This window comes from Psychrobacter sp. 78a-MNA-CIBAN-0178 (genome assembly GCF_040309625.1).
Lineage (GTDB): Bacteria > Pseudomonadota > Gammaproteobacteria > Pseudomonadales > Moraxellaceae > Psychrobacter > Psychrobacter okhotskensis.
Genome location: NZ_JBEOOZ010000010.1, coordinates 57672 through 101471, shown reverse-complemented (window position 1 = coordinate 101471; position 43800 = coordinate 57672). Strand labels below are relative to the sequence as shown.

General features: G+C 44.0%; 35 protein-coding genes (1 of these 35 cut by a window edge). 11 read left to right on the top strand and 24 right to left on the bottom strand.

Annotated features, from left to right (window positions below; all coding sequences use genetic code 11):
• Window positions 1-160: 160 nt before the first annotated feature.
• The 4 genes from msrAB to AAEY80_RS07980 all read right to left on the bottom strand — a co-directional run bounded on the left by msrAB (window position 161) and on the right by AAEY80_RS07980 (window position 7288).
• Window positions 161-1984 carry a bifunctional peptide-methionine (S)-S-oxide reductase MsrA/peptide-methionine (R)-S-oxide reductase MsrB gene (gene msrAB, locus AAEY80_RS07995; RefSeq protein ID WP_201578012.1) on the bottom strand — a complete coding sequence of 608 codons (1824 nt, stop codon included), beginning with the start codon at window positions 1982-1984 and terminating at the stop codon, window positions 161-163.
• Between the two features lie 527 nt (window positions 1985-2511).
• Window positions 2512-3474: an ATP-binding cassette domain-containing protein gene (locus tag AAEY80_RS07990; RefSeq protein WP_201578010.1), complete on the bottom strand. Its 963-nt coding sequence runs from the start codon at window positions 3472-3474 to the stop codon at window positions 2512-2514.
• Window positions 3475-3492: 18 nt separating this feature from the next.
• On the bottom strand, window positions 3493-5445 hold the full coding sequence (locus tag AAEY80_RS07985; protein WP_350588156.1) for a glycine betaine ABC transporter substrate-binding protein: 1953 nt from the start codon (window positions 5443-5445) through the stop codon (window positions 3493-3495).
• 361 nt (window positions 5446-5806) lie between these two features.
• Window positions 5807-7288: a coniferyl aldehyde dehydrogenase gene (locus AAEY80_RS07980; protein WP_201578002.1), complete on the bottom strand. Its 1482-nt coding sequence runs from the start codon at window positions 7286-7288 to the stop codon at window positions 5807-5809.
• A 440-nt stretch (window positions 7289-7728) separates the two neighbouring features.
• On the opposite strand from AAEY80_RS07980, the gene lipB reads away from it, so the two are divergent.
• The 3 genes from lipB to AAEY80_RS07965 all read left to right on the top strand — a co-directional run bounded on the left by lipB (window position 7729) and on the right by AAEY80_RS07965 (window position 10006).
• Window positions 7729-8634 carry a lipoyl(octanoyl) transferase LipB gene (lipB, locus tag AAEY80_RS07975; protein WP_025651821.1) on the top strand — a complete coding sequence of 302 codons (906 nt, stop codon included), beginning with the start codon at window positions 7729-7731 and terminating at the stop codon, window positions 8632-8634.
• Between the two features lie 168 nt (window positions 8635-8802).
• Window positions 8803-9333 carry an inorganic diphosphatase gene (locus AAEY80_RS07970; protein ID WP_025651820.1) on the top strand — a complete coding sequence of 177 codons (531 nt, stop codon included), beginning with the start codon at window positions 8803-8805 and terminating at the stop codon, window positions 9331-9333.
• Between the two features lie 199 nt (window positions 9334-9532).
• Window positions 9533-10006, top strand: a complete 474-nt coding sequence (locus AAEY80_RS07965) for a hypothetical protein (RefSeq protein ID WP_350588155.1) — start codon at window positions 9533-9535, stop codon at window positions 10004-10006.
• 113 nt (window positions 10007-10119) lie between these two features.
• Here the strand turns inward: AAEY80_RS07965 and AAEY80_RS07960 are convergent, their stop codons facing one another.
• On the bottom strand, window positions 10120-10425 hold the full coding sequence (locus tag AAEY80_RS07960) for a hypothetical protein (protein WP_201578504.1): 306 nt from the start codon (window positions 10423-10425) through the stop codon (window positions 10120-10122).
• 213 nt (window positions 10426-10638) lie between these two features.
• Here AAEY80_RS07960 and AAEY80_RS07955 point away from each other — a divergent pair, with 213 nt between their 5' ends.
• Together AAEY80_RS07955 and AAEY80_RS07950 are read left to right on the top strand one after the other, a co-directional pair.
• Window positions 10639-11625, top strand: coding sequence for an SEL1-like repeat protein (locus tag AAEY80_RS07955; RefSeq protein WP_350588154.1), 987 nt, complete (start codon window positions 10639-10641; stop codon window positions 11623-11625).
• Between the two features lie 245 nt (window positions 11626-11870).
• Entirely contained in the window at window positions 11871-12263 is a 393-nt protein-coding gene (locus AAEY80_RS07950) for a hypothetical protein (protein ID WP_025651816.1), read from the top strand.
• A gap of 173 nt (window positions 12264-12436) precedes the next feature.
• Here AAEY80_RS07950 and AAEY80_RS07945 read toward each other — a convergent pair whose 3' ends face one another.
• Complete coding sequence (locus AAEY80_RS07945) at window positions 12437-13324, bottom strand: SDR family NAD(P)-dependent oxidoreductase (RefSeq protein WP_173239484.1); 888 nt, start codon at window positions 13322-13324, stop codon at window positions 12437-12439.
• Window positions 13325-13535: 211 nt separating this feature from the next.
• Between AAEY80_RS07945 and AAEY80_RS07940 the strand changes: the two genes are divergently transcribed.
• Complete coding sequence (locus tag AAEY80_RS07940; RefSeq protein ID WP_025651814.1) at window positions 13536-13925, top strand: DUF1622 domain-containing protein; 390 nt, start codon at window positions 13536-13538, stop codon at window positions 13923-13925.
• Window positions 13926-13957: 32 nt separating this feature from the next.
• On the opposite strand, the gene dusB is transcribed toward AAEY80_RS07940, so the two are convergent.
• The 4 genes from dusB to AAEY80_RS07920 form a co-directional block, all read right to left on the bottom strand.
• A complete protein-coding gene (dusB, locus tag AAEY80_RS07935) occupies window positions 13958-14995 on the bottom strand; it encodes a tRNA dihydrouridine synthase DusB (protein ID WP_427647090.1) in 1038 nt (345 codons plus the stop codon).
• 133 nt (window positions 14996-15128) lie between these two features.
• Window positions 15129-17171 carry a BCCT family transporter gene (locus tag AAEY80_RS07930; RefSeq protein WP_025651812.1) on the bottom strand — a complete coding sequence of 681 codons (2043 nt, stop codon included), beginning with the start codon at window positions 17169-17171 and terminating at the stop codon, window positions 15129-15131.
• A gap of 231 nt (window positions 17172-17402) precedes the next feature.
• Complete coding sequence (locus AAEY80_RS07925) at window positions 17403-19448, bottom strand: BCCT family transporter (protein WP_201577826.1); 2046 nt, start codon at window positions 19446-19448, stop codon at window positions 17403-17405.
• A gap of 282 nt (window positions 19449-19730) precedes the next feature.
• Window positions 19731-20174 carry an HIT family protein gene (locus AAEY80_RS07920; protein ID WP_025651810.1) on the bottom strand — a complete coding sequence of 148 codons (444 nt, stop codon included), beginning with the start codon at window positions 20172-20174 and terminating at the stop codon, window positions 19731-19733.
• Between the two features lie 228 nt (window positions 20175-20402).
• Between AAEY80_RS07920 and AAEY80_RS07915 the strand changes: the two genes are divergently transcribed.
• The 3 genes from AAEY80_RS07915 to AAEY80_RS07905 all read left to right on the top strand — a co-directional run bounded on the left by AAEY80_RS07915 (window position 20403) and on the right by AAEY80_RS07905 (window position 24762).
• Complete coding sequence (locus tag AAEY80_RS07915; RefSeq protein WP_350588153.1) at window positions 20403-21191, top strand: hypothetical protein; 789 nt, start codon at window positions 20403-20405, stop codon at window positions 21189-21191.
• A gap of 185 nt (window positions 21192-21376) precedes the next feature.
• Complete coding sequence (gene ilvD / locus AAEY80_RS07910; RefSeq protein WP_025651808.1) at window positions 21377-23263, top strand: dihydroxy-acid dehydratase; 1887 nt, start codon at window positions 21377-21379, stop codon at window positions 23261-23263.
• A gap of 251 nt (window positions 23264-23514) precedes the next feature.
• Window positions 23515-24762: a cation:proton antiporter gene (locus tag AAEY80_RS07905; RefSeq protein ID WP_201577822.1), complete on the top strand. Its 1248-nt coding sequence runs from the start codon at window positions 23515-23517 to the stop codon at window positions 24760-24762.
• 51 nt (window positions 24763-24813) lie between these two features.
• On the opposite strand, the gene AAEY80_RS07900 is transcribed toward AAEY80_RS07905, so the two are convergent.
• The 4 genes from AAEY80_RS07900 to AAEY80_RS07885 all read right to left on the bottom strand — a co-directional run bounded on the left by AAEY80_RS07900 (window position 24814) and on the right by AAEY80_RS07885 (window position 29779).
• Window positions 24814-26205 carry a serine hydrolase domain-containing protein gene (locus AAEY80_RS07900; RefSeq protein ID WP_350588152.1) on the bottom strand — a complete coding sequence of 464 codons (1392 nt, stop codon included), beginning with the start codon at window positions 26203-26205 and terminating at the stop codon, window positions 24814-24816.
• 180 nt (window positions 26206-26385) lie between these two features.
• Window positions 26386-26958, bottom strand: a complete 573-nt coding sequence (locus AAEY80_RS07895; protein WP_025651805.1) for a protein tyrosine phosphatase family protein — start codon at window positions 26956-26958, stop codon at window positions 26386-26388.
• An 87-nt stretch (window positions 26959-27045) separates the two neighbouring features.
• The gene (locus AAEY80_RS07890) at window positions 27046-27957 is read right to left on the bottom strand and encodes a MaoC family dehydratase (RefSeq protein WP_025651804.1); all 912 of its coding nucleotides are present in this window, start codon (window positions 27955-27957) and stop codon (window positions 27046-27048) included.
• 421 nt (window positions 27958-28378) lie between these two features.
• Window positions 28379-29779 (bottom strand): 3-oxoacyl-ACP reductase, encoded by a 1401-nt coding sequence (locus AAEY80_RS07885; protein ID WP_201566213.1) that lies wholly within the window; start codon window positions 29777-29779, stop codon window positions 28379-28381.
• Between the two features lie 652 nt (window positions 29780-30431).
• On the opposite strand from AAEY80_RS07885, the gene AAEY80_RS07880 reads away from it, so the two are divergent.
• Both AAEY80_RS07880 and ppk2 read left to right on the top strand, forming a co-directional pair.
• The gene (locus AAEY80_RS07880; protein ID WP_201566214.1) at window positions 30432-32051 is read left to right on the top strand and encodes an acetyl-CoA C-acetyltransferase; all 1620 of its coding nucleotides are present in this window, start codon (window positions 30432-30434) and stop codon (window positions 32049-32051) included.
• A gap of 192 nt (window positions 32052-32243) precedes the next feature.
• Window positions 32244-33323 (top strand): polyphosphate kinase 2, encoded by a 1080-nt coding sequence (gene ppk2 / locus AAEY80_RS07875; protein ID WP_240990777.1) that lies wholly within the window; start codon window positions 32244-32246, stop codon window positions 33321-33323.
• A gap of 258 nt (window positions 33324-33581) precedes the next feature.
• Here the strand turns inward: ppk2 and AAEY80_RS07870 are convergent, their stop codons facing one another.
• From AAEY80_RS07870 to rsmG, 10 genes are all read right to left on the bottom strand, one after another.
• On the bottom strand, window positions 33582-33929 hold the full coding sequence (locus AAEY80_RS07870) for a PilZ domain-containing protein (protein ID WP_201566215.1): 348 nt from the start codon (window positions 33927-33929) through the stop codon (window positions 33582-33584).
• Window positions 33930-34088: 159 nt separating this feature from the next.
• Window positions 34089-35225 (bottom strand): DNA polymerase III delta subunit-related protein, encoded by a 1137-nt coding sequence (locus tag AAEY80_RS07865; protein WP_350588151.1) that lies wholly within the window; start codon window positions 35223-35225, stop codon window positions 34089-34091.
• A gap of 166 nt (window positions 35226-35391) precedes the next feature.
• Window positions 35392-36207, bottom strand: a complete 816-nt coding sequence (gene kdsB / locus AAEY80_RS07860) for a 3-deoxy-manno-octulosonate cytidylyltransferase (RefSeq protein ID WP_350588150.1) — start codon at window positions 36205-36207, stop codon at window positions 35392-35394.
• A gap of 36 nt (window positions 36208-36243) precedes the next feature.
• The gene (gene lpxK, locus AAEY80_RS07855) at window positions 36244-37434 is read right to left on the bottom strand and encodes a tetraacyldisaccharide 4'-kinase (protein WP_201575782.1); all 1191 of its coding nucleotides are present in this window, start codon (window positions 37432-37434) and stop codon (window positions 36244-36246) included.
• Window positions 37435-37513: 79 nt separating this feature from the next.
• Window positions 37514-39301 (bottom strand): lipid A export permease/ATP-binding protein MsbA, encoded by a 1788-nt coding sequence (gene msbA / locus AAEY80_RS07850; protein ID WP_101211435.1) that lies wholly within the window; start codon window positions 39299-39301, stop codon window positions 37514-37516.
• 156 nt (window positions 39302-39457) lie between these two features.
• Window positions 39458-39889 carry an ExbD/TolR family protein gene (locus AAEY80_RS07845; RefSeq protein WP_025651795.1) on the bottom strand — a complete coding sequence of 144 codons (432 nt, stop codon included), beginning with the start codon at window positions 39887-39889 and terminating at the stop codon, window positions 39458-39460.
• 81 nt (window positions 39890-39970) lie between these two features.
• Window positions 39971-40711, bottom strand: a complete 741-nt coding sequence (locus tag AAEY80_RS07840; protein WP_173239498.1) for a MotA/TolQ/ExbB proton channel family protein — start codon at window positions 40709-40711, stop codon at window positions 39971-39973.
• Between the two features lie 91 nt (window positions 40712-40802).
• Window positions 40803-41948, bottom strand: a complete 1146-nt coding sequence (locus AAEY80_RS07835; protein WP_201575783.1) for a ParB/RepB/Spo0J family partition protein — start codon at window positions 41946-41948, stop codon at window positions 40803-40805.
• A gap of 262 nt (window positions 41949-42210) precedes the next feature.
• Window positions 42211-42984 carry a ParA family protein gene (locus AAEY80_RS07830; protein WP_037025999.1) on the bottom strand — a complete coding sequence of 258 codons (774 nt, stop codon included), beginning with the start codon at window positions 42982-42984 and terminating at the stop codon, window positions 42211-42213.
• Window positions 42985-43244: 260 nt separating this feature from the next.
• On the bottom strand, window positions 43245-43800 hold the 3' portion of the coding sequence (rsmG, locus tag AAEY80_RS07825; protein ID WP_374190023.1) for a 16S rRNA (guanine(527)-N(7))-methyltransferase RsmG. It continues 122 nt past the right edge of the window; only the last 556 of its 678 coding nucleotides appear in the window; its start codon lies off the right edge, out of view; it ends in the stop codon at window positions 43245-43247.

The following is a 43800-nucleotide window of genomic DNA, read 5'->3' as shown; positions in this document are numbered from 1 at the left end:
AAACGATTAGGGTTTAAAACGCCAAACCAGGTGTTTTATTCCATTACTTAGCGTTGCACTTGGTGTGTTAATCTAGGAATATAAAAAAACGCTAAGGATAACCTTAACGTCTTTTTGTACTGTGCAAATAAGCACCATTAAATGACTATAGCTATGAAAATTACGATTTGACCAACTTAACCAGTGGCGCGTAGCCTGATTGCGGCATCGCACTGACAGGAATGAATTGTAATGCGCCACCATTGATACAATAACGCAAGCCACCGCGATCTTTTGGACCGTCGGGGAAGACGTGACCAAGATGCGAGTCTGCTACCCGTGAGCGAATCTCTGTACGCACCATATTAAAGGCTTTATCTTCATGCTGAGTAATGACTTGCATATCAATAGGCTTAGTGAAACTTGGCCAGCCACAACCGGATTGATACTTATCGGTAGACAAAAATAACGGCTCGCCACTGACCACATCGACATAAATACCGGGTGCAAACAGATTGTCATATTCATGACTAAAGGCACGCTCAGTAGCGGCACCTTGGGTAATATCATACTGGGCTTTGGTCAAGGTATTCTTCAAAGCATTTTTGTCAAAATTAGCATAACGCTTGGGATCTAAAGTCTCGGCAACCGTACTAACAGCGGCGAGCTTGGTGCGTGCTGTGCCTTCAGGTTTGTCATCAGCAAGGCTTAAATCAATATGACAGTAACCATTTGGATTTTTGGCGAGGTAATCTTGATGATACATCTCAGCCAAATAGAAGTTATCTAACGCTTCATGTTCAACGACGACTTTTTGCTTATACTGAGCTTGTACGCGTTTGAGTGCGGCATCAATCACCGCTTTGTCCTCTTGATCGGTATAGTAAATTCCTGAACGATACTGCACACCGCGATCATTACCTTGCTTATTTACACTGGTCGGGTCAACGACACGGAAATAATACTTCAAAATCGTGTCGAGATCGGTCTTATCTGCATCATAAGTAACTTTCACCGCTTCAGCATGTCCTGAACCGCGAATCACATCTTCATAGCTTGGGTTTGGCTGATCATCATCACCATTGGCATAACCTGAGACCACATCGACCACGCCATCGACGCGCTCCATATAGGCCTCAACGCCCCAGAAACAGCCGCCAGCCAAATAGATTGAGCGGGTATTAATCGCCTTACCTTTATCGTTATAGTACACACCATCTTTTTGCTTAATGGTTTCAATCTTACTGTTATTGTCTAAGGCTTGCGCGTTTGTCAGTTTGGCCTTGCCGCTTTTAAGCGCCGCAAAATCATTATTGGCATTTTCGGCCAGCGCATAAGCTTGCTCAGCCGTAATATTACCTTTGACTAAATGGACAAGATTGCCTTTTTTGTCCAGTATTGCCCAGCTAGGATAGACTTGTACACCAAGCTTATTAATCAAATCACCGGAGCTATCGACCAACACGGGTAGCTGCGGATAGTCTGCTTGAACGCCTGCATACCAAGTAGTGAACTCACCATCGGCTTTTTCATTGAGGTGACCGGGACTGGTAACTGTCACAACATTTAGGTCGGCAAATTTAGGATCGGTACGCCACTCTTCGGTCTCCTCTAGTGTACCCAAACATAGCGGACACCAGCTTGCCCAAAATTTAACTAAAGTGGGTTTATTTGGATCAATGACTGCTGCACCATTTTTACCCAGACCTTTAGTGAGCTGCGGTAACGCTTGTAGTTGCTTGAGCATGTCAGATGGCAGCATATCGCGTGAGTTGGTCACACCATTGTTTTCACTACCAGACTTGCTATTACCAATCGAAGTATTACTACTCGATTTACTTTCTGCACTGCTCACTTGACCACACGCTAACAATAGACCAGCACTCAATACTGTGGTCACACCCAGCGCACTAGCATTTTTGAGCCAACGTGATGGCTGACGCTTTGAGCTTGTTACCATACCAGAGTTGTGGCCGTGATCATTGTCGAAGTTATTATGTGGCATAACGGATCCTTTTTTATGAAGTCTTGCACTCATATCGTGCGCAGTCGGTCACGATCTTCTTGATAGGTTATTAGAGCAGGTGCTCAATTCAATCGATGGTCATCTAAATGAGCTAAAAAGAGGATAAACCAAGTGAAAATATGAGTAAGGAAATTCAGCTCTAAGCCGATGGCGTTGAAAAATAAGGCAAGGGAAAATAGGGAGAGATAAGTTAGAATAATTTAATAGTATACCCTGTTAATGGAGTTTACTTTAATAGTGAATATACCCTTGCTACATTTTTTTAACAACACGGAAAGACTGGCGATATAGAGTAATTAGAGGCAAGTCTGCATCTAATTGTCTATTTATATAAGGAGATAAACTAAGGAATATCCTCAATTCAAGCAGTCATATCTTAATGGGCAAAAATACAATGGTCATTAACAAATAAATGACTTTGTCTCAATCATTAAATAGCGATACTGTTTGATCTTGATTTAAAAGCAAATTAAAAAAGACAGAACGCCACCAACGTTGATTTATTATTAAGCTTTAGCGTGCATAAATTGCGCAACATAGTCATCAGCCGGATTGTCTCTTAACTCGCTAGGCGTGCCAGTTTGCACTAAGCGGCCACCATTTAAGATACTAATACGCTGACCTACTTTGACCGCTTCATCAATATCATGAGTGATAAAGACGATGGTCTTATTGAGACGGTCTTGTAGTTCAAGCAGTTGATCTTGTAATTGGGCACGAATGAGCGGATCAAGCGCGGAGAACGCTTCATCCATGAGCAGAATCGGATTGTCAGTCGCTAAGGCACGCGCCAGCCCGACACGTTGCTGCATGCCGCCCGATAGCTCATCGGGATAGCTATGCTCTAGATTGGGCAGTCCGACCTCATTAAGCCAATGACGCGCCACTTCATGACGTGCTTCCACGCTCATCTTGCGAACGCGTAACCCGTAAGCCACATTTTGTATGACTGTCATATGTGGCATCAAGCCAAAATGCTGGAACACCATACTGACGGTATTCTGGCGATATTGTTGTAACCCCTTATCATCCAATTCCAAAATATTGATAGAGTCGCTTGAGCTGGTATTATCCATCATCGTTGGAGTCACAATTGCTGGACTGGCATCACTCACTGGTGCAGCAGCAGTCGATGTTATAGATTTTTCTTTTGCGATGCCTTGTGCTTTTGACGACAGTGTCTTGGAATTAATAGTGGTATCAACCCATATCTTGCCACTGGTCGGATCAATTAAACGGTTAAGATGGCGTATCAAGGTTGATTTACCCGAGCCTGACAGCCCCATAATGCAATGCAGCTCACCCGCTTTTATTGCCAAATTAACATTATAAAGCCCGACTGAATAGCCAGTCTGCTTTTTGACAGCGACACTATCCATACCTTCTGCTAATAGATTTAAAGCTGATTGTGCTTGCGACTCATTAGCATTATAGATTTTGCTGATATTCTCTAACTGGATATGATTCATAGGTAGTCTCTTTATTATTTAACCGATAGGACGCTTGCCAGCTTCAATGGTTTTTTGCCGCGCGCGTTTCCCTTGACCAAAGGCTTGGCTGATACGGTCAATGATAATCGCGACAATGACAATGGCCGTACCTGCTTGTAGTCCTTGACCAATATTGAGCGTCTGAATAGATTGTAAGACATCTTCTCCCAGACCCGGCGCACCAATCATAGACGCCAGTACGACCATGGCAAGCGACATCATTACTGCCTGATTGATGCCCGCCATAATACCGGGCAATGCTTGTGGTAACTTGATCCAAATGAGTAGCTGAAAATGGGTGCTACCGAACGAGCGCCCCGCTTCGATCATTTCATGATTGACTTGCGTTATACCCAATGTCGTCAAACGAATAAGCGGTGGCAAGGCATAGATAATCGTGGCAAATAATGCTGGTACTTTACCAATACCGAATAGCATGAGCACGGGAATCAAATAGACGAAACTTGGCATGGTTTGCATCACATCTAATATCGGCGTAATAATTTTACGGAGCAGACTGCTGCCCGACATAGCAATACCAATGGGAATACCGACAACCACTGTCACCAAAACAGAGACGATCAATAACGCTAACGTATCGATCAAAGCGCCCCACAATCCAAACGCACCGATTAAGAACAGCCCTGCCCCGCAGGCAATAGCAAACAATACTTTGCGCACCCCAAACCACGCTAATACAGTCACCAGACCAATAATTAACCATGCGGGGATCACCGTCAATAGACGTTCAATAGGTAATAATAAATAGGTCAAAGTGACGCTACTGATACTCCGAAACACATCGCCATAGTCTCTGACTACAGTCGCTAAGGCTTTATTAAGCGGTGACTCAAGGGACCATGACGGAAAGCTGGACGTTAATGCTAGGAAGGCATTACTTGAGGTGGCGTCATTCAGTGATGGATTGACACCGCTATTGCCTGTGCCATCGTCCGTTAGACTGATGCCTAAATTGGCAGCAAGATTTTCAGCGACTTCTTTGGGTAGCCACGCTTGCCAGACGTTTGGGTTGGCACGTAAAAACTCAAGCGCCTGTTCATCACCACTGCGCTTGCTTTCACTCATCTCTAAAATCGCACTGTTTAGCTGATCTGGCGTGAACTGTACTTTTTCAAAAGCGCTTGCCAATTCGGGATTATTATCAATAAAAGGCGTCGATGCAGCAATTTTAAGCGGGGACACAGGAAAGCCAGACACACAATCCGAGGTGCCGTCGGCCAACAACAAGTCTTGCCAGCACTCATCCTCATGGGCAGGGAACGCTAGCGGCGCAAAGTCGTATTTGGCGATGAGCCCTGTTGGCTGCCAATAATAAAATAGTAACGGTTTTTTCTGTTCAAAGGCGGAGGCAATCTCAGCATCGAGTGCTGCACCCGTACCTGGATGGGCATTATTAAAGACCGCGTCTAAGCCAGTATTTTTGAGCAGTCGGGTGTTAAAAATCTCACACGCCCAGCCTGACGGACAATTCATAAACCGTGACTTGCTAGGATCTTCTGGGTCTTTAAACAACGCTGCATACTTAGGCAAATCCTGATAACGACGCAGTCCCGGATTGTCATCCATGACATATTGAGGGACGTACCAACCTTGAGTAGCACCGCCTTGCAGCGTATCGCCAATGACCGCAACTTTATCGTCATTGATGGCCTGCTCCATAATCGGCGAGCGCCCAACCCATTGTTCGCCGATGATTTGGATATCGTTTTGCGACAATGCAGTCTCGAGTGCGGGTCCTGCCCCAGGTACTTCCTCGATCGTGCAGTCGTAACCGCTCTCGGCAATATATTTGAGTATACCAGTCGTAAACTGACCACTCTCCCAAGTCAACGCGCCAAACTTGATCGGTGATGCGCAAGCTGCTGATGCTGACACTGGCAGCAACAACACACTTATACACAGTAAACTTAACGCAATCCATTGACGCATGGGATGTCCTATATTTCGTTATTGGCATCAATTATTTCGATATTGAAGTCAGCTTTTGAATGCGGTTATCGATATCGAATAATGCTGCATTGGGTTGATAATTCACGCAAAATCAATCTTTATGTCTCATCAGCAATATAAATTTACCATAACTACCGTCCGGTAATATTAAGAAATGTAGCAACAAATGAGAATGATTATAAATAACTATTGGCTGGGTTCAGCTTTTCCTTTATGTATAAAAAATATTATAAAGCCATCAAAAATAAATACTATAATCATCAAAATTTTGTTTTTTGGACAAAAAATAGCACCTACTTACGTAGATGCTATCATTATTAAACAGCCAATCTCATCACACTTATTTCATCATGAACGCCATGGCTTTGTTAAATAAGCCGCCATAAGGTGGTAATAGGAAATTCATACCATTGAGCTTGTTTTGTACAAACACAGGCTTCATATGACTTAAACGCTCAAAGCCCGCTTTACCATGATAGGCGCCAGTGCCTGAGTGCCCAACCCCGCCGAACGGTAAGTCGTGCTGCACCACATGCAAGATAACTTCATTGATAGCCAAGCCACCTGATACCGTGTTGTCACGCACTTTTTCTATGTCGCTATTACGCTCACCAAACACATAGAGGGCCAATGGACGCGGACGCGCATTGACGAAGTCTATCGCATCATCGAGCGTATCATAGTGCATCAACGGCAAAATCGGTGCAAACAGCTCGTTTTGCATCACATCACTATCGGCTGCCGGCTCACTGATAATCAGCGGCGGCATCAACCGCGTTTCAATATCATAGTCTGCATCAGTTATCTTATGAATGTTTTCACCAGATAAGGCATCTAAGTAACCTTTGATACGTTTGAATTGCTGACCATTGATAATACGCGAGTAATCTGGGTTTTCGCTGATATTCGGATAATGCTTCTGCATCCACTCTTTTGCTAGGTTAATAAACACTTCATGATCTTTGCGCTGAATCAGTACGTAATCAGGAGCAATACAAGTTTGCCCAGCATTGAGCGTTTTGCCCATCATCACACGATTGACCGCCGCCTCTAAGTTGGCACCTTCCAACACGATAACCGGTGACTTACCACCAAGCTCTAGCGTAACTGGGGTCAAGTTGGGCGCTGCCGCCGCCATGATTTTTTTGCCCACCGCAGTAGAGCCAGTATACAATAGATGATCGAATGGCATCTTACTGAAAGCTTCAGCGATATCTACTTCGCCCAGCACGACACAAACCATATCCGATGAAAAATAATGAGCGATAAGATCGGCAAACACTTGCGCGAACTGCGGTGCGGCCTCACTCATCTTAATCATGATTCGATTGCCTGCCGTGAGTGCATCAATGATTGGCCCTACCGCTAAGAATAATGGATAGTTCCATGGCACCATGATACCAACCACGCCTAATGGCTGTGGCTGAATCTCATTATGAGCTGGCATATACAATGCTGAAATAGAGGCGTGGCGAGTTTTCATCCATTTTTTACCATGCTTTTTGGCATGGCTAATGCCCGTAAAACTCGGAACAAGCTCTGCAAACTGAGTCTCTGATTCACTACGATAACCAAAATCAGCGCTGATCGCTTGAGCGATGCTTTGTTGATTGTCGCTGAGCATCATCTCTAAATTGTCTAATTGAGTCTCGCGCGTCGCCCAATCATTTATTGGTTGAGCACGGCTCAATGCTTGTAATCTTGAGAACTGCGCTTGCATATCTTCAACAGTGGTCACAATACTATGTGACTTATTACTACCAAGTGACTTATCATTGTTTTTATACGCTTGATCATTAGTGTTTTGATTGTTGTCTGTCATATATCTTCCTTGTCATAGGCGTTAGAGTCAGCACGCTATATTTGGTTTAAAACTCTGTATCTTTATTTAGGCGCTGGCGGAAATCTCCGCATACGCGCACATCATTATGAGAACTAACAAGATTCCATTCATTACTCTTTAATGTAGCGCATTGATTGAGCAATGAACAGTCTCTTTGATTGACTGCTGGGTTTGTATAAGATACGTGTCAGCCATCATCAATACCCACGATATAGATTCTTCTGTTAAGTAATACTTTATAAGTAACATGCTTCAATACTTTGTTCTGTCCTCAATATTCTGCTTTATATATGCATGGATTTAAATTTGAGCAGCAATCCTAAAAACTGCTACACTCAATATTGGGGCGCGTTGAACAGTCGCTACCAGTCAGTATTTGCCAATACTCTATACCAGACCACAACAAGACAGTCACTCTTATGCAAAACCTAACGCAACAGATTCACGATAGCCTTCTTGACGATACCTTGCTTAATGACACCCTTCTGACAAAATCGCTGTCGGCAGCCGATTATGTCTCTACCCATGATGCGATGCTAGCACGCACGTTAGCGCGTATTGCGCTCAAAAAAGAGCAAGGTTTGCGCACGCCTGATGAGTTATGGATTGTCGATCACAATGACGTCTACACGCTTGGGCAAGCAGGTAAAGAAGAACATATCCTGCAACGGACTGACACCCCTATTATCAAAACAGATCGCGGCGGACAAGTGACGTGGCACGGTCATGGCCAGCTGGTTATTTACTGGTTGTTTGATTTGGACAGTATAGGCTGGAGTGTGCGCAATCTGGTATCGCATGCCGAGCAAGCGATTGAGGACGTGACCAATGCCTGTTTGCAAGGTTTAGCCTCATTTGACAGTATCCATGTCCGTGCGCATTCACGTCGTGATGCACCCGGCGTTTATTTATACAATAATTCATACGTGTGTGCTGCAGACAATAGCGAGGATTCTGACACTAGCAATGAAACTACTACCCTGCCAGTAACGGATGCCATTATGCTAGGAAAAATAGCCTCGCTAGGGTTTAAAATTAAACATGGTTTTAGCTATCACGGCATTGCGCTCAATATCAATTGTGACTTATCGGCTTTTAACGCCATCAATCCGTGTGGCTACGCTGGCATGCAAATGCTACGTTTAGCGGATTTTGTGGCAATTAATAAGTTAGCCAATCTTGATAAAACAGCTCTGGATGAGACAGCCAACAAAAAGACGACTGAGCAGCTAAGCTATAAACAAGTTACTCAAATGCTGATTGATAATATTGCACAGCGTCACGCAGGAAAAATCCCATTGCGACCGGTAGCGCCTAAGTCTTAGCTTATTTTGCATAACCTTGTGCCTGCTTAGACTTAAGCATAACGAGCAACTGATATGGAAATTTGCTATACTCGCAGCCGACTTTCATGAGGTGCCGCTAGCATTTGTGGCCTCTACTTAGATAACTTTACCCCTCAAACTTTAATATAAAAGCAACAGGAGCATTTTATGGCAGACTTTAATAAAATCTTGGACGCAGGTGACGTCGACGGTGGCATCATCAACGTTGTGGTAGAAATCCCAACAGGCAGCAGCCATAAAATCGAATGGAACCGCGAATTAGCCGTTTTTGAGCTTGACCGTGTTGATCCACAAATCTTTGCCAAACCTTGCAACTATGGCTTTATCCCGCAAACGCTTGATGAAGATGGCGATGAGCTTGATGCATTAATCATTACTGAGCAGCCTTTACCTACTGGCATTTTCTTAAAAGCCAAAGTAATCGGCGTTATGAAATTCGTTGATGATGGCGAAGTTGATGACAAAATCGTCGTCGTCCCTGCTGACGACCGTGATACAGGCAATGCTTACAACAGCCTAGAAGATTTACCAAAGCAGCTGATCAACCAGTTACAGTTCCATTTTAGCCACTATAAAGATCTTAAAAAAGCTGGTACAACAGTGGTTGAATCTTGGGGTGACGTCGCAGAAGCCAAAGAAGTGATCAAAGAATCTATCCAACGTTGGAAAGACCTATAGAGTACAATAATAATCTAATGAGCTGATGTTTATGCTCACAAATATAAGCACTCTTAAAGATACCGCAGACACGATATGACTGCGGTATTTTTTTGCTTGAATCTCACGCTTATAAAATGGTTATAATAAACGACAGTAGCTATAAAGTTATCTGCAACTATTTTCATTTCTAATAAAGCAAGCCTCAATAAGGAAAGTCATGTTTAACCCCAATCCCAGCTCAAAATCTGTCAGTGCCAAGCTGCCAAAAGCGGTCATCATGATGATTGAGAAAAACAATCTGGTGATGGCTATCAAAACCTTGGCCGCTGAAGAAAATATCAGTATGGACGACGCCAAGGTTCGAATTGATGCTTACGAGACAGCATTGAAGGTAAAGCAACAGCAGAAGTTGAATACCATCGCTAACAAGCAAGGTATCTCCAACCACGCCATTAGTTTTGATAGAGAGCAGGAAACTGAAGACGGACATGAGGCTGGGAAACTGATAAAAAACCGTGTGAAAACCACTCAAGCAGATCAAGGTTTCAAAAGTCTACAAAGGGGTGTAGAGAGCCAACTTAATGATTTGGGATATGAAAAGCCTCTTTTACCACATTGGGCAAAGCGGCTATTGATTATTGCTGCGGTGATGGCAGGATTGTTTTGGCTGTTATGGCGGGCGTTTGGTTAGTCTGTTTTAAATGGTTCCATTATAGAGGTCTATTTTAAGTGGTCTGTTAATACGTTTGAGGGGTGAATTATCTGGTTCCCTTGGGGTATGCCTTTAAAAACTGCCTAATTTCATTAAGCTTTAAGCTTAAGCGTATTCATATTGAATATTAATATTTGAGAATACAATTGATTATTTTCGAAGAAAGCAACTAACCTACCTTGGTCATTAGTTGAATTAATCTCATTTAGCCAACACACATATACATCCAAGCCCTCATATTCTTCAGTATATGTATTTTCATCTATATAATTTCTGCAATTCACCCAATCACCACTAGAGTGACCAAAAATATCCCTAAGAATAGGCTGAGAACTTTTTTTAGCTATAATATGATCTATAAGCATCTCAAATTTAAGACTCAGATCGTCTTCATCCATATTATAGTTCTCTTAAATCAGTTGTTAAGTTATCAAAAATAGTGAGTGTACAGTTTAGAGTTCGATTCCTGTATAGCGCACCGAACATGCTCTCATGACAAACTTTACAGTAAATAAAAAATTTCTCAATATTTTTTTGCTTAGAGAGTCGCTCTTTTGAAACTTTAAGATAATATACTTATTCAACACTTTTTCTACCAGTGAATCAAATATATGATTTTCAAAAAAACTAATTTAGTTGCCCTTCTTTTTTCTACTGCTTTATTACCTCTTACGCTTACGAGCTGTCAAAAAATGCAAAGTGAAGCCAAAAACGAAGCTTCTGAGGGGCAAACAGCTATTCAGGAAATAGAGACAGAAACTAAAGCTGAAGACGTACAGGAATTAGCCGAACAGGGCGATGCAGAATCACAATTCGATTTGGGTTGGATGTATGATATAGGAGAAGGTGTTCATCAAGACTATGCCAAAGCTGCGCAGTGGTATATGAAATCGGCTAATCAAGGTTTTCCTGAGGCGCAGTATAATCTTGGTGCGATGTATCGTGAAGGCGAAGGAGTCCCTCAAAACTATGCTGAAGCAATCAAATGGTATACGAAAGCAGCCGATCAAGGCTTTCCTGAAGCGGAGTATAACCTTGGTTTAATGTATACCCAAGGCAATGGCGTAGACCAAGACCTTTCACAAGCCTTTAAATGGTATACAAAAGCTGCTAATCAAGGATATATCATTGCACAAAATGATTTAGCCGCAATGTATTATGAAGGCAATGGTATAGAGCAAGACTTGCCTCAATCACTTAAGTGGTATACAGAAGCAGCTGAACAAGAATATGCTCCTGCACAAGCTAATTTAGGTGCAATATATTATCAGGGTAACGGCGTGACACAAGATTTTTCACAGGCTCTAAAATGGTTTGGAAAAGCAGCTGATCAAGAAAATGCTAATGCACAATATAATCTTGGAGTTATGTATTACATGGGTCACGGTGTAGGCCGAGACTTCTCCCAAGCCTTTAAGTGGTATACAAAAGCTGCTGATCAAGAATATGCTCCTGCTCAAAACAATCTTGGTGCGATGTATCGCGATGGTGTAGGTGTTAATCAAGATAATACTCAAGCAAAGAACTGGTTTAATAAGGCTTGTGAAAATGGGCAACAAGAAAGCTGTAATAACTATAGGAAAATAAATCAAGATTAAGTCAGTTTGACCTCAAAAAATCAATGTTATGTACACCGTGACCACCTAAATATCTTAATATACTGAGACCATTACCCTACAGCCGAAGATTCAAGTCCTCACTAGGGAACCGAACCAGTGAAAGCGCCTGATTGGTTCGCCATATGTATACTAGCAATACTCTAAAAAAATAGCTTCTCCTATAACTGATGATATTGGTGCACTGATAATGGCAAGCTCGATGCAGAAAACAGGAAATTATGCTTATGGAAATAAATGAATGCGAAGAAAAGTTTTGGAATAGTGACTCTTTTCATTATTATTTAGAGAGTGAAGACACATGGGATGTTGATAAATATTGGGATCTTGAATATTCACTAATAAAGTTAAGTAAGTACCTGAATGACAAGAATATGATAGAAAAAAATCTTGCAAGAAATATCTATTACCTAGGAAATAGTATAAATAATCTAGTCTGTGCTCATAGGAGCTCTACAGTCGCATGGACATTTGATACATATAGATATAGCGAAGATGACATTGATTATTGTATTGATAGGTTTAATCACCTCATGCGAGTTTTATGGCAAGCTGGTAGCTACAATCATGAAGAATCAATAAATTTTTTTAGAGAAAATCCGTTGTTTAAAGATATTTAACTACAATAGTTTATTAAAAATCCTCACTAGTAAACCACACATTTTTCCCATAACGGTGATTATGGTAAATAAAAAATCCACTGCCTACCCATTCATATAAATTACGAATAATTTTAAAGCATTAAAAAAGGATACCGCAGCATCCTTTTTCTTTTATAAGTAACAAACACAATTTAGTGATGCTCACCCGGTAAAATTCTGGCAAAGGCACGCTGAGCAAGGTTTGGTTTTTTATCGGTGGTCAATCCAGCGCGGGTGCTTGGGAAAATACGATAACCCATCGATTGGATACCCACGTTGATCGCTGGTGCTAATGAATAAGTAGCCGACGCAAACTTGCCCATATTACTGGCAATACTGTTAGGTTTATAAACAATCGCTTTGGCGACCATCATTGCCGCTTCATCAGGCATCAGCGCAGGCATGTAACGATATAACTTAGTCGGCTCAATCATCGGCGTGCGTACCAATGGCATAAAGATATTGGTAATCGTGACATTATCGCCTTTCACTTCAGCAGCCAAGCATCGGCTAAAGGCATCTAATGCCGATTTTGAGGCGACATAAGCGGCAAAGCGCGGACTATTTGCCAGTACACCAATGGATGAGATGTTAACAATTTGACCGGCTTGGCGTTCAATCATCGTCGGCAAAAATCCAAGAACTATTTTGACAGCGCCAAAGTAATTGATGTCCATGGTACGCTCAAAATCATGGAAACGATCAACAGACTCATGCACCGAACGGCGAATCGAGCGACCCGCGTTATTGACCAGTACATCGACATGGCCAAAATCAGCCAAAATTTGCGTGCTAACAGTTTCAATCTCATCCATATTGGTTAAATCACAAGGGTAATAACTGGCCTTGCCACCAAGCTCCTCAATATTTTCTTTTACTACTTTTAGCTTCTCTTCGGTACGTGCTAATAAAATAACATGAGCACCGCACTCACTAAGTAAAAAGGCCGTACGTTCACCGATGCCGCTTGAAGCACCAGTAATGATGATATGTTTGTCTTTAACCGCTTTGCTAATTGCCTTTTTTGAGGGAGTAGCCATAAAAAATCCTTTTTGTTTATTATATTCCCAATAGTGTGCAGCTCTAGGATACCAAAATTACATTGTAATTACTCGAAAAAGTACCAGTAAAATTTTATAAAATAGTATTGCAAACCGATAACAAAAGGGCAGTAAATTTGCCATCTTACTCTACCGAGTTTTTTAGCTATAATTGCCTTTGTATGTTACGCACCTTAAAGGAGACTGTCTTTTGATAGAAACGCTAGCTCATTATATTGATCTGATTGCCAAATTCGTTGAAGTCATTGGTGTCCTTATTATGCTTTTTGGACTATTTTATGCATTTTATAGGGCCATTCGTTTGACGGGTCGCTTTACTCATGACGCTTATATCGAAATCAGACAGACGGTTGGCAAATCTATTTTATTGGGCCTCGAAGTGCTCATCGCCGCCGACATTATGGCCACCGTCGTCACAGAGCCTACGTTGCGTAGCGTTTTGGTCTTGGGTTTTATCGTGCTCATTAGAACTTTTTTAAGCTTATCGCTACAAGTCGAGCTAGAAGGACGCTTTCCTTGGCAACACCCCAAGTCTGCGCCTGAACAAACATCAAAGACTGAGCATGCTGATGAGTTGTAATCAATACTTCATAGCCAATCGCTATTTATGCCTTACTCATGAGCCTGTAAAAAAGCCTCGACCACACGAAACTGCCCAACGGTGCTCTCCTCAACATACATTGCTTGACGAAAAGCATTAGAGTTTGGAATGCCCGTCGTATACCATGCAATGTGTTTGCGCGCGATTCGGCACCCCGAGTATTCACCGTAAAAGCCATATAGCTCTTGCAAATGCGCCAGTACAATCTCTTTAATTTCGCTCACACTCGGTGCCGCCAACATGTCTCCTGTACGCAAAAAATGCTCGATATCGCGAAATATCCATGGCTGTCCTTGAGCCGCTCGCCCAATCATCACCGCATCACAACCGGTCAGCTCATAGACACGCTGGGCTTTTTGCGCGCTATCGATATCACCATTGGCAATAACGGGTATACTAATACTCTCTTTGACTTCACGTATCAACTCGTAACGCGCCTCACCAGTATACATATCCTCACGAGTACGCCCATGAATGGCAATAGCGGCAATGCCTGCCTGCTCTGCTCGCTTCGCCACACGCAAGATATTCTCGCGACCATTTTCAAAACCCAAGCGCGTTTTTAGTGTCACTGGTGCATTGACGCTATTTACCGCAGCATCTAACAAGCGCGCAACCAAATCTTCGTCTTGTAGCAGCGCCGACCCTGCCAGCTTACGACAGACTTTTTTGGCTGGACAGCCCATATTGATATCGATAATCTGCGCACCATTATCAATCTGATAACGCGCCGCTTCTGCCAATTTATCGGGTTCCGCGCCTGCTATCTGCGCAGAAATAGGCGCGATTTCGTTATCAAAATTGGCACGATACAAGGATTTTTTGCGCGCATAAAGCGCGGTATCAGCGATGATCATTTCACTCACCGCGTGACCTGCACCAAAAGACTTGCATAACCTTCGAAAGGGATTGTCCGTCACGCCTGCCATCGGAGCTACCATTAGACGGTTTTCAACCGTCAAGCCGCCAATCATCAATGGCTGCAATAGAGGATGATCATTGGCGATTTGTGCTGACGACTCAGAAGAAACTGGAGAATCAATAGACATAAAAAACGGCTTGCTCTTGATTGAGATAAGTTAATGAAAACAAGCCGTTATTCTAAGGGTTCTTGACTTTATTGCAAGCTATTCATATGGGAAACCTGCAACAATTAATGCTCAGTTTTGATAGCTAAACCAATTATTTATCAAACACACTGCCTTGCTCTAGCGTGATGTCTTCATCATGCTCTTGCATGCGCCACGGTAAGCTATCAGGCGATTCATGTAAAAACTTTAAGTACTTTTCGAACTGGTCAATAATATCATTGATTACAGATTCTGATTGATAGCCATATAAATCATAAGTTTGTGCACCGCGACGTAGATAAACTTGCGCCCGGTAATGATGTGCTTGCTCTAAACCACTTGTCACATCTTGCGTGTAATAGTCAGGCATATCATGGTTTGATAAACGGACTTCATACCAGAACTCCACATCATCGCCACGTTGCAGCTCCAATACCGCTCGGTTATTGGTGTCATCATAGTTTACTTCAGGATGCCAGCCAGTTTCTTTAAACTTTTCAGCTACCTCAGTCATCGATGACATAACCGTACCTTTAATATAGTCTAAAACAGCCTCGCGGCTTGGTTGCTCAGTGATGTAATCAATACGGGCACGCCACGCTTCAAGCTTGAGCAAATGCGGCGGTAGATGGTTCTCATTCGCCAGACTCTCATTACGATGCTCCTCGATACGTAACGCTTTCCACATACCGTACATAGCGATCAAAATAATAATAGTAAACGGTAAGGCGCTGACGATAGCGGCTGTTTGCAGCGCCTGTAGACCCCCTGCTAGCAAAAGCACAGAAGCGACGACGCCTAGTATCACCACCCAAAACGTTCGCTGCCATGCTGGCGTATCACTACGACCTCCTGCGGCGAGCGAGTCAATGACTAAAGACCCTGAATCAGACGAGGTGATAAAAAATGTAATAATAAGCACAACAGCCAGAGCTGATACTACTTGCGTAAACGGCAGATTTTCAAGTAGCTTAAACAAAGCAATCGCTTGATTGTTCTGTACTTCAGTAATTAATGACTCATAGCCTTGTACCATAATCATATTTAGCGCTGTATCACCAAACACGGCAAACCAAAAGAAAGTAAAGATGGTTGGCACTAGCATCACACCTGCGATGAACTCACGAATGGTACGACCACGGCTGATTTTAGCAATAAATATGCCGACAAACGGTGACCATGAAATCGTCCATGCAAAGATAAACAGCGTCCAACTGGTAATCCAGTCCCCTTGCTGATAGGCCTGTAAGCTAAAAGTACGCTCAACGATATTGCCCAAATAGCTGCCCGTATTTTCCATAAAGGCATTTAAAATAAATACGGAAGGGCCAACGATAAACACAAACAACATCAGCGTGGTTGCCAGTATCATATTCAAAATGGAGAGTCTTTTTACCCCTTTATCCATACCAGCCAATACTGATATCAGAGCCAAACCCGTAATGAGAGTAATGGCAATGACCTGAACCGTGGTATTAACAGGGATACTAGGAACCAAATAGTTCAAACCGGTATTAATCTGCGAGACTGAGATACCCAAGCTGGTAGCCAACCCAAACAAAGTGCCTAAGATGGCGAATACATCTACTGCATGGCCGATAGGGCCATATATTTTTTCACCGATAATAGGGTAAAGCGTTGAGCGCATCGATAAAGGCAAACCCTGACGATAAGCAAAATAGGCCAAGGTCAACGCCACTACGCCATTGATCGCCCAAATATGAAAACCCCAATGAAAATAAGCAATTTGCATTGCCTCTTTAGCAGCAGCAATAGTTTGCGGCTCTGACAGCGGCGGCGTGGCAAAATGTAGCACCGGTTCGGCGACACCATAAAATAGCAACGCAATACCATAGCCTGCTGAAAACAGCATAGCAAACCATTCAATGAAGTTGTATTGTGCCTCGCCATGATCAGGGCCAAGCTTAATACTGCCATAAGGAGAAAACGCCAGCACCACGATAAATATCAAAAACAGCGCGGTTGCCAGCATATAAAACCAACCGAACGTCTCAGTGGTAAAATTCAGTACTTGCTCAAATAGCCCACTAGCCAGCTGCGGATTGACCGAAGTGCCTATCACCAGCAATATCATGACAATCGCTGTCGGTATAAATACGGGCATCGAAATAGTAGAGCCAGATAACTTACTCATAAAATGTTCTCTAAAAAATTATGAAATTGGATATGCGTGTCATACGGTTATATAGCATTCATTTATTCAAATAATCTGTTTAAATAGCCTGTCTAAGTGTTTTTTAAATAAGGCAGGCAAACATTGACCTTAACTATGCGTATCAGCCAATAAATTGTAATAAACAACATAAATATCTCCAAAAAAAGGCAACTTTTCAGCTGCCTTTTTGTTTATCGGATGATCAACGCTCTATTTATCAAATACACTGCCCTGCTCCAACGTGATATCTTCATCATGTTGTTGCATACGCCACGGCAAGCTATCTGGCGAGACATTCAAGAAATGTAGGTACTTCTCAAACTGATCAATAATATCATTAATCACCGACTCTGATTGATACCCATATAAGTCATAAGTTTGGCCACCACGGCGCAGATATACCTCAGCGCGATGGTGATGCTCTTGTGGTAATTCATTGGCCATATCTTCGGTATAGTAGTCAGGAATCTCATGCTCTGACAAACGAACCTCGTACCAGAACTCCACGTTATCGCCACGTCTTAATTCCAATACAGCACGGTCATTGACCTCATCATAATTAACATCTGGCAACCAACCCGTTTCGGCAAACTTCTCTGCCACCTCATTCATCGATGATAGAACCGTGCCTTTGATATAACCCAGCACTTTATCGCGCGTTGGCTGATTGGTCATATAATCAATACGGTCACGCCACGCGTCTAGCTTTAGTAGATGTGGCGGCAGATGATTGTCATTGGCTAAGCTTTGATTGCGATGCCCCTCAATCCGTAGCGCGCGCCACATACCAAATGTCGAAATCAAGATAATGACCGCAAACGGTAAGGCACTGACGATAGCGGCTGTTTGCAACGCGCTTAGACCACCCGCGATGAGTAAAACTGCAGCGACGGCCCCTTCCGTGATTACCCAAAACGAACGTTGCCACCATGGCGTGTCACTACGTCCACCTGCAGCGAGCGAGTCAATCACTAATGACCCTGAATCAGATGAGGTCACAAAAAAGGTAATAATCAGTACTACTGTTAATGACGAGACAATCTGAGTGAAGGGTAAGTTTTCTAACAATTTAAATAAGGCTATCGCTTGGTTGTTTTGCACCTCACTAATCAAGGCATCATAACCATCGACCATAATCATGTGTAGCGCGGTATCACCAAATACTGAAAACCAAAAGAAAGTAAATAGTGTTGGTACTAACATTACGCCCAGCACAAACTCACGAATGGTGCGACCACGACTGATTTTGGCAATAAACAACCCAACAAAAGGCGCCCATGCAATCGTCCATGCAAAGATAAATAGTGTCCAGCTACCGATCCAATCACTCGATTGATAGGCTTGCAGGCTAAAGGTACGCTCAACGATATTACCCAAATAGCTGCCTGTATTTTCCATAAAGGCATTGAGTATAAAAACAGTCGGGCCAACGATGAAGACAAATAGCATCAATGCCGTTGCTAACAACATGTTTAAGATAGACAAGCGCTTTACGCCTTTGTCCATCCCAGCTAACACAGAGACCAAGGCAGCGGCTGTTACCAAAGCAATGATGATAACCTGCACCGTGGTATTCACTGGCACCATATCTGGTAGCAGATAGTTTAAACCGGTGTTAATTTGCGCCACTGACAGCCCTAAACTGGTAGCGATACCAAACATCGTACCCACAATCGCAAACACATCGACGGTATGACCAATAGGGCCGTAGATTTTGTCACCGATTAATGGATATAGCGTTGAGCGTACTGACAATGGCAAACCATGACGAAAGGAGAAATACGCCAGCGACAAACCTACCACGCCATAAATTGCCCAAATATGAAAACCCCAGTGGAAATAAGCAATTTGCATGGCTTCTTTTGCAGCCTCAATCGTCTGCGGCGTGGACAGCGGCGGACTGGCAAAATGCAACACAGGCTCTGCCACTCCATAGAACAATAACGCGATACCGTACCCTGCGGAAAACAGCATGGCGAACCATTCAAGGAACTTATACTCAGCCTCGGCATGGTCAGGACCCAGCTTAATACTGCCATAAGACGAAAACGCTAAAGCAATAATAAACATCAAAAATATGGCAACTGCCAACATATAAAACCAACCGAAAGTATCGGTGGTAAATGCCAGTACGGTACTAAATAGCTCGCCAGCAGCTACTGGATTAATCGCTGTGCCAATGACCAATAACAGCATAATGGTGGCGGCTGGTACAAATACTGGCAGCAAAATGGTAGAGCGAGGTAATTTACTCATAAAAAGTGATGTCCTCAAATTAATGCAGCGTTATTAAATATAAAGGTTGTTGGTAAACACAATGTAGAACCGGTGCGCCCAACAAAATATAATTTGTACCACACTCTTTGCCTCAACCCCAGATGTACCTTTCACTTGTAACACTACTTTAACGAATGTTACATGACTATTACCAAGCAATAAAAAAGGCCGCTTGTTAGCCGCCTAATTATAATTATCAAGAAACGCTTAATACCTAACGCGCAAAGTTGATTTACCAAGTAATAAAACGGTGTTCTTGTCTTATAAAGTAGAAATCACTGCAGCAAGTTGTTTAGCCGTCTCAGCCAATTTTCCATGATCTGCCTGTGTCACTGCATGACGACCTAGCTCATGAATGCTTGATGGAATCAGATGCACGTGATAATGAAAGACGGTCTGCCCTGCTTGTGACCCATTCAACTGCATCTGGATAACACCTTCACGCTCAAATAATTGACGCTGTGCTTGCACGATCTTTTTAGAGGTCATTAATACTGCTGCGGCATATTCTGGCTCCAAATCACCTAAATCAACGGCTTTTTGCTTGGGGATAACCAACACGTGACCTTCTGCTTGCGGCATGATGTCCATAAAGGCGAGCGTTTTATCATCTTCATATACTTTATGATAGGGAATATCACCGTCTAGCATTTTGGCAAAAATATTACTGTCGTCATAATTAGTCGGTTGATTGGCTTGTGTCATTATTTTTTCCTTTGATTGTTTGATTGTTTGATTATCAGTATTGAATACAATGTCTGTCATATAGTGGACGAATTATGGGTTAAGCACAAGTTACCATAATGGCTATCTGTAATTGCCTATCCATCCAAATTGTCGAAGCAAACCTTCACCTCTTGAAGCCATTAATTTATTGGCGAGGTGCCTACTATAAATGTTATATTAATAGCCTATTTTGCTGACACGACGTTTATGGATTTGCCTACCTTGCCGACTCACTCATTTACAGCCAACGACTCTTATTCAGACCCTCATAATACAGAATCTGCCTCTGGCAATACTGGCACCCCTGCTATGAATAATAGCGGTGTAGAGAACGAATCTGCGGTTGATAATAACAGTCAAAAGATAGATTCCAATGCGATTATCTTGGCAGAAGCACTAAGCGATAAAACGATCAGCTGGCGTATCCATAACTGTAAAATTATTAAGAAGATTATCACCCAAGATCTGCCGCTGCCATTCTTATATCATTACGACAGCCTAGAAGACAGTATCAAAGCAACTTATCCGCTGACGCCCAAATTGCTGGCGCAGTTTAATACGCCTATGACGGCTGTTGAGGCGGCGAAATTTATCGGTATTGATAAAGCGCTGATAACTAGCCCTTGGCATGTCAAAGTCATTGGCTCGTTGGTGGTGTTTAGCGAGGCGCTACAATTGGCGGTACGCTTGCATTGGACCAATACTGGTAAAGACACCCAGCAGATTTATACACAGAATGAAGCGGACGCTATCACTGCAGCCTTTAAAGACTGGCAGTTTTTTGGTCGCGTTGATATCCTATATAAAAATACCAAACAGACCTTAATCAGTATCGATGAACATGGCACAACTGAAGCGCCGCTACTGACTATTGAGGCCAACGCTGATTACCAACAATTATTAGCCACGCATGCATTGACGGTCATTGCCAAATTAGAAGCTGACAAAACCGAGTTACCATGGTTTGATGATGCTATCTTAGCGCGTCTTGAGTAGCGAGTATGTTGTCTCATATTGATCGATTGTTTATTGCCCCATTATTTTTAGTTACTCATAGCTAATGGTATGGTAACGAATTAGTATTATTCACTAGTACTCACTCTACATAAAAAGCACACTATCGGCATCACAGCTGATGCTGCACACGTTCATAAATCTCGCTTATTTGTAAGGAATATCACATGGATTATCGCTCAAAAACCTCTACTGGTGGTCGTAATATGGCAGGTGCACGTGCCCTATGGCGTGCAACAGGTATGACTGACGGCGACTTTGGCAAACCAATTATTGCAATTGCCAACTCCTTTACCCAGTTTGTACCCGGTCATGTGCATCTAAAAGACCTCGGGCAAATGGTGGCGCGTGAGATTGAAAAAGCGGGCGGCGTCGCAAAAGAGTTTAATACCATTGCGGTAGATGACGGTATTGCCATGGGTCATAGCGGTATGTTGTATTCACTACCGAGTCGCGACTTGATTGCCGATTCTGTTGAATACATGGTCAATGCGCATTGCGCCGATGCCCTAGTTTGCATTTCTAATTGCGATAAAATCACCCCTGGTATGTTGATGGCCGCAATGCGCCTTAATATTCCCGTGGTATTTATTTCAGGTGGGCCGATGGAAGCGGGCAAAATTTTGGCCAGTACAGTCGGTAAAAGTCACAATAATGAAGACAGTAACGGCAGCGCCGTTCGTAAGCTGGATCTCGTCGATGCGATGATGGATGCCGCTGATGACAGCATTAGTGATGAAGATGTCGCCGCTATTGAAGCTTCAGCCTGCCCGACTTGTGGCTCATGCTCAGGTATGTTCACGGCCAACTCGATGAACTGCTTGACCGAAGCGTTAGGACTGGCATTACCGGGTAATGGCTCGCTGTTAGCTACTCATTCGCTGCGTCGTGAATTATTTTTAGAAGCGGGTCGCACCATCGTCTCATTAGCCAAGCGTCGCTATGAGCAAGATGATGATTCGGTATTACCGCGCTCAATCGCCAGTAAGGCAGCTTTTGAAAATGCGATGACCCTAGATATCGCCATGGGTGGCTCGACCAATACTATTTTGCATTTATTGGCAGCCGCCAACGAAGCGGAAGTTGATTTTAAAATGTCAGATATCGATCGCCTGAGTCGCGGCGTACCTTGTCTGGCAAAAGTTGCGCCTGCCTCGCAAAAGTACCATATGGAAGATGTGCATCGTGCTGGTGGTGTCTTTGCATTACTAGCCGAGCTTGATCGTGCCGGATTATTGAAGACTGACGTGCCGACCATCCATAGTGAGACGATGAAAGCAGCGATTGATAAATGGGACATCATGAACCCTGACAATACTGAGGCACGTGCGCGTTATATCGCCGCGCCTGGTGGCGTGCGCACGACTGAGGCGTTTTCTCAGTCAAAAGAATGGTCAAACCTTGACGTCAACCGTGAGTCAGGCTGTATCCGCAGTGCCCAGCATGCTTATTCAACCGATGGTGGCCTTGCTGTACTATACGGCAATATTGCAGAGCGTGGCTGCGTGGTCAAAACCGCTGGTGTCGATGAAAGCATCTTAGTTTTCACAGGGCGCGCGCGACTCTTTGAATCACAAGATGATGCTGTCGCCGCCGTTCTTGATGATCAAATTGTTGCAGGTGATGTTGTCATCATCCGCTATGAAGGCCCGAAAGGCGGCCCTGGTATGCAAGAAATGCTGTATCCAACGACTTATCTGAAGTCAAAAGGCTTGGGTAAAGAATGCGCTCTACTCACCGATGGTCGTTTCTCTGGTGGTACATCTGGCCTATCAATCGGTCATGCCAGCCCTGAAGCGGCTGAAGGTGGAGCGATTGGTCTGGTTGAAGAAGGCGACATCATCCATATCGACATTCCTAATCGTACCATCAATATGCAGGTCAGCGATGCCGATTTGGCCACTCGTCGCGAAGCGATGGAAGCTCGCGGACGCGATGCGTGGAAACCTGTCAGCCGTGAGCGTCATGTTTCTCCTGCCCTACGTGCTTATGCAGCAATGACTACCAGTGCTGATACTGGTGCGGTGCGCGATGTGAGCCAAGTGGAGCGCTAAGCTAAAAACCTTACCTAGCATTTTTTAGAATATTTTTACTAGAATTATCCTAAGCCTGAATACTAAAAAAGCCTGCGTGATGCAGGCTTTTTTAGTATTCAGGCTTTTTTTTCACCAAAAAACAACGTAGTCACTATTCTGATAACGTTTTTTTGTAGTAATAAAAAATTTTTACCGTCATTATTAATGAGCTAATAAATACCCTCTAACCTCAAAAATTTAAACCCTATGACACAGTGTGTAGCAAACCTATGATTGAAAACTATAATTTATTCTTATTGGTCTGTGGCATCACCTTTTTATTAGGGGCGTTGTTTCCTATTATCTTTAAGCGCACGCCTATCTCCTTACCTATGTTGCAAGTCAGCTTTGGTCTGCTGATGGGTTATTATTGGACGACATTATCATTTTTAAATCCGCTTGATAATGGTTTAATCGTCGAGAAATTAACCGAGATTGTGGTGTTGGTCTCTTTGGTTGGCGCGGGTATCAAGATTGACACTAAGTTGTCTTGGCGATTGTGGCGCCCGACTGTCCGTCTGTTGCTTATCACTATGCCAATTGGCATCTTTGCTATGGCGGCCTTGGGTTATTATGCTTTTGGTCTTAGTATGGGTGCAGCAATCTTACTGGGCGCGGTACTGGCACCGACTGATCCCGTATTGGCCTCTAGCATTCAAGTCGGACCACCGAACACAGGCGGTGAAGATACGCCGCGATTCACCTTAACCTCAGAAGCTGGATTAAACGATGGGCTGGCTTTTCCATTTGTTTATTTGGCGATTAAAATAGCAGAGGCTTTTAGCGAAGGTAAGGATTTTACTGGTGAGATGCTCTGGTCGTGGTTTACTCATGACGTACTGTGGAAAATTGGCGCAGGCTTGGTAGTTGGTATCATCGTCGGTAAACTGTTAGCAAAATTGGTGTTTTCAAAGTACAGCCACGAAACCACCATCTCTCAAGGGTATCTGGTGATTGCGCTAACACTACTGGCCTACGGTTTAGCAGAATTGGTACATAGCTATGGTTTTATTGCGGTATTCATCGCAGCATTTGCTTTTCGTCGTTCAGAGCATGAACACAGTTACCATAACAAGCTGCATGACTTTGCAGAGCAATCAGAAGGCTTGCTGATGTCACTCGTGCTCGTCACTTTTGGGATGTTTCTCGGTCAAGGGTTACAGTCGGGTGTTGAGCTAACATGGCGTGTCTATATCGTCAGCTTTACTTTTTTATTATTGATACGTCCGATTGGCGGCTTCATTGCCCTGTCTGGGCTAAACTTGCCACACACTGAAAAATATGCCATCTCTGCATTGGGCATCCGCGGTATTGGTACCTTATATTATTTATCTTACGCGCTCAATCAAGGTTTTTTTGGTGAGGAAGATGCGCTCAAATTATGGGTCGTCTGCTCGATTGTGATTCTGGCTTCAATCTTTATCCATGGCCTCAGCGCCACAAAGTTGCTTAAAATGACGCCGAAAAAACCACATTAACCCTCACCCCAATACGGATAAATCAACAGTGATTATGATCACTCTGTATCTTTATGGCGCTAGGATTTTATTGTCCAACAAGCCAAACACAGCTTCGGTTAGGGCAAACTGACGAACATCGTTGAGCATCGTGGTATCAAAGTTATGAATAAAGGCAAAGGATAACTGCCGCGCAGGATCACACCACGCAACCGAACCGTTATAACCCATATGACCAAAGCTCGCTTGAGTATCAGCACAAATACTGAGTAGTCGATGATAACCCAAGCGCCAATCCATATTCGATGGCATGACAGCATCTAGCCCTGTGACTTGCGGTTTGGCTAGCGCCTCAAAAGTGGCGCTATCAATAAGCGTGCGTCCCTGCCATTGCCCGCCATTAGCCAACATCGCATAGATAGTGGCTAGTGCCTGCGCTGAGGCAACACCGTTGGCCGCTGGAATGGCTGCTTGTAACGTCTCACGCTGGTAATAGTCAATAGGTTGTTTATTAGCAGGTATGAGTGCCGCTTTATAATTTCTTAGATTCAGCTTGCTCGTATTGAAATACAAACCATTAATATGAGCCGTGTCTAAAATAGGCAGGTTGTTTTGCTCATCACCCTGAATTGTACTTGCCGTTTCTTTATTTTCTAACGTGTGCTGCTGCCAACACCCATAACTGGGCAGATTTGCATACGTTTTTAATGTCTCTGCTGAGTCTGCTTTTATCGTAGGTTTATGACGCCTATTACCTAACTGTGAGCTGTCCTCATTTGACCCAGCAAAGTTTTTGGCCAGCATCGCCACTTGGTCTACTTTGCTAGCGGGTACGCCGAAATAACAACTGTCTGCGATACCCAGTGGTTCAGTCAAATAATGCCGCAGCGCCTCAGCCAATGACAGCTCAGTCACCGCTTCTATCACGCCGCCTAATACCCAGCCATAGACTAAGGCACTATACGCGCTGTCGTATAACTCGGCATCTTCAGGTGCAGTGACTGACATCGCAGCGACTTTACTAAGCATCAACTGCCAATCGAGCAACTCTTCACTGTCCGCATCAATACTCTGAATAGAGAATAAATTGGCTTGATGCGACATAACATGGCGTAGCGTAATATCACCTTTATGCTGGGCAGCAAATGCGGGCCAATAGCTGGCAATCGGCTCATCATAAGCAAGCAACTGCTGCGCAACCAATACATGCACCAGCGTTGCCAATACGCCCTTACCCGTCGAAAAATTAAGCGATAAAGTATCAGGACTCCATGACAAATTCGCGCGCGCCAGCCCTATGCTCGCTTGTGCGATACATTTGCCGTCCTGATAGACAACCACCGCACCACCAGCAGGCGCATCATCAAGCTGTAAATCGGTAAGTATTCGCTGCAAATGTTGCTGAAGCTCGCTATCGGTTTGATCGTTAGGGTTTTGATTGGTTTTATTATTGTTGTCGCTCATGGTTGCTTTACTCCATTCTTTATAATTATGACAGGTCATTGAAACTTCAAGATTTTAAAACGCCTTAGCGCCTTAATCTTAAGCATTTATATACTACGGCATTTATAAAATACCAATAAATTATTTAATAATAAAAAAGGCCACCTATTGGTCGCCTTTTTTATTACTTCTCTTCATGCTTTAGCGCGGTACTAACAAACGCTTATAAACTTCGTCTTCAAGCTTCGTCAAACCATGACCGCGACCACGCTCCATAGCCGTATCCATCTTACGCCCGCGTAGCCAACCTGCCCGCAGAGCAATCGCTGCACCTACTCTATTGCCAGAGCCACAGTGCAACGCTGTTTTTTTGCCATGATGTTGGCGTAAGATATTATCAAACGCCAATATCTTAAGCTGCTTTAAATCTGCAGCGCCGCTAATAGCCAGCTGCTCATAGTGCATGCCTGCCCGCTCAACTGCTGCTGCTTCATCAAAGCTCAACTCGTCATCAGGTTGTAAGTTAATGACTAGCTCAACCCCAGCTTCGGCCAAAGCCGCCACTTTTTCCTCATCGAGCGCACCGCACACAATGGTATTTGCATCAGGGCGAAAGTAAGGGACGAAAATAGTGGCAAGATCGACACCATTATCACAAGCGCTGATGTCAATAGTAGCGCTGTCAGTCGCAGCGTAATCGTTCGCAGCGACTGTATCAGCTGCGGCCGAGCGATCAGAATGTACGGTACTGGTTACTTTATTTTGTGAAGTCATAGTTATAAATGTGTTCGTTAGGTGTGGCTATTGAGATAAAGGCGTCTTAGCTTACTGGTTATCGTTTTGTTGGCAGTTAATTAACGGTCACTTCTGCAATTTAATAACACCCGCCAGATGTGGCTTGTCGTTTTTAGAGCTATATAAGCCAAACTCACAAGTGTCGTCTGCATTGTCAAGCTGCGCGACCGGATCGCCAATAAGCTCTACTTCAGCAGGCAAAAAGATAGGCAACTTAAATGACACATCAACCGTACAAGCATCAGGTAGCTCGTCCATCATGGCAAGGCACTTGGCCTTTGACCACATACCGTGAGCAATGGCTTTAGGAAAACCAAACGCGCGCGCTGATAATGGATGCAGATGGATAAGGTTGAAGTCACCTGAAACAAAAGCATAGCGACGACCAATGTCCTCTGGCACTTCAAAGATGCTATGCACGCCGTCAGCGTTCACTGCTGGCTTCACCGTTACTGCACGCGGGCTGCTTTTATTATCTTTTTTGCTACTGTCCGATTTTTTACTACGTGACAGATAGGTTGACGTTCCTTCCCAAATGACTTCGTCCTCTGACTTGACCGTCGTCACAAAGTCGAACTGTTGACCTTGAGCATGATCACGCAAGTTATCGAACTTCACTGCCATAGCGACAGTCTCACGCTCACCGATAGGACGGTACTGAGTCACGCTATTATCCACATGTACCAGACCTAACATGGCAAACGGGAACGGCTCTTTGACCATCATATTCATCTGTAATGTTTGCGATAAGACCGAAAAATACGTCACAGGCACTTTGCCATTATCAGCAAAACCACAAATCTTGCGGTAATCATCAAGGTTGCTTTGATCGATGTGTAAGTCATCTACATAATAGGTCGCTTGCGGCAACTGGTCTTTACTGATTTTGCCACTATTGCCAATTGGCAATAAGCTTTTTACGATATTGGCGTAAGTCGTATGCGCTTTTGGCAACGCATCATAATGTTTGTCTGACATAATAAATCCTAAGTGTGGCTCAAGCTAATTTTCTTAGTGCATCTCGAGATGCTATGAAGTCGTTGATTAAGCTTACCGTTGAGTGATGTTATAAGCGCTCTGCTCGATATATTTAATACATAGCATTTTTCATACAAGGCAGCCGTTATATATAGATATTTTTTATACCTATTCCTTATATCTAGTATAGGCGCTTATCCCAACAAAAATCAATTGGGCTCATGGTTCCTGTGCTTTTATCATAAAGTTCCTGTGTTTTTATCATAAAAAAGCCACCCTTGGGCAGCTTTATTACAATTTATCAGCAATTCTTTCGTAAGCATATGTGAGGCACATAAAAAATTGTAAGTGATATCATGGATTTACCATGAGCAAATTCATCACCTATACCCACAAACGAATTAGGACGATGCACTCAAGGCTATGCACCTAGCAAGCTTTGACCACAAACGCGTACAATGTTGCCATTTAGACCGCCAGAAGCAGGAGATGCAAACCATGCGATAGTCTCAGCGACGTCGACTGGTAAGCCGCCTTGACTCATTGAGTTCATACGGCGACCCGCTTCACGAATAGCAAATGGGATGGCTTCTGTCATTTGCGTTTCGATAAATCCTGGAGCAACAGCGTTGATAGTCATGCCCTTAGCGTTATCTTCTAACTGCTTGGCAGTGGCATCCACCAAGCCAATCACGCCTGCTTTTGAAGTGGCATAGTTGGTTTGACCCAAGTTACCCGCGATGCCTGAGATAGATGATACGCAGACGATACGCGCGTTTTCTTTTAGGACGTCATTGTCAAGCAAGTAGCGGTTCAGCTTAGCGATACTGCCTAAGTTGATATTGATGACCATGTCCCACTTTTTCTCATCCATTTTTGCCAAGGTTTTATCACGTGTCACGCCAGCGTTATGGATAATTGAGTCTAGACCGCCACGCTTTTGCGCTGCTTCTGCGATTTCTTTGCCCGCGTCGGCACTGGTGATGTCGACGGTTAAGACAGAACCACTGATTTCGCTAGCGACCTTTTGCAAGTCAGCTTGCTGCTGCGGAACATCAAGACAGATAACATGAGCCCCTTCACGAGCCAATACGCGCGCGATGGCTTCGCCGATACCGCGACTTGCGCCAGTGACTAGCATGGTTTTGCCGCCTAGAGGCTGTGTCCAATCGACATCGACGTTATCGCCTTTGCTGACGCGTACGACTTGTCCTGACACATAAGCTGAGCGCGCAGAAGTGAAAAAGCGTAGTGTCGAATCTAGATTTTGCTCAGCACCTTCTTCAACGTAGACAAGCTGTGCAGTAATACCACGCTTAAACTCTTTACCAACTGACTTCACAAAGCCTTCAAGCGCACGTTGTGCCAATGCTGCTTCGATATCAGTCGAGTTTTCTGGCGTACGGCCCACGATGATTACTCGACCTGATCGTTCTACGCGGCGAGCAACGGTGTGGAAGAATTCATACACTTCTTTAAGCTGGTCAGCATTACTGATATTACTGGCGTCAAAAAGCAAGACTTTAAATTTATCATCGCCGCCCGTATTGGCTTTTGCCTCAACACCCGCATCAGAAAGCGCATCTTTGATACCATCGCTGCTATTGACAAATACCTCGGCATGGACGTCTGACAAGATGCGGGCGATTGACTCACTCACGCTTTTGTCATCGCCAGCAGCGCGACCGACCAATACGCTACCGCGTACCAAGGGTTGACCACTATCAAAACGGTCAAGCTCTACCGGCATAGGCAAGCCTAAGTTTTTTGCGACTTTTTTACCAATAGAAGATTGAACAAAATCACCATAACGGTCTGACATAATATAGTTCCTATAACGAAAGGTTAAGATAAGAGTAAATGAAAAATGGAATTTGTCTTTTATAATCACTCATACAAACATCAACAAGTATAAAGACTCATCAGCATCATAATTATTTATATTTAGTAAATGGGTACAAAACTGCCTTAACTATACACTCACATAGTAAACAAGTCCAAAAGCCAAAAATGTCTATAACAATCTGTAAACAAGCCAGTATACAAGACAGTCTCTTTTTTTAGATTTAAAAATTGCTATCTTGTGCTAAAATCAGACCTATAAGTTATGGCAAATGCATTTATCGATAACAATATATTATCAAACGTGCCGTTATGCAATGCTAATAATCAATACTAGCCAGTCTACGAAAGTTATCATTCTAAGAAATATCATGGCTGCCTTTATAGCTATCAGTGGACTGAGAGATTACTGAGCTTAAATAAGAGTCACATAGTTTGCTAAAGACATACAGTAAGGCAGCAAAAACGCCTTATGATACACAGCTAGACGGTACAATAAATGATAATATCTGTTCACTGCATTAAATCACTGAGTCATACTGCTGAGCAACTTAAGCAATATATTTTGATTAGTCACCCTTTTTAAGGGCTATTTTCTTTTTTTCTTCTGCCAATATTTTAAGGATAATATTATGAGTAATAAAAATAATCACCCTGAGAGCCCTGTTGTTGAAAGCACAGTCGTAAAGTCTACTGATAGCAAAGCAAACAATGCTAAGTCTGAAAATACCAAGTCAGACAATGCTAAGTCAGCAGATAGCGCTAAAAAAGACACTGCCGCTAATAAAACCAGCAGCACCGATAATAAAGCAACTACGGCCAAAACATCTGCTGTAAAAGATACTGACACTAAAAACACGAACACCAAAAGCACTGCCAGCGCAAAAGAAACGGATGATAAAGTCGATACTGCAGCTGCTAAAAAGACCGCCACTACTGCGAAAAAGTCAAGCGCGAGCAAACTTGCTTCAGGTCAAAATCGCGTCGCAATCTTAGGGGGTAACCGTATCCCATTTGCCCGCTCAAACGGCTCATACGCAGACGTCAGCAACACAGATATGCTAACCGCTGCGTTGAACGGTCTGATTGAGCGCTTTAATCTACAAGACGAAAAAGTCGGTGAAGTCGTTGCTGGTGCCGTTATGAAGCTAAGCCGTGACATCAACCTAACTCGTGAAGCCACATTAAGCACCGCTCTAAACCCGCATACCCCTACTTATGACATCTCACAAGCTTGTGGGACTGGCTTGCAAGCGACGTTTGCTTCTGCCAACAAAATCGCCCTTGGCATTATCGATTCAGCCATCACTGGTGGTGTAGATACCACCTCTGACGCCCCTATCGCAGTTGGCGATGGCCTACGTAAAGTTCTTATCAAACTTGGTGCTGCTAAAGACAACAAACAACGTCTAAAAGCACTGATGGGTTTAAATCCAAAAGACTTACTTGATTCACCACAAAACGGTGAGCCACGTACTGGTCTATCTATGGGCGACCATCAGGCCATCACTGCGCTTGAGTGGAATATTAGCCGTGAAGCACAAGATGAGCTGGCCTTTAATAGCCATCAAAACCTAGCACGCGCTTATGACGAAGGTTTCTTTGATGACTTGATTACACCTTACAAAGGTCTGACTCGCGACAATAACTTGCGTCCAGACACTACTTTAGAGAAACTAGGTAAATTGAAGCCCGTATTTGGCAAAAAGAATGCCAATCCAACGATGACTGCCGCCAACTCTACGCCGCTAACTGATGGTGCTTCTTGTGTACTATTGGGTACGGATGAATGGGCAAAAGAGCACGGTCTTAAGCCATTGGCCTACATCGTCCATCAAGAGACCGCCGCTGTTGATTTCATCGGTAAGTCTGGCACGACAGAAGGTTTACTAATGGCACCTGCTTATGCCGTACCGCGTATGCTTGAGCGCGCTGGTCTGACACTACAGGATTTTGACTTTTATGAGATTCATGAAGCCTTTGCTTCACAAGTGCTATCAACGCTAGCGGCTTGGGAAGATGAGAAATTCTGTGAAGAGCGTCTAGGTCTTGACGCCCCACTAGGCTCTATCGATCGTAGCAAGCTCAACGTCAATGGTTCATCATTGGCAGCAGGTCATCCATTTGCTGCGACTGGTGGTCGTATCTTAGCCACTGCTGCTAAATTATTGGATCAAAAAGGCTCAGGTCGTGCCCTTATCTCTATCTGTGCCGCTGGCGGTCAAGGCGTTACTTGTATCTTAGAGAAGTAATCTTAAAAACAGCAAGAATAACCATGCGGAATAAATGCGTTGGTTGACCTGTTTAACCAACACACTAGTTTCAACTAAAAATGCCCTTTAATTAATTAAAGGGCATTTTTTTGTTGGCTGTATTTGTTATTATTAAGGAACCTCTAACAACAAGGGTTTGCAAAACCACTTAGCCGATCAAAGGTAACGTTTATGGGTATGACAAAGTATTTGTTAAAAAAGCTTAAGCAAGCCATTTTTAGCCCTGAGGAGTTTGATGTGACGAAAACATTCTCAACGATTGACCCCCAACCTTTAAGAACGGAAGAACGCGGTGATCAGAACCAGCTAGAACAAACCACTATTATTGAACGTATCGACAAAGAAGTCTTTGACGATACGTTGCGTCGTAGAATGCATGAAGACTTAATTGATACCTATGATGAAGAGCTTGAGAACGAAATCGATGACTATATGCGCGATTTTCGTTTTGATGGCCGTGAGATGAGCGCACAAGAAAAGCTCGATCGGCGTACTTATTTCCAAGAGTTGGTGCGCTTGCAACGTGAGCTTATCAAGCTACAAGATTGGGTAGTGGCTCGCGGTGAGCGTATTGTGGTGATATTTGAGGGTCGTGATTCGGCGGGCAAAGGCGGTGCCATTAAGCGTATCACCCAACGCTTAAACCCGCGCGTTTGTAGAGTCGCTGCCCTACCTGCACCAACGGAACGTGAGCAATCACAATGGTATTTTCAACGTTACGTGGCGCACTTACCTGCCGCTGGTGAAATTGTCCTATTTGATCGTAGTTGGTATAACCGCGTCGGCGTCGAGCACGTTATGGGTTTTTGTACGGATGCGCAGTATGAGGAGTTTTTTCAGTCGGTGCCCGAGTTTGAGCGTATGCTAGTGCGCTCCGGCATTCGCTTGGTCAAATACTGGTTTTCGATTACTGATGATGAGCAACATTCGCGCTTTATGAGCCGCATTCATGACCCGCTTAAGCAGTGGAAACTCTCACCGATGGACCTGCAATCACGGCGGCGTTGGGAGGATTATACCAAGGCCAAAGAAACCATGTTCGAGCGTACTCATATTCCTGAAGCACCTTGGTGGGTGGTCGAAGGCAATAACAAGAAACGGGCGAGATTAAATTGTATTGCTCATCTGCTTGAGCAAATTCCTTATAAAGAAGTGCCACGCGATGAAGTAGAATTGCCCGAACGCAAGCGTGATGATGAATACTATCGTGAGCCAATTCCAGACGATATGTATGTACCACCGCGTTATTAACATATCTTTTTTCTTTACTTAGTCTTACTTAATCCAGCCTTATTTTACTTAAAAAAATGCCGCCTTATATATAAGGCGGCGTTTTTTATCCCACTATTTATTTTGAAACTCATTATTATTTCAACAGATAAGCGTATGGATAGATATAGTCAAGGAATTTTAGAATCGCTACAAGGCGACCGACCGCAGATAGTACACTGAGTACATCTAGGGCGGGTAACACCGTAGCGGTTTAAAAGTGCTCTGACTATATACATGCTACATAGTATAAGTAGACTGTAAACTGTCAATCTTACCAGCCAATAAACGCTCGACTTCGTTTTTAATTCTTTGGCCTGCGATATCAGTGCCAATCTGCACGGCAAAACCGGCTGGACGACCGCTTTGGGCTTTAGAATTAATCCATACCACCTTACCATTCATCGGTAAACGCTCGCTAGAGTTGGGTAAAGTCACCGCAATAAACACCTCATCGCCCAGCTTTTGCACGCGGTCAGAGGGAATAAATAATGCCCCATTATTGACAAAGGATAAATAGCTGGCGTACAACGTTTCGATATCTTCCATATGGCAGGTTAGAATCCCGCCACGCCCTGGCATTGCCATAGTCCGCTTCCTTTATAAATGAGGTTTGAGATATTTTTATGAGTAATAAATAATACATAATAAATAATAAAGAGACCAGTACATTAACAAACCACCAAATGATCATTAAGCATCTTAATCTTCTTAGTCATGCTCTACTTACTTTCTATGGTGGATTGACTATAGATAGGCCAACTCTTGCATTAGCTTATCATAGGCGAATTTTTCTTGCACATTTTGTTGTAGCGCAATTTTAGTCTGTTGTAGGCTAGTCGCAAAGCCCTCTAAACCACTGTCAGTAGGTTGATAAGTGTCTAATGCTACTGAGAGACTGATGTCTTTTTGCAGCTCGCTCAATCCTAAGCAGACACGGCGCATATCAAGCAGCATCAGCTCAGACAGCTGGATAAACTCTGCGATACTCAGCTGGGTTTGCCAATAATCGCTGGCTGCCACGCTACTTCGTTTGCCACTACGTAACGCTTGCCATGTTGTCAGCCATAACGCGCGCTTACTGTACCAAGGTGCTTGCGCCAACGCTATTGCTGCTAAAGGCGCACCGTTTGCCAATTGGATAAGCTGCTCAATCGCCGACGTAGCGACCGCTTCACGATTAACTGTAGACCCAAGCGCTTGTGTGACATAGTCAACAGCGCTAGCAGGCTCAATAGTTTGCAGAGCTAGCTGCTGAACCCGACTTTTGATAGTGGGTAATAGCTGCGCTGGCGTATCACTGATTAAGAATAAATGGACTTGCGCTTGTGGCTCTTCCAACGTCTTAAGTAGCGCATTGGCAGCAGCAACGGTCATTTGCTCGGCATGATCTAACACGCAGATGCGCATCCCCTGCCCGCCTTGATAAATAAAAGGCTGCAACGCACGAATATCATCAACTTTTATTTTAAGAGCACTGTTGCTGGCGGCTTTGGCAGATTTTTTGTCTTTAGCGTTACTATTGGCAGTTTCTCTATTGCTTATATTTTCTGCACTGACTGGCATACTGACGAGAGGAAGCACTTGTAGGCTTGGATGGGTACCGGATCTGAGCCACTGACAGCTCTCGCATTCTGCGCAAGCGCCAGATGGATGAGTATCGCGCTTGCGGCACAATAACCAAGCGACTAAGCGCCATACAAACGCGCGCTTACCCATGCCTTGCATCCCTGCTGCGAGCAGGGCATGAGGCAAAGACTGCTGCGACGTTGATACCCGATTGGTCAACTGCGACCACAGACTTTGCTGCCACGGCAGTAACGGTGCAAAATAAATGCCATCTGAGGTATCTAATGCACCTGTATTTTCTGTGAGGTCACTCATAAATTTTGCTCGATAGCGATGCTTGATGACTGTGTTTCACGATCATATTCCACGGCCGTATTTAACAACTGCGTTTGATGAATTGGTAAATAGCGCGATTAGTAGATAGTGCGATTGCTAGGCGTCACAATAATATTGCTTGGCAAAAATCATATTTTTACTTAGGCTATTTAGCCATAGGATTCTGAAAATCTGCCAAACTCATGCTATTTAAACGGTCTAAATCTTCTTGCGTATCGACACCTGCTGGTAGCTGGCAAGCGGCGGTGGCAATAGCAATGTGACCACCATTCTCTAAAACGCGTAATTGCTCTAAGCTTTCAAGTATTTCAAGCGGTGTTTGCGGCCAATGCACAAACTGCTGCAATAGGCTGACGCGATAAGCATATAACCCTAAATGACGATAAGCATTTTTGGGCGGCTGTTTCTGGCTTTCATTAGCCAATAAGACATCGCGATCGCAAGGAATCGGTGCTCGACTAAAATATAGCGCTCGCTGCAAATCATTAGCATGCTGACTGACAACCTTTACCACTGATGGACGCATAAAAGTCTCGTGGTCATCAATAGGCTCACATAAAGTAGCCATCACGCTGTCATTGTCTGCTACCAACAGCGCCTTCACCTGCTCTAATAATAGCGGCGGTACCAACGGTTCATCACCTTGCATATTGACCACAATATCATGCTCAGCCCAGCCTTTAATCGCAGCAACTTCTGCCAAACGGTCAGTCCCCGAAGCATGCTCTGCGCTGGTCATCACCACATCAAAACCTGCATCTATACATACTTTGGCAATACGCTCATCATCGGTCGCAATACACATATCATCAGCGAAGTGTGCTGCCTGTGCCTTTTCAGCGACCCAAAGAATCATCGGCTTGCCATGAATGTTTAATAATGGCTTGCCGGGTAATCGCGTACTCTTAAAACGAGCAGGAACGACAATATGCGTTTTGGCGGGCGTAATGGTGGGCGACATGGTTTATTCCTACAAAAATCATTTGAATTTTAGGCTTTACGGCTTTTCACTATTACAGATATCAATATTTAAAACTTTTAATTGCTGCTGTAAATTATCATAACAACTATCCGACAATACTGCGGTCACCGGCAATACCCAAAGTCTACTTATGAGGACTTTATACTCAGCACTTAGTGGTTGTTGAGCAGTTAGTTGCAATAGTAAGGCTCTTAGTTTTACCGCATCTTTAGTGGTTACCACGATGGGATATTCGCGATATTGCAGCAGCTCAGCCATACTAAACTCATAATGGTCAGGATAAGGGTGACCAATGACCTCAAAACCAAGCGCGTGTAAAGTATCAAAAAACCGCTGCGGATAGCCAATACCGCTTACAGCGTGGACTTTGCTGCCCTTTTCAGGTGCTTTGTTATTTACTTCAAAATCTGTTAATTGAAAATCACCAACTTGCGAATCAGAGGGTCGCAAATCAGTTATTTGTAAACTCGTCATTTTAGCGTCAGCCAATACCGGTTGCCACAATAGTTGCATGTCGTCCGCTTGCAGGTGCATGGACAGACGCTCGGCTTGTGACTGTTGGATATTTTTAGTATCAGAAGCTGAACTGGTCTTTGGCTCTTCATGGTAAATAACAGTGGCGCCTTGCAAGCGCGACATCGGCTCACGTAAAAACCCGGTCGGCAATAACTGCTCATTGCCAAAGCCCCGTGCTGCATCGACCACAATCCATTCAATATCACGTTGCAACGCATAATGCTGCAAACCATCGTCGGCGATGATTAATTGTAGGTCTGGATGAGCAGCCAATAAAGTAGTAATCGCTTGCTTACGATTCGGGCAGACCGCCATTGGTACACCCGTCATATTGACAATTAAACAAGGCTCATCCCCTACCACACTGGGTAGACTGGCGGCATCGACCAAGGCTGGCATCTGACTGCTATCGCCACCGTAACCACGACTGATTACCCCTACTTTAATACCTTGCGCTTGGAGATAGTCGACCAGAGCAATAATTAATGGCGTTTTGCCGCTACCGCCCACGCTGATATTACCAATCACCATCACAGGAACGGGGGCGCGGTAACTGGCTAGTAATCCAAACTTATAAGCTTGACGGCGCAGCATGGTAATGAGCCCATACAACCAGCTAATCGGCAATAATAGCCATAACCAAGCGGCTTGACGTTGCCATGCACGCGTCACTGTCGTCTCAATGCTCATTGGTATTGGTCACTTTTCCATTATCTTAATGCTCGCTCAGCAGCCCGTCGTTCAAATCTTAGCAAAACCCTTCACACTCTTACTCAAAATCGCGCTCATACATTTGTGCGTAATGACCTTGCAATCTTATCAATTCGTCGTGTGTCCCTAACTCAACGATCTGACCGCCATCCATCACTGCAATACGATCAGCCGATTCAATGGTGGTTAATCGATGGGCAATAACTAGCGTGGTACGATCTTTCATCACGTTATCAAGCGCTTGCTGAATGTAATACTCAGATTCGTTATCCAAAGCGCTGGTTGCTTCATCCAATATTAAAATCGGCGCGTCTTTTAATAGCGCACGGGCAATCGATAAACGTTGACGTTGACCGCCAGATAACTGCAGACCTTCAGCACCAATCTCACTTTGATAACCATTTGGCATCTTCACAATAAAGTCATGGGCAAAGGCATCTTTTGCGGCCCGCTCAACTTGAGCTTGGGTTTTATTGGCCAAGCCACCATAGGCAATATTATTAAATACTGTGGTATTAAATAGCACCACTTGCTGATTGACCATAGCAATCTGGGCGCGCAAGCTCTCTAAGGTAATATCTTCTATCGGCATACCATCTAAGGTAATTTGCCCAGAAGAAGTCGATAAGGTACGCGTTAGTAAGTTCACTAAGGACGACTTACCCGCGCCACTTCGTCCTACAAGTGCAACCGTTTCACCTGCTCGGATATCCAACGTAAAGTCACGTAGGGCCACCGTCGAGTCAGGATAAACCAAGCTGACATTATCTAAGCGAATCTCACCAGATAGTGCTGGGTTTAACACGCCAGTATCTTCTTCTTCTGGCTCATCCAGTAAAGCAAAGATAGACACCCCTGCTGCGATACCCTTTTGCAATTTCTGATTGACATCAGTTAGTGAACGTACCGGCTTACTCAATAGCCCTGCTGCCGCAATATAAGAAATGAACTCACCAGCTGAAATATTATCTATCACTGCAGGACGCAGCGCGAGCCACACCACGACCGACATGGCCATCGCCATCAGTAACTGTACCGCTGGTGTGTTAATACTGTTAGTGATGACAACTTTCATGCCTTGGCGTAAGTTCTTTTTTGAAGTCAGATCAAACCGCTTGGATTCGTACGCTTGTCCACCGTAGTTTTTGACCACTTGATAGCCACCGATGACTTCATTGGTGATATGACTGACATCACCCATCGTCTGTTGAATACCTTTAGAAAGCTTAAGGTAACGCTTGGAGGCGATACGAATCAGCCATAATATCGGCGGCAAAACGACAAACAGAATCAAGGTTAAACGCCAATTACTGTATAGCAAAAAGCCAATCAATCCTATGACCGTCAAACCATCGCGCAATACCGTTTTCATCGAATCAGTGCTGGCAGCGGTGACCTGCTCAACATCAAAGATGAGCTTTGACGAGATGGTGCCAGCTGGGTTGGCCAGATAAAACGAGCTTGGCAAGCGCAGTAGTTTATTAAAGACTTCCACTCGCAGCTCATATACCAAATTACGAGAGACCAAAGCAGAGTAATAATTACCTAAAAAGCTACCAATACCGCGCACAAAGAATAGCCCGACAATCAAAAGCGGAAATAAATCTTGCTTGCTTTGATCGTTTTGGTTGATGGCATCAGTGATATATTGCAGTAACTTGGCAATCCAAATCTCTGTCGCGGCGTTAATCGAAAAACCCAAAACTGTTAGTAACAGTGCCCACCAATAGGGTTTTAGATAACTGAGTAGACGCAATAATGTTTTGCGCTTAGGCGTGTTGGCTGGCGACACTAATGTGCTCTTAGTAGAAGTTTTTGTAGAGTCAGGTTGATAAGCTTGGCTCATAAAAGCCTCAATTTGGGTGTTGTGACATGAATGGACTGTGCTGATGGCACAATTTTATAGGATTTTGATGTTATACAACAGCGGTGCAAAGCTGACATTTTTTAAATCGTACAATTAGAAATTATGGTGCAAAAACAAAGGCTATTGTGGTAAAAGTTATTGTGGCAAAGGCTGACCGAGTGGTACGACGGTACTAATATTTAGGTTTAAAAAACCCAGCTTACCGGCAATATCCATGACCCGCACCACTGATTGATGGGTAGCATTGGCATCCGCTGCAATAACAAATAGCATGTCACGATTACTGCCCGCCTCTTGCTGTAACATACTGGTCAACTCAGCCTCATTGCTGCTGGCAAGAGTAATACCATTAACCAAATAACTGCCATCCTCTTGTACCGCCACCTCGATACTGTTTTTCTCTTCTGTCAGTGCCACACCTTCTGCTTCGGGCAGAATGATATTTAAGCGACTAAAATGATTAAACGACGTCGCCAGTAGCAAGAACACAATTAAGAATAATAAGCAGTCAATCATTGGCGTTAGATTAATTTCGAGCGGCTCAACCGTTGGTTTTCTAAAGCGCATATCACTCTCTTTAATTGACTTAATACTTATTTTCTTAATGAACGACTGTTCATATTATTGCGAATACGACTCATACCATTGTTAATACGATGACGTTGCTGCCGTACTATTATCTAAACTTAGCGCATCCACTACATGCTTATTGTCTTCATTTTCGGCAGGTGATGCACCCTGTATTGGCTTCTTCAAATGAGTATTATGAGTATTTTCAAGCAATTGATAATCATACAACTCTTGAATCATCAGACCTGCTTGGGTCTCAAACTGGGCGTTGATATCAATGATACGACGCTGAAAATAACGATAGGCAACCAACGCTGGTATAGCTACAATCATGCCCGCTGCTGTAGTGATTAGTGCTTGGGACACGCCAGCGGCGAGCATCGTTGGGTCTTGCATCGCGCCATCAGTAATCGCTAAGAACGATGAGATAATCCCCAATACCGTCCCCAATAATCCGAGTAGCGGCGCAATCGCTCCTATGGTACCGAGCATATTGATGTTCTTTTCTAACTGATGTACCTGCACACTGGCACGATTCTGCATATGCATGGTCATCGAGTCCAAACCATACTGACGATAGAGCAAACCAGTGGCTAAAATATCACCCAAGGGTGTCTTTTCTTTAACATTCATCAACTGGGTACGGCCAATATCGCCGTTTTCGCGTAGGCGGGTGATTAGCTGTTCGCGCAATCTGCCCGGTACAATTTTATTAAACTGTAAGGTATGGCTACGCTCGATGATGATGACTAATGCCAGTATTGAACACACTACAATCGGCGTCATTAACCAACCGCCCGCCTTTACCAACTCCCACATACTGACTCTCTTCTATATACTTATAAAATGGTTGTTACAAGGATAGCTCTATATCTAAGCATTTAAGCCGTAGTCGCACTTATGCAGCGTCTTAAGCTTGCGCTTCTATATGCTTTATCAAGGCGGCTAACTGATCTTGGCTATGGAAGAATATCTCGACACTTCCTTGCCCATCTTTCTTATGTTTCAATTTGACTTCAGCACCTAGCATGTCGGTCAAACGCTGTGTCAAACGCTCTGCATCACGAGAGTGAGATTGCTCGGTACGACTGACTTTAGGTGCAGGCTGTAAGATCGATTTGACCAGTTTTTCAGCGTCGCGTACGGTCATGCCGCCATCGATAATTTTTTGCGCGATAATCGGCTGTTGTTCTGAGGATAATGCTAAAAGCGTGCGCGCATGCCCCATATCTAAGGCACTGTTAGCCAAATGATCTTTTACCGTATCGTGTAGCTGATTCAGGCGCAGCAGGTTCGATACCGTCGTGCGGGCTTTGCCAACGACTTCGGCAATCATCGCATGACTCATGCCAAATTCTGTATGAAAGCGCTGTAGTGCAGCGGCTTGCTCAATCACTGATAAATCTTCACGTTGGATATTTTCAATCAATGCCAGCGCAATGGCCAGCTCATCTGATAGGGCACGCTCAATGGCAGGAATGACAGACTTGCCCGCCATTTTTGCTGCACGCCAGCGCCGCTCACCTGCGATGATTTCGTGGGTGACGAATGCCTCGCTTTTGTCTTCGTTGGCTAATAGTGGACGGATAACAATGGGCTGCATCACGCCATGCTGCTCGATAGAAGAGGCCAATTCCATTAGGGCAGTCTCGCTCATATCACGGCGCGGTTGATATTTACCCGCTTGTAGACGTGTCACATCGATTTGCACCAAGCTGATTTGGTCTTCTGCTCCATTATTGTCTGTACCAACGGCACGAGACTTATTGGCAGGTATTTTGCTTGCCGTACGCGGCGAGCGGGCGGTACGACTACCATCAGTCGCGACAGACGCTGTAGTTTTTGCAGCCGGTTTTTCACTGGCTTTGGCGCGAGCAGTTTTGGCAGGCGCACTGGCTTCTTCGCTATCAGCTTCTAGCGCTTCAGCTGGCACAGTGTTGTCACGCGCAGCCATATCATCTTGCAAGGCAGAGGCGGTAATTTGCTTTTCTTTTTTGATTGACCCTAACAAGGCATCCAAGCCTCGATTAGCAGCCAATCCTCTTTTCTTCGCCATGATTACCTATCCTCTAACGCTAAAATAAAAGCCAAATAATTGTTACTGCGGCTTACTCATTGCTACAGCCTGCCCACTATAAATCACTACAGACTCAACCCCGCTGACCATACTAATGTATCGCTAGCACTCAGTTGTCTTGTATTGATATTATTTTGGACTGACGATAATAAATACGATGTTTAATACTATTTTCTGTTTGGTCATTTTCCATTATGACTAGTTTTTGGTGCTTATACACACAAAACTATTGGCTTTTTTATTACTGTTTCATCACTTCAGCAGCCAATTTTTGATAAGCACGCGCCCCTTTTGACCAGCGCTCGTACGCGATAACTGGCAAGCCATGTGCGGGTGCTTCTGCCAAGCGGATGTTTCTTGGAATATGTGTCTTGTACATGATATCGCCAAAGTGCGCTTCTAATTCAGCAGAGACATCGCGAGCCAATGTATTGCGCGCATCGAATAACGTTCTGACGACGCCGCGAATATATAGCTTCGGATTGAGCTCTGTTAGACGTTCAATCGTTTGCGACAAGTCCGCTAAGCCTTCTAATGCATAATACTCACACTGCATAGGAATAATAACCCCGTCGGTGGCGACCAAGGCATTAATCGTCAGCAAGTTTAAGCTTGGGGCGCAATCTATAATCACATAATCATAAGCAGGTTTGTTAGCCGCGATCTGATCATTGACCAACGCTGCCATCGCTGTCTTAAACAGCTCATGACTGTTGGTTTTACTCATTAAGGTGATATCCATACCAGCCAAATCACGATTGGCCCCGATCACATCGAACCCTGCTGGGCTGTTAACAATAGCATCAGATAGCGAGACACCATCCAGCAACACATCGGCTATCGTCAGCGCTAAGTCGTTTTTGTCCACACCAGTACCACTGGTCGCATTGCCTTGTGGGTCTAGGTCAATCAGCAGTACGTGCTTGCGCTTAGCAGCCAAGCTGGCGGTCAAATTTACTGCCGTTGTGGTTTTACCCACGCCGCCTTTTTGATTCGCAATTGCTATGATTTCCATACACTCACTCAATTTAATTAGGGTCTTTACTGTATTTTACCGACTGTCTGTACTATGTATCTGTGACTGCCTACTTTTAATAATTGCCTGTTATTAATAGTCATTTTAGCAATCGCAATCTTTGGCGTTCAGCTTCTTATCACTATAATACACATGATACTTATAATATAAATGGCTCGCTTTGCATAAGGCTTTTTTAGATATTATGCTATTTAAATATCAAGGTAAACGATGTTTCACGACTACAAGGTGCTCATAGCTTAGACATTTTTAGCAGACAATTCAATTAAATGACGACTGTCATGCAGACGTGGCACGTTAAGCTTAATGGTCTTAATATGCCAGTCGTTATCTAGCGCTTGTAACTCTTCATCACTTGGCGCTTTACCCTTCATCGCACATAAATAACCATTATCCGCCAGTCTTGGCTGCGCGGCCTCAACAAAATCGATTAGACTGGCAAAGGCTCTAGAGGTGACCACGTCATAGCTGGCCTCATGCGCTTCAATACGAGAGGCGATAGGCTGCATATTGCTCAAGCCCAGCTCGCTACTGATTTGCTTAATAAAACGAATCTTTTTTTGATTGCTATCAAGCGCCGTACACTGCCGCTCAGGCTGACAAATCGCAATTATTACGGCGGGCAAGCCAGCCCCTGTACCGATATCTAGCAGTGACCCCGACGGCAAATGCGTTATAATAGCCAAGCAATCAATCACATGCTTAATCAGCGCCTCTTCTGGATCGGTGATAGCGGTCAGATTATACGCTTTATTCCACAATAAAAGCTGGTCTAAGTACAATAATAACGTGCGC

Coding starts and splice junctions, on each gene's coding strand:
- AAEY80_RS07980 (WP_201578002.1), bottom strand. CDS start 7,288: ATGACAGACAACAATCAAAACACTAATGATCAAGCGTATAAAAACAAT.
- AAEY80_RS07960 (WP_201578504.1), bottom strand. CDS start 10,425: ATGGATGAAGACGATCTGAGTCTTAAATTTGAGATGCTTATAGATCAT.
- AAEY80_RS07990 (WP_201578010.1), bottom strand. CDS start 3,474: ATGAATCATATCCAGTTAGAGAATATCAGCAAAATCTATAATGCTAAT.
- AAEY80_RS07915 (WP_350588153.1), top strand. CDS start 20,403: ATGGATTTGCCTACCTTGCCGACTCACTCATTTACAGCCAACGACTCT.
- AAEY80_RS07930 (WP_025651812.1), bottom strand. CDS start 17,171: ATGAGTAAGTTATCTGGCTCTACTATTTCGATGCCCGTATTTATACCG.
- AAEY80_RS07840 (WP_173239498.1), bottom strand. CDS start 40,711: ATGTGGGAGTTGGTAAAGGCGGGCGGTTGGTTAATGACGCCGATTGTA.
- AAEY80_RS07965 (WP_350588155.1), top strand. CDS start 9,533: ATGTTTAACCCCAATCCCAGCTCAAAATCTGTCAGTGCCAAGCTGCCA.
- msbA (WP_101211435.1), bottom strand. CDS start 39,301: ATGAGCCAAGCTTATCAACCTGACTCTACAAAAACTTCTACTAAGAGC.
- AAEY80_RS07970 (WP_025651820.1), top strand. CDS start 8,803: ATGGCAGACTTTAATAAAATCTTGGACGCAGGTGACGTCGACGGTGGC.
- AAEY80_RS07945 (WP_173239484.1), bottom strand. CDS start 13,324: ATGGCTACTCCCTCAAAAAAGGCAATTAGCAAAGCGGTTAAAGACAAA.
- AAEY80_RS07845 (WP_025651795.1), bottom strand. CDS start 39,889: ATGCGCTTTAGAAAACCAACGGTTGAGCCGCTCGAAATTAATCTAACG.
- AAEY80_RS07920 (WP_025651810.1), bottom strand. CDS start 20,174: ATGACACAAGCCAATCAACCGACTAATTATGACGACAGTAATATTTTT.
- AAEY80_RS07925 (WP_201577826.1), bottom strand. CDS start 19,448: ATGAGTAAATTACCTCGCTCTACCATTTTGCTGCCAGTATTTGTACCA.
- AAEY80_RS07885 (WP_201566213.1), bottom strand. CDS start 29,779: ATGTCAGACCGTTATGGTGATTTTGTTCAATCTTCTATTGGTAAAAAA.
- lpxK (WP_201575782.1), bottom strand. CDS start 37,434: ATGAGCATTGAGACGACAGTGACGCGTGCATGGCAACGTCAAGCCGCT.
- AAEY80_RS07830 (WP_037025999.1), bottom strand. CDS start 42,984: ATGGAAATCATAGCAATTGCGAATCAAAAAGGCGGCGTGGGTAAAACC.
- AAEY80_RS07870 (WP_201566215.1), bottom strand. CDS start 33,929: ATGGCAATGCCAGGGCGTGGCGGGATTCTAACCTGCCATATGGAAGAT.
- dusB (WP_427647090.1), bottom strand. CDS start 14,995: ATGTCTATTGATTCTCCAGTTTCTTCTGAGTCGTCAGCACAAATCGCC.
- msrAB (WP_201578012.1), bottom strand. CDS start 1,984: ATGCCACATAATAACTTCGACAATGATCACGGCCACAACTCTGGTATG.
- AAEY80_RS07950 (WP_025651816.1), top strand. CDS start 11,871: ATGGAAATAAATGAATGCGAAGAAAAGTTTTGGAATAGTGACTCTTTT.
- AAEY80_RS07880 (WP_201566214.1), top strand. CDS start 30,432: ATGAGTAATAAAAATAATCACCCTGAGAGCCCTGTTGTTGAAAGCACA.
- AAEY80_RS07890 (WP_025651804.1), bottom strand. CDS start 27,957: ATGTCAGACAAACATTATGATGCGTTGCCAAAAGCGCATACGACTTAC.
- AAEY80_RS07895 (WP_025651805.1), bottom strand. CDS start 26,958: ATGACTTCACAAAATAAAGTAACCAGTACCGTACATTCTGATCGCTCG.
- lipB (WP_025651821.1), top strand. CDS start 7,729: ATGCAAAACCTAACGCAACAGATTCACGATAGCCTTCTTGACGATACC.
- ilvD (WP_025651808.1), top strand. CDS start 21,377: ATGGATTATCGCTCAAAAACCTCTACTGGTGGTCGTAATATGGCAGGT.
- AAEY80_RS07865 (WP_350588151.1), bottom strand. CDS start 35,225: ATGAGTGACCTCACAGAAAATACAGGTGCATTAGATACCTCAGATGGC.
- kdsB (WP_350588150.1), bottom strand. CDS start 36,207: ATGTCGCCCACCATTACGCCCGCCAAAACGCATATTGTCGTTCCTGCT.
- ppk2 (WP_240990777.1), top strand. CDS start 32,244: ATGGGTATGACAAAGTATTTGTTAAAAAAGCTTAAGCAAGCCATTTTT.
- AAEY80_RS07985 (WP_350588156.1), bottom strand. CDS start 5,445: ATGCGTCAATGGATTGCGTTAAGTTTACTGTGTATAAGTGTGTTGTTG.
- AAEY80_RS07955 (WP_350588154.1), top strand. CDS start 10,639: ATGATTTTCAAAAAAACTAATTTAGTTGCCCTTCTTTTTTCTACTGCT.
- AAEY80_RS07900 (WP_350588152.1), bottom strand. CDS start 26,205: ATGAGCGACAACAATAATAAAACCAATCAAAACCCTAACGATCAAACC.
- AAEY80_RS07835 (WP_201575783.1), bottom strand. CDS start 41,948: ATGGCGAAGAAAAGAGGATTGGCTGCTAATCGAGGCTTGGATGCCTTG.
- AAEY80_RS07905 (WP_201577822.1), top strand. CDS start 23,515: ATGATTGAAAACTATAATTTATTCTTATTGGTCTGTGGCATCACCTTT.